Below are 55,400 nucleotides of genomic sequence, written 5' to 3' on the forward strand. Positions count from 1 at the left end.
TCGGCGGTGGCGGCGAGTTTGCGGAGGCGGCGCAGGGCCTCGGTGTCGATCGGCTTGCCCGTGGGTTTGCGGGCCGCCGTCTCCGGTCTGGGGCGCGCCGGGGCGGGGTCGCGTACGCCGTCGAAGGCGCGCAGGCCCTGCGCCTCCGGTGCGGGGTCGGGGGCGGCGGGGGTGTCGCGTACGAGGCGCAGCTCGACCGGGGCCGAAGGCGAGGGCACGGCCGAGGGCGCGGGCGAGGCCGACGACGAGGGCGCGGGTGACGACGGCTCGGGGGCGAGGGCGGGGGCGGCGGCGGTGGGGCGGACGCGGGAGCCCCAGCGGACGGGCGGGTCGGCGAGCGGCGCCTGCGCGGCGGCCACGGCGGCGGCCGCCACGGCGGGGCGGACCTGGCGGGGCCCGGTGACCCGTTCGGGGGCGCGCTTGCGCTCGGTCTGGCGGGCCTTACGGGGCTTCTTGACCTTCACCCGCTTGGGCGTGGCGTGCCAGACGCGCCCGGAGAACGTGATGGTCTCGGGCTCGGCCGCGGGCGACAGCCGGTACCAGGCGCGCGGCTGCCCCAGGTAGCGCAGCTGCGACTCCAGCAGCTCGGTCAGCCGTTTGCCCTCGATGACGGGCCGGGTGGACAGCCAGGTGACGATGCCGGGCGGGACGAGGAAGAGCACGTGCCAGGGCATCTCGACGGGTACGCCGACGAGCCAGAGCAGGAGCGACCACGGCACGAAGACGCCGACGAACACGCCGATCCAGACGATGGGCAGCGGCATGGGGAGCCGTAGGTCGTACAGCTTGTAGAGCCGCTTCTCGATACGCCAGATGTTCGTGTACGTGGGCAGGTCCACGCGGTCCTCCTCTCCACCCGCTCGTTCATGACCGCGCGGAGGCGGTCCCAACCCTCACTGGTTGATGCCCAGCGCGCCCGCGATCGCCTTGGCCGTCACCTCGATGATGTTGGGCACGTAGAAGATCACGCCGATGGCCACGGCCAGGATCAGGAACTGGACGAAGCGCGTGATCTCGCGGGTGAAGAGGAAGAACAGCGCGACCACGGACACGACGACGAGGAACAGCGGGGCGAAGAACGCGCGCAGGAAGTCGGCGAGTCCTTCGGTGTTGACGCCCGTCGGTGCTGGTGTGGGCGTCATTTCGATGAGGTTGAGCACTATGGTTTTCAAGATCACTTCTTGTCCTCCCGGGGGGTGCCGATCAGCAGCGCGGTCGTGCGTCTACCCAACGGCCCTACCGGCACCGCGGATGTCGTCGACGTACCATTTGTCGCCCTGCTTCTCGACAGTGAGGCGGTAAGCCTGCTGGAGGCGGCCGGACACCGCTTCGGGGTTGTTGGCCTCGTCCGCGGGCGGCGTGCCGTCGGGCACGATCCACACCACGACCGCCTGGATCTCACGGGTGGCACCCCCCACAGGCACCACGACACTCTTGAGCTCGCCGAAGGTGAACGCGCCCGCGAAGGTGGGCAGGCTCGTGCCGGCGGTCACGTAACGCTGCAGCTCGACGGTGTTGCCCAGCGCGTAGTAGCGGAAGAAGCCCTCGAGCTGCGGCTTGAGCTCGGCGGCCGCCACGTCGTCGCTCTCGGGCGCGGCCACCTGCGGCAGCTCGGCCGGCGCGGGAGCGGGCAGGATGGCGGGCCAGCCGGAGACGACGAACCTGTCGTCGGAGTAGTAGAGCGGCACCGACAGGTGAAGCCTGCGGGAGCCCGACTGGAACGCGACGGTGACGATCGCGTTGTTGTCGTCGCTGACCTGGATGTCGTACGGCTGGATCGCCACGGCGCCGAGCTTGCCGTTGCCGTCCCAGCCCATCTGCTGGTCCATGCCGTCGGCCATGAACGCGGCCAGCTTGCCGGACCTGCTCACGGCGTCGTCGGGGCTGAAATTCAGGTAAACGCCGGCGAACTGCGCGGCGAACGCCATGCCACGGTCCGCCGGGAACGAGCTGCCCGGTTGGGCGGCCGCATTCGGCGCGGCGGCGTTTTGGCCGGTAAACCGCTCAAAAGGGGCACGGATCCCATTCACCACGATAACCACAATAAGCGCCCAGAGAATGATGCGCCCGGTCCACACCAGCCATCGCCCGCCGCCGCCCGACCAGCCTCCGCGCCGCGGCCTGTGCGGAGGCGGCGCGTCGAAGTCGTGTTCAGGGCGTGCGGAAAGGCCGGGGTCGCCAGCGATCCGAGGACCGTGCTGGACGGTTGACCTACGAGCCATCACGCCTCCGCTCGCGCCAATCCCCCCGGCTGGCGCGGTGTCGTCCGTTGCCGATCCCCATCATCCGCGGTGAAGCAGTCACCCTATCCGGTCTCCGCCATTGTTCCAGGAAAGCCACGCCCATGCTGCAAGCATCGCCGTCCGGGGGCAAACCGAGTGCGCATGGGACGCATCGGAGCGCCGACTTGTGTGCGTTCCCTGTCGAATGGGCATTTGACCAGGCCAGAGACCTAAAAACGCATAACCCGGTGGCCACCTATTCCTGTCCATATGGCGTCAGGGGTGCTCTGACCTGCGATTTCCTCCTGAAAACAGGAACGGCCGCCTTGCCCGGCAGCGGGCAGGCGGCACGTCCGTATAGGGGGTCAGGCCGGCTCGGGCCCCTGGTCGCCGACCGGCCTGCGGCGGCTGTGGAGGTCGACGACGGTCGGGGGCGCAGCCGGCGGTACGGCCCGCTCCAGCGACCCGCGCAGCTCCGCGAGCATCGTCCTGGCGTCGCCTCCGCGCGTGCGGGTGGCCAGCTCCTCCTGTTCGTCCACCTTCCTGCGCAGATATGCCTCCCGGTTGACGCGCAGGCCGTACATGAGCTCCACCCTGAGCAGGGCCAGCTCCTCCTCCAGGGTGATGCCCGCGAGCTTCGGCACCGGACGACGTCGGCGGATGATGCGACGGATCATGAGGGCCTCCCGATTCAGCGTGAACGCCGTGACGATTCGACGCGCAAACTCGCCGGGTGGTTGACGCGGAAGTTGTCCCTCAGGCAACGAACCGGGCGACGAACACGAACTCCCGCCCCGGCCGGTCCGGCGCGTCGCGCACGTCCTCGACCCGGAAGCCCGCCGCGACCAGCGACCGCTCGACCTCGTCCCGCTCCCGGAACCGCAGCGTCGAGTCGGACGTGACCACGTCCCCGCCGTCGCCGAACACGTACGTGTGCCGGAAGGTCACGAGCGGGCCGGACACGTCCAGCACCTCGCACCAGGTCTCCACCCCGCCGACGCCCGCGATCTCCACCCGCCTGCGGGTACGGTCGCGCGTCCACTCCAGCCAGGCGCGCCGGGCGGGAACGCGGGTCTCGAAGGCCAGCACGCCCTCCGGCCGCAGCGCCGCCCGGATGCCGCGCAGCGTGGCCTGCCAGTCGTCGTCGGTGAGGAAGACCTGGGCCACGTTCGCGGTCATCACGGCCAGATCCACGCGCAGCGGCGGCAGCGTGGTGGCGTCGCCGTGGATCCACCGCACCGCGCCGCACTTGCCGCGCGCCACGTCCAGCGACGCCTGCGCCGGGTCGACGCCGACCACCTCGACGCCGCGCGCGGCCAGCAGGCACGCGAACGTGCCCGTGCCGCAGCCCACGTCGAGCACCCGCCGCGCGCCGAACTCCGCCACCATCGCCGCATAGGCGTCGAGGTCGCTCCGGTCGGGGTCGAGCGGGTCGTAGATCCGGGCCAGCCGGGGGTCGGCGAAGATCGCGTCGGGCACGCGCCCACGTTAGACGTTGAAGCGGAACTCCACCACGTCGCCGTCGCGCATCACGTAGTCCTTGCCCTCGATCCGGGCCTTGCCGGCCGAGCGGGCGCTGGCGATCGAGCCGGCCTCCACCAGGTCGTCGAACGAGACGACCTCGGCCTTGATGAAGCCGCGCTGGAAGTCGGTGTGGATGACGCCGGCCGCCTCGGGCGCGGTGGCGCCCTTGCGGATCGTCCAGGCCCTGGTCTCCTTCGGCCCGGCCGTCAGGTAGGTCTGCAGCCCGAGCGTCTCGAAGCCGACCCGGGCGAGCTGCGACAGGCCCGACTCCTGCTGGCCGACCGACTGCAGCAGCTCCAGCGCCTCCTCGTCGTCGAGCTCCACCAGCTCCGACTCGATCTTGGCGTCGAGGAACACCGCCTCGGCCGGCGCGACCAGGGCCGACAGCTGGGCCCGCAGGTCGCCGTCGACCAGCTCGTCGGCGTCGAGGTTGAACACGTAGAGGAACGGCTTGGCCGTCAGCAGGTGGAGCTCGCGCAGCTCCTCGCCGTCGAGCTGGGCCTCGAAGATCGTCTTGCCGGTCTCCAGGACCTTGAGCGCGGCCTCGGCGGCCTCCAGCGCGCCCTTCTTGTCCTTGTTGTGGCGCGACTCCTTCTGCAGGCGCGGGATCGCCTTCTCCACCGTCTGCAGGTCAGCCATGATCAGCTCGGTGTTGATCGTCTCGATGTCGCGCTTGGGCGAGATCTCCCCGTCGACGTGCGTCACGTCGGGGTCGCCGAAGACCCGGATCACCTGGCAGATCGCGTCGGTGTCGCGGATGTTGGCGAGGAACTGGTTGCCCCTGCCCTGCCCCTCGGACGCGCCCTTGACCAGCCCGGCGATGTCCACGAACTCCACCTTGGCCGGCAGGATCCGGGCCGAGCCGAAGATCTTGGCCAGCACGGGCAGCCGGTCGTCGGGCACGCCGACGATGCCCACGTTGGGCTCGATCGTCGCGAACGGGTAGTTGGCCGCCAGGGCGTTGCCGGTCTTGGTCAGCGCGTTGAAAAGCGTGGACTTGCCGACGTTGGGCAGGCCGACGATGCCGATAGAGAGGCTCACGTCCAGCGAGTTTACTGTGTCGCGTGTCGGGACCCGTCCCGGCGCGGCAGGGCTGCCATCATCGTGTGGATGGATGTCGTCTCCCTCCTCATCGGGCTGCTCGTCGGCGCGGCCATCGGATTCCTGGTGGCCCGCACGCGGGCGGCGGTGCGGGTGGCCGAGTCCGACGCGCGCGCCAAGGCCGCCGCCGACAAGCTCGTCTACGTCGAGGAGCAGCTCGCCGAACGCTTCCAGGCCCTGTCCACGCGGGCGCTCGACGTCAACAACGTGCGCTTCCTGGAGCTGGCCGAGACGCGGCTGGCCGCCACCCGCGCCGAGGCCACCGGCGACCTCGACCAGCGCAGGCAGGCCGTCGAACACCTGGTGGAGCCGCTGAAGGACGCGCTGGCGCGGGTCGAGTCGCAGCTGCGCGACACCGAGTCGGGACGCCGGGCCGCGAGCGCCGAACTGGCCCAGCAGATGGAGTTCGTCCGGCAGAGTCACGAGCAGCTCCGCGCCCAGACGACGGCGCTGGTGCGCGCCCTGCAACGGCCCGAGGCGCGCGGGCGCTGGGGCGAGATGCAGCTGCGCCGCGTCGCCGAGATCGCCGGGATGCAGCGCCACTGCGACTTCGACGAACAGGTCACCGAGGGCGCGATGCGGCCCGACATGGTGGTGCGCCTGGCCGGCCGCAAGAACATCGTGGTCGACTCCAAGGTCTCGCTCGCCGCCTACCTGGAGGCCGCCGAGGCCGCCGACGAGTCACTGGCCTCCGTACGCCTCGACGCCCACGCCCGCCACATCCGCGAGCACATCGACCGGCTGGCCGCCAAGTCCTACTGGCAGGGGTTCAACCCGTCGCCGGAGTTCGTCGTCCTGTTCATCCCGGGCGAGGCGTTCCTGTCACCGGCGCTGGAGCGCGACCCCGGGCTGCTGGAGTACGCGATGGCCCGCCGGGTGCACATCGCCACCCCGACGACGCTGATCACCATGCTGCGCACCGCCCACTACGCCTGGCAGCAGGCCGCGCTCAGCGAGAACGCCCGCGCGGTGTTCGAACTGGGCAAGGAGCTGTACGAAAGACTGTCCTCGATGGGCCGCAACGTGGAGTCGCTGGGCCGTTCGCTGGCGCGTACGGTGGAGGCGTACAACAAGACGGTCGGCTCCCTGGAGAGCCGGGTCCTCGTCACCGCGCGCAAGCTGCACGATCTGGGCGTGGTCGACGGCGAGCTGGCCACGCCCGAGACGCTCGAAGGCGTGCCCAGGCCCCTGGCCTCCCCCGAACTGCTCGAAACCACGTCTCTCCTCCCGCACACGAACGGTAAGTTGGCCAACGGGTCGCAATAAAGGGGGGCGGGTCCGATGACCGGGAAAGGCAAGAGATCTGCCGTCAGGCTGACCGCCCGCGGCGCCATCGCGCTCACGCTGCTCGCCACGCTCGCCGGCTACGTGCTGGCCGCGGTCGCCGGCATCGAGGCGCTGGTCGGGGTCGCGTTCGTGGCGGCGTGCCTGCTCGCGGTGCTCCTGGTCAATCCACGCGAGCTGCTGTCGCTGGTCGTCACGCCGCCGCTGGTGTTCTTCGTCGCCACCCTCTTCGTCGAGCTCGGGCGGGCGCTCAGCTCCGTGGGCATCGTGCAGTCGCTGGCGCTCGGCCTCTACAGCTCGCTGTCACGCGGCGCGCCCTGGCTGTTCGCCGGCTCGGCCGTGGTGCTCGGCATCGCCTGGGGGCGCGGCCTGCGCGACAACGTGCGTGAGCTGCGCGAGGAGCTGCGGGCGGGCGCCGACGTGCCGCGCCCGCGCCAGCCGTTCGTCCCCGAGCCCGAGGGCTACTTCGAGCCGAAGGTCTACGGCACCCCCCGGGGCGACGACTAGCCCGTACGGGATCCCGTACGGGCCGATCGTGGGTCAGGACGCGCGCAGGTCCTTGCGGAGCTCGTGCGGCAGGGCGAAACGCATGCTCTCCTGCACCGGCTCGACCTCCTCCACGTCGCCGAACCCGTGGCCGGCCAGCCGCTCGAGCACCTGCTCGACCAGCTCCTCCGGCACGGACGCACCGCTGGTGACGCCGACGGTGGTGACGCCGTCGAGCCACTCGTCACGGATGAACGAGGCGTTGTCGACCAGGTAGGAGGCGTCGGCGCCGTAGTCCTTGGCCACCTCGACCAGGCGCTTGGAGTTGGACGAGTTCTCCGAGCCGACGACGATCACGAGCTGCGACTGCGCGGCGATCTCCTTGACGGCGACCTGCCGGTTCTGCGTCGCGTAGCAGATGTCGTCGCTCGGCGGGTCGATGAGCGTCGGGAAGCGCTCCTTGAGCCGGGCCACGGTCTCGGTCGTCTCATCGACCGACAGCGTCGTCTGCGACAGCCAGACGAGCTTGCTCGGGTCCTTCACCTGGACGCGGTCGACCGAGTCGAGGCCGTCGACGAGCTGGATGTGGTCGGGCGCCTCGCCGGAGGTGCCCTCCACCTCCTCATGCCCCTCGTGCCCGATGAGCAGGATGTCGTAGTCCTGGCTCGCGAAGCGCTTGGCCTCGTTGTGCACCTTCGTCACCAGCGGGCAGGTGGCGTCGATGGTGCGCAGGCCGCGCTCCTTGGCCTCGCCGTGCACGGCGGGCGAGACGCCGTGCGCCGAGAACACCACGATCTCGCCCTCGGGCACCTCTTCGGTCTCCTCGACGAAGATGGCCCCCTTGGCCTCGAGCGTCTTGACCACGTGCGTGTTGTGCACGATCTGCTTGCGCACGTAGATCGGCGCGCCGTACTGCTCCAAGGCCTTCTCGACCGCGACAACGGCTCGATCGACTCCGGCGCAGTAGCCGCGCGGCCTGGCCACGAGGACGCGGCGGGAAGTGGACGTCTGGGGCTCCATACTTCTTATGCTACGTGGAACGACCAGCAAGCCCGAGCGTGCGCGGTTGCCCGCCTTTTGCCAGACTGGCCGTCCAATACTGACCTCCCAGGGAGACGTACATGTCCCTCAGCGACGTGATACGCAACATCACCAAGACCGTCACCGACAAGGACGAGCTCAAGGGCAAGGCCCGTGACCTGCCCGTCCTCTTCGTCCAGGGCACGCTCAGCATCGCCGGGCACGCCCTCCAGTTCGTCGACCGGGTGAAGAACTCGATCAAGGGACTGGGGAGCAAGGAAGAGGAGGAGAAGCAGGAGGAGCGCGACTCCCGTCCCGCCGACGCGGTTGCCGCCGAGGAGGAGGACAAGCCGGCCCGCAGGGAGCCGGTCATCTTCGCGCCCCGGCCCGACGCCGCCGCGCCCAACGGCACCTCCAAGACCAAGCCCGACCCGGTCATCTTCACCCCGGCGCCCAAGCAGGACGAGGCCCAGGCCGAGGCCGTCCACAAGCCCGCCGCCGAGGCCGCCGCCGCTCCCCAGCCCAAGCCCGCCCCCACGGAGGCCAAGCCGGAGCCCGCCGCCCCGGAGGCCAAGCCCGAGGCCGCCGCCGACCTCAAGGCCGAGCCCGCCACCGAGCCCAAGCCGGAGCCCGTCGCCGAGCCCGAGGCCGCTCCGGAGCCCGCCGCCGAGGTCAAGCCGGAGGCCGCTGCCGCGCCTGAGCCGTCCGTGGCCGAGAAGCCGAAGGCCAAGCCCAAGGCCGCCGCCAAGCCCGCCGCGAAGGCGCCCGCCAAGACCAGCACGCCCAAGGCTCCCAAGGCCGCGAAGGCCGACAAGCTGGCCGAGGCGGTCGAGGCCACTCCCGCCAAGGAGGCCCCCGCGCAGGAGACCGCTCCGGCCGTGGCCACCCCGGTGAAGGAGACGGGCCTGGTGGAGCCGATGCCCGGCTACTCCGAGCTGAGCGTCGCCTCGCTGCGCGCCCGGATGCGCGGCAAGTCCGCCGAGCAGATCGGCGCCTGCCTCGCCTACGAGCAGGCGACGGCCGCCCGCCCCGAGGTCGTCAAGATGTACGAGAACCGGCTGGCCAAGCTGCAGGCCGGGGAATAGTCGGCGCGGCACCGTAGGCTTCGGGCATGAGCTCGAAGACCACCCCCGAGGCGCCCCTGCCGGTCCGCACCGTCCTGCAGATGGTGGGCGGCTGGATCGGCAAGCTGGGCACGGTGTGGGTCGAGGGTCAGATCACCGACCTGAGCGCCCGCGGCGGCACGGTCTTCCTGACGTTGCGCGACCCGGTGGCCAACGTGTCGGCCCGGGTCACGGCCCCGCGCGGCGTCTACGAGGCGACCGAGCCGCGCCCGGCCGACGGCGCGCGGGTCGTGGTGCACGTCAAGCCGGACTTCTGGGTCAACAGGGGCTCGTTCGCCTTCACGGCGCTGGAGATCCGCCCGGTGGGCGTCGGCGAGCTGCTGGCGCGCCTTGAGCGGCTGCGCCGGCTGCTGGCGGCCGAGGGCCTGTTCAACGCCGACAGGAAGCGGCGGCTGCCGTTCCTGCCGGGCACGGTGGGGCTGATCTGCGGCCGCGACTCGGCGGCCGAGCGCGACGTGCTGGAGAACGCCAGGCGTCGCTGGCCGGCGGTGCGGTTCAAGGTCGAGGAGGTCGCGGTCCAGGGCCCTTACGCGGTGGGCGAGGTGACCGAGGCGCTGTCCAGGCTCGACGCCGACTCCTCGGTCGAGGTGATCGTCATCGCCCGGGGCGGCGGGTCGCTGGAGGATCTGCTGCCGTTCTCCGACGAGACGCTGGTCAGGGCCGTGGCCGCGTCCCGCACGCCGGTGGTGAGCGCGATCGGCCACGAGCAGGACAGCCCGCTGCTCGACCTGGTGGCCGACGTACGCGCCTCCACCCCGACCGACGCCGCCAAGAAGGTGGTGCCCGACGTCGGCGAGCAGCTCACGCTGGTCCGCCAGTTGCGTGACCGGGGCCGCCGGGTGGTGGGCGGCTGGCTCGACCGCGAGATGTCGTGGCTGACCTCGGTGCGCTCCCGCCCTTCGCTGGCCGATCCGGTGCGCGAGCTGGAGCGCCGCGCCGAGCAGGTCGACGCGCTGCGCGAGCGGGCCAGGCGTTCGCTGACGTCCTCGCTCGACCGGGCCGGCGACGATCTCACGCACGTACGGGCGCGTCTGGTCGCCCTGTCGCCCGCGGCCACGCTGGAGCGCGGTTACGCGATCGTCCAGCACCCGTCGGGTGAGGTGGTGCGGCGGGCCGCCGACATCGAGCCGGGCGCCGTGCTCACGGTGCGGCTGCCGGACGACCGGGTGACGGTGCGCGCGGAGCCTGCCGGGGAGTGACGAGCGCCAGCGCCAGCTCGTCGAACCCGGCCTTGATCTCCTCGACGCTCAGCCCTCGCTCCTCGCGCTGATAGGAGATCAGCCGGGCGGTGGCGGAGGCGAGCAGCGCGTCGGCCAGGAAGCCGGCGCGTGAGCCGGGCCTGACCTGCGCGATCAGCGTGGTCAGATGCCGATGATGGACCTGGTACGGCCCGCCGAACATGGCCTTGGGCGGCCCGGTCTCCAGGAGCATGAACAGGTCGAGCTGCTCGACGATCCGGTCGACGAGCGCGGCGAGGAACGCCCTGATGCGCTCGACGGGCTCCGCCCCCGGCCCGACCGGCGGCGGCCCGGTCATGAACGCCTCCTGGAAGCGCCGTTCGCGCTCGTCGACGAGGGCGTAGACGAGCCCGGCGCGGTCGCCGAAGCGGCGGTAGACGGTGCCGACGCCCACGCACGCCTCGCGGGCGATCTCGTCGAGGGAGAGCTGGTCGGCTCCCCGTTCGGCGATCAGGCGGGTGGCACAGTCGATGATCTTCTGCCGGTTTCGCGCCGCGTCGGCCCGCTCCGGCTGCGGCTGCCCGACCACTGGCAACTGTCGGCGCACACGCTGAGCATAGCGATTGCAACCGGAGGAATCTCCGTTTAGGCTCCGCGGTTGAGAACGGAGAGTTCTCCGATTAGAGGTGGGAATCATGGCGAACGACTTCAACCAGCAGGTCATCGACGAGTTCCGGGCCAACGGCGGACGCGTGGGCGGCTACTTCGAGGGCTCCGACCTGGTGCTGCTCACCACGACCGGCGCCAAGTCGGGCAAGCCGACGACGACCCCGGTGATGTATCTGAAAGACGGCGACCGCTACGTGATCATCGCCTCCAACGCGGGCGCCGACCACCACCCGGCCTGGTATCACAACCTGCGCGCCAACCCCGTGGCCACGGCCGAGATCGGGACCGAGACGTTCGAGGTCAAGGCCGAGTTCGTCGAAGGCGCCGAGCGTGACGAGCTCTACGCGCGGATGGTGGCCGTGGCCGCCACGTTCGCCGAGTACGAGGCCAGGACCACCCGCCGCATCCCGGTCGTGGCCCTGCACCGCGGCTAGTACGCGACAGGCTGGAACGGGGCAGGCTAGAAGGGGGCGTCGTCGCCCGGCGTGGCCGACGGGTCGGACCGGCGCGCCATCGCGGCGGCCAGCTTGACCCGGGCGCCCTGGAGCCACTCCTCGCAGATCGCGGCCAGCTTCTCGCCCCGCTCCCAGAGCTCGATGGACTGCTCCAGGGTGAGCCCGCCGGTCTCCAGGCGGCGCACCACCTCGGTCAGCTCCTCGCGGGCCTGCTCGTATGAGGGTGCCTTGTCATCTGCCACCCTCCAACCCTAGGGGCCCCACCCGACAGAACACGCCCCACAGCCCGCACAGGGACCTGAAACCCCGAACGCGAGGGCCGAGGGTTCCACTCCCGGAGCGAAGGGGCCCCGCTGGAAGCTCGGAGGGTGGCTCAGGTGGTGGGCTTGGGGCGCTGCTGGAGGGTGGCGGCGAGCTGGCCGAGCTCGGTCCAGTCGGCGGTGCCGGTCACGACGAGCGTCACGTCGGGCAGCATGCGGATGAGCGTCCGCTGGTTCTTGTCCTCGCGGAAGCGCCGCTCCCACTGCTGACCGTTGACGTCCTGGGTGCCGGTGGGCTTGTCGGAGTTGGCCATGCGGTTGGCGAACCCCGCCGCCGGCTTCTCGTCGCTCTGGATGAGCATGGCGTGCTGGCGCGCCTTGGTGGCGTAGCCGACGTGGAGAACCTGGGCCTTGCCCTCGCCCTTGGCGATCCGGTTGCTGTTGGGGATCCAGCCTTCGGGATCCTTGGCGGGGGCCCACACCTGGTAGGGGACGGTGCGGGCGAAGTTGGCCACCGTGATCGTGTAGTCGAGCTTCGGGATGTGCTCGCCCTGGCTCTGCGGGGTGATGAGCAGGAACAGCCCTACCGCCCCGAAACAGACGAACAGGGCTACCGCGTAGCCGTAGAAACCTTCGGTGAACCGTCGCACACTTGGCGAGGTTACCCGGTGGCGTCGCCGGTCGGGCGAATGCGTCCGACGATGGCGAGGACGTCGTCGGCGAGCGCCCGGTCGCCTGTCTGGACGACTTCGCTGACGGCGGCGGCGAGTGCGCCGGTGATGACGACGACGAGGGCGTTCTCGGAGTCGTCGAAGAGCGCGGCGTTGCGCCGGGCCCAGGTGCGCAGCCGGTCGCGCATGACGACCTCGAACCCGGGCGGCCCGTCGCCGCGCAGGAAGAGGGCGGCGAGCTCGCGTTCTTCGAGGCAGCCGTCGAGGTAGGCGCGGGCGGCGGCGAGGAAGACCCGCATGGGGTCGCTCTCGCCGCTGTCGCGCACGTCGCGGGCGGCCTGCTTGGTCCGCTGGGTCTGCCGGGCCTGGAACTCCTCGAACAGCGTCAGGTAGAGGTCGGCCTTGCCGGCGAAGTGGTGGTAGAGGCTGCCGACGCTGGCCTCGGCCTTGGCCACGACGTCGGTGACGCCCGCCTCGGCGAAGCCCTTGGAGACGAACACGTCGCGGGCGGCCCTCAGGAGAGCGCTGCGCGTGGCCGCGCCCCGCTCGGAGGTGCGGGCCGTGACCGGCTGTTCCACTTCGCTGCTCATGGCTGGCACATTATCCTCCGCTGACCGGGGATACAGGGACAACTACGATCGGGATAGTCGTCCACGAGGAGGCCCTTCATCATGTCCGATCAGACGTCGGTTCCGGCTGCACTTGCTACGGGCGAGCACGCCCCTGACCGGAATCTCGCCTTGGAGCTCGTACGCGTTACAGAGGCGGCGGCGATGGCGGCCGCCCGCTGGGTCGGCAGGGGCGACAAGAACGGCGCCGACGGCGCCGCGGTGAACGCGATGCGTCAGCTGATCAACACCGTGTCGATGAACGGGGTGGTGGTGATCGGCGAGGGTGAGAAGGATCACGCTCCGATGCTGTTCAACGGGGAGCGGGTCGGCGACGGCGGTGGCCCTGAGTGTGACGTGGCGGTCGATCCGATCGACGGCACCAGGCTGACGGCGCTGGGCATGCCCGACGCGGTGTCGGTGATCGCGGTGAGCGAGCGCGGGTCGATGTACGACCCGTCGGCCGTGTTCTACATGGAGAAGCTGGTCACGGGGCCGGAGGCGGCCGACGTGGTGGACATCGAGGCGCCGGTGGCGGCGAACATCGCCGCGGTGGCCAAGGCCAAGCACTGTTCGGCGGCCGACGTCACGGTGGTGATCCTGGACCGGCCCCGGCACGAGCGGCTGGTCAAGGAGATCAGGGAGACGGGCGCGCGGATCAAGTTCATCACCGACGGCGACGTGGCGGGCGCGATCATGGCGGCGCGCGGCGGCACCGGCATCGACCTGATGCTGGGCATCGGCGGCACGCCCGAGGGCATCGTGGCGGCGTGCGCGCTCAAGTGCCTGGGCGGCGTCATCCAGGGCAAGCTGTGGCCGCGTGACGACGCCGAGCGGGCCAGGGCGATCGACGCCGGTCACGACCTGAGCCAGGTGCTGACCACGAACGACCTGGTCAGGTCCGACGACGTGTTCTTCGCCGCGACGGGCATCACCCAGGGCGAGCTGATGGACGGCGTGCGCTTCCGCGGCGGGGTGGCGGTGACGCAGTCGCTGGTGATGCGCGGGCGCTCGGGCACGATCCGCAAGGTGGAGAGCGAGCACCAGCTGTGGAAGCTGCGCGCCTACAGCGCGATCAACTTCGACACGGCAGGCTGAGCGGGACCGTCAGCGGCGGCGCTTGCGGCGGGGCGGCTCCTTGACCTTGACCTCGCCGGCGAAGTTGCTGGTGCGCACCTCGACGACGGGGGCGCCAGGCTCGGTGGGCTGCTTGGTGAGCCTGACGGTCTTGTCCTTGGTGACGCGGATGACCTCCAGGTCTTCGGGCACGTGGATCTCCAGCCCGCCGAAGACGAGGGTGGCGTTGATGACGATGCGCCGGTTCTGCAGGATCGCGTCGCGCAGGTCGAGCTTGGTGGTGCCGAACATGGCGGTGACCGACAGCTCGGCGGGCACCACCCACCGGCCGCCGCGTTCCTGCTTCTTGAAGACGGCGGAGACGGGCCGGCCGTCGAGGTTGAGCGGCTGCTGGTCGGCGGGCAGCAGGTCGCCGGTGAGCTGGGCGAGCTCCCCGAGCGTGCGGGCCGCGTAGAGGGTGGTGAGGCGCTCTTCGAGCTCCTCCAGCGTGATCCGGCCGTCGGCGTGGGCCTCCTGGAGCACCTGGGCGATGCGTTCGCGGTCGGCGTCGGAGGCGCGCAGCTCGTGGGGCTGGGGCGCGCCTTCCTGGGCCGGACGGCGGGCGGACACCCACTCCTCGGCCAGGCGCTCACCGACTTCTTGCAGGCGCGGCAACCAGGACCCGGGGCGTTCGTTCACAGTTCTGACAATATCCGGCGCTCCGCGGGAGCGGACCCCGGAATCTCCCTGAGATTGCGGCCGTTGAGCCGGACAGGCAGGCGTCGGGAGGGGTGTTCGTGCATCGGTCGGCACGCTGGGGATTGGGCGCGGTGGGCGCGGGGACGGCGTTGATCGTGGGCCTGGATCTGGCCGCGCTGGGCGAGATGGACCCGTTCCGGCGCACGATCAGCGAGCACGGCCTGGGTGAGCGGGGGTGGCTGTTCGGGCTGGGGGTCGCGCTGCTGGCGGTGGGGTCGGCGGCGATCGGCGTGTCGCTGGCGCGGCGGCGGCTGGCGGGGGTGGTGGGCACGGTGGCGTTGCTGGCCTGGAGTGCCGGGCTGCTGGTGACCGCGTGGTTCCCGAAGCACGACTGGTCGGTGGGGCCGTCGCTGAGCGGCAGCATCCATCGGGCGGGCAGCGTGATCGCGTTTCTGAGCCTGCCGCTGGCGGCGTTGATCATCGCCAGGCCGTGGCGGGCGGAGCGGCATCGGGCGGCGCTGGCGGCGTTCGCGTTCGGGATCGTGGCGGTGCTGTGGGTGCTGGGCATGGGCGCGGTGGTGATGGTGGGGGCGCGCAGCGGTCTGGCGTGGTGGCAGGTGATGCCGCTGGGCCTGGTCGAGCGGTGTCTGGCCGCGATCGAGGTGATCGCGCTGACGGCGCTCGGGGTGTGGGCGGCGGGCAAGCCGGTGGGCCTGGTGGAGGAGACGTCGGCGGGCTAACCTGACCCCGCCTCACGTTTGATTCCCCCCATCAGGAGGCCGCCGTGCCGTCCCCGCGTGATCGCCAAGCCCGCCTCGCCACGTTCGCCGTCTACGCCGTGCAGGGGCTCTCCTTCGCCACGTTGCTCACCCAGGTGGCCCACCTCCAGGACAAGCACCGGCTCGACACGGGGGCGCTGACGGTGCTGCTGCTCATCGTGCCGGTCTTCGCCGGGGTCGGCAGCGTGGCGGCCGGCTCGATCGCGGCCCGGCTGGGCAGCAAGGCGCTGCTGCGCGTGGCCCAGCCGCTGGTGGCCGCCGCCGTCGTGCTGGCCGGGCTCGCGCCGGGCGTGCCGCTGCTGGTGCCGGCGCTGCTGCTGTTCGGGGTGGCGGTCGGCGCGGTCGACGCGGGCATGAACATGCAGGGCGTCGCGGTCGAGCGCCGCTACGGCCGGGCCGTGCTCAACGGTTTCCACTGCCTGTGGAGCGTGCTGAGCCTGGCCGGGGCGCTGTGGGTGTCGGCGGTGGGCGACGGGCTGCCGCTGGAGGCGACCATGGCGATCCCGATGGCCGTGGCCGTCGCGGGCTCCCTGGTCGCGGGGCCGAAGCTCTACACGGCGGCCGAGGAGCGGGCCGTCCCGGAGACGGCCACGGCAGGCGGTCGCGTCCCGTTCCGGCCGCTCCTCCCGCTCTGCCTGGCGATGGCCTTCCTGTACGTGGGCGACGCGGCGGTGTCGAACTTCTCCACGGTCTTCATGCAGGACACGCTGGCCGCCGACGCCCGGGTGATCCCGCTGGCCTACGCCGCCTACCAGGCGACCACGCTGCTGGTGCGGCTCGCGGGCGACCTGGCCGTCAGGCGTTACGGCTCGGCGGGCATCGTCAGGCTCGGCGGCGCGATCGCCACGCTGGGCTTCCTGGGCATCGTGGCGGCGCCCAGCCAGCCGCTGGCCGTGGTGGCGTTCGGGCTGACGGGCGTGGGGCTGTCGGTGGTGGCGCCGCAGTCGTTCTCGGCGGCGGGCAAGCTCGACCCGGCGGGCACCGGCAACGCGATCGCCCTGGTCAACCTGTTCAACTACGTGGGGTTCATCGTCGGCTCGGCGCTGGTGGGGGCGATCGCCGAGGCCGCCGACATGCGGGTCGCGTTCGCCGCCCCGCTCGTGCTGGCCGCCGCGATCATCGTCCTGGCGCGCGGGTTCGCGCCTCGGGTCAGGGCCGGGGCGTAACCGGTTCGCGCACCTCGGCGACCTCGACCGGGCGGCGTTCGCGGCGTGACAGCTCGGCGGCCTCGGCGACGTACAGGGCTTCCAGTGCGTCCTCGATCGGGCACAGGCCGGGGGCGCCGCGCAGGAACGCGTCGAGCTCGGCCGCGTAGGCGTCGGCGAAGCGGGTGACGAAGTCGGGCCACGGCTCGCCGTGCGGCTGCAGCCCCTCGGCCGACGACAGCGGGGCGCGCGGGCCCAGGCCGACGGCGCGGGTCCCCCGGGTGCCCGCGAGTTCCATGCGGACGTCGTACCCGGCGCCGTTGTAGCGCGAGCCCTGCACGGTGGCCAGCGTGCCGTCGTCGAGGGTGAGCAGCGCGGCGCTGGTGTCGACGTCGCCGGCCTCGGCGAAGAAGGCGGCCCCCCGGTTCGCGCCGGTCGCGTACACGGAGACGACCTCGCGGCCGGTCACCCAGCGCAGGATGTCGAAGTCGTGGATGTGGCAGTCGCGGTAGATGCCGCCGGACTGCGGGATGTAGGCGGCGGGCGGCGGGGCGGGGTCGGCGGTGATCAGGTGCACCCGGTGCAGCTCCCCCAGCTCGCCGGCGCGCAGCGCGGCCCGGGCGGCGGCGTAACCGGCGTCGAAGCGGCGCTGGAAGCCGATCTGCACCCGGTGGCCGCGGGCCGCCTCCAGCACCTCGGCGGTCTCCTTGACGCCGGCGGCGACGGGCTTCTCGCAGAAGGCCGGGACGCCGCGCCGGCAGGCCTCGCGCAGCAGCGCGGCGTGCGTGCCGGTGGGCGTGGCGATCACCACGGCGTCGGCCTCGAACGGGTCGCCGGGCCTGCCGTGCGGCGAGGTGCGCACCGGGTCGGCCACGACCAGGTCGTCCACCAGCGGATGCGCGGCCAGCGTGGCCGCGTGGAAGGCGCCGATGCGGCCCAGCCCGAGCAGTCCCACGCGCATGGCTTCTTTCTAGGCGAGCGCCCTAGTCCTGTCCAGACATTCTGACCTTCAGTCCGCGTACGGCCTCCGCGGCCCTGCGGGCGGGCACCCGGGCGAAGCCGATCACGACGGCCGGCGGACCGGCGGACGAGCGCATCGGCGCGACGGCCTCGGCCGAGAGCCCCAGCTCCAGCGCCGCCTCCACCACCTCGTCCTCGTCCCAGCCGTCGGGCAGGTCCAGGTAGGCGTGCAGCCCGGCCTCGATGCCGCGCACCCGGACGCCGGGCACGTGCTCGGCCAGCGCCTGGACCAGCGCGTCGCGGCGGCGGTGATACTCGCGGCGCATGCGGCGCAGGTGCTTGTCGTAGCCGCCGGTGCGCAGGAAATGCGCCAGCGCGTACTGCTCGATGACCGGGGAGCCCAGGTCGAGCTCGCCCCGGGCGCGGCGGACGGCGTCGGCGAGGTGGGCGGGGGCGGCCACCCAGCCCAGGCGCAGGCCGGGCGCCAGCGCCTTGCTGACGCTGCCGGACAGGATCACCCTGTCGGGCGCGAGCCCCTGGAGGCAGCCGACGGGGTCGCGGTCGAAGCGGAACTCGGCGTCGTAGTCGTCCTCCAGGATCGTCCGGTCGCCCTCGCGCGCCCACTCCAGCAGGGCGGCCCGCCGCGCGGGTGAGAGCACCACCCCGGTCGGGAACTGGTGGGCCGGCGTGACCAGCACCGAGTCGGCCCGGCGGGTCCGCAGGGCGGCGACGTCGAGTCCGTCCTCGTCCACCGGGACGGGCACCAGCTCGGCCCCGGCGCGGCGCAGCAGGGGCGCCTGCCGGTGGCTGCTGGGGTCCTCGACGGCCAGCCCGGCGGGGGTGAGCACGTGCAGGATCAGGCTGAGGCCCTGGGCGACGCCGCCGACGATGACCAGGTTCTCGGCGCGCACGTCGGCGGCCCGCACCCGGCGCAGGTAGCCGGCCAGCTCCTCGCGGAGCTCGGGGACGCCGCCGGGGTCGCCGTAGTCGAGGGCGTCGGCGGGCACGGTGGCCAGGACGTGCCGGACGGCGGCCAGCCAGCGTTCGCGCGGGAAGTGGCCGAGCTCCGGGGAGGTGGGGCGGTGGCCGTAGTAGGGGGCGCGCGGCCCTGACCGGGGCGGCGTGGGGCTGGGGGCGCGGGCGGCGGCCGGGGCGACCTGGGTGCCGGAGCCGACGCGGGAGATCAGGAAGCCCTCGGCGACGAGCTGCTCGTACGCCTCGACCACCACGCCCCGGGAGACGCCCAGGTCGGCGGCCAGGTCGCGGGAGGCGGGCAGGCGGGTGCCGGGGGTCAGCCTGCCGAGCCGGATGGAGTCGCGCACCTCGGAGGCGATCTGCCCAGCGATCGCCCCCTTGCCGCGATTTATCGCGATATGAAGGTCGGCCATAATGGTCCTGTTTTACCTCGGCTCTTTGGACTATTTGCGGAGACCATTGGCTTCCTAGCATGCCGTACATGAGAAACGGAGTCGCCGGGGCCACAGCCGCCATGTTCCTCGTCGGGACACTGGCCGGGGTGTCCGGGCTGGTCAACGCCTATCCCGTGTACGGCGGGCAGGCCGTGCGCTATCTGCTCGCGGCCGCCGTCCTGGTCGCGGTGACGCGGGTGATGAAGCTGCGGTTCGTCCGGCTGACGGGCCGCGAGTGGCTGCTCCTCGGCGCGCTCACCACGGTCGGGCTGGTGATCTTCAACGTGGCCGTCATCGAGTCCACCCGCGTGGCGGGCCCGGCCCTGGTCGGCACCGTGCTCGGCACCGTGCCGCTCGCGCTGGCCATCGCCGGCGGCCGGCCCGCGCCGCGCCTGCTGGCCGGCTCCGTGGTGGTCGTCGCCGGGGCCACGCTCGCCACCGGGCTCGGCAGCGGCAACCTGCCCGGCCTGCTGTGGGCGCTCGTCGCCCTGGTGGGAGAGGTGGGCTTCTCCCTGCTGGCGCTGCCGCTGCTGCCGAAGCTGGGGGCCATCCGGGTGTCCACGTACTCGACGGTCCTGGCCGTGCCCCTGCTGGCCGTGACCGGGTTCGTCCGGGAAGGCACGGGGATGCTCCGGATGCCGACGCTCGCCGAGGCGCTGGGCTTCGGCTACCTGGCGGTCGTGGTGACCGTGGGGGCGTTCCTGCTCTGGTACACCTCGCTGCCGAAGCTCGGGCCGGGGCGGGCCGGGCTGTTCGCCGGGCTGATCCCGGTGGGGGCCATCAGCACCGGTCTGGTGCTGAGCATCGCCACGCCGTCCCGCTACGACCTGCTCGGCGCCGGGCTGGTCATCGTCGGCATCCTCATCGGCCTGACCACCGCGCGGCGGACGGCGCGGGAGAGCGCGTACCCTACTGACCATGCCGGACTTCGACTACACCGATCTGCTTCCCCTGGGCGCCGATGACACGGAATATCGGCTGATCACGTCGGATGGGGTGAAGAAGATCGAAGCGGCCGGGCGGACCTTCCTCGAAGTGGAGCCCGAAGCGCTGCGGCTGCTCACCGAGACGGCGATCCACGACATCTCGCACTTCCTGCGGCCGTCGCACCTCGCCCAGCTCCGCAAGATCGTCGATGACCCCGAGTCCAGCGGCAACGACCGGTTCGTCGCGCTCGACCTGCTGAAGAACGCCTCCATCTCGGCCGGCGGCGTGCTGCCCATGTGCCAGGACACCGGCACCGCGATCGTCATGGGCAAGCGCGGACGCCATGTGCTGACCGACGGGGCCGACGCCGAGCACATCTCGCGCGGCGTCTACGACGCCTACACGCGGCTCAACCTGCGTTACTCCCAGATGGCCCCGCTGACCATGTGGGAGGAGAAGAACACCGGCAGCAACCTGCCCGCGCAGATCGAGCTCTACGCCGAGGACCCGCACGGCCACCCGGACGAGTACAAGCTGCTGTTCATGGCCAAGGGCGGCGGCTCGGCCAACAAGTCCTTCCTCTACCAGGAGACGAAGGCGGTGCTCAACGAGAAGCGGATGATGGCCTTCCTGGAGGAGAAGATCCGCTCGCTCGGCACCGCCGCGTGCCCTCCGTACCATCTCGCGGTCGTCGTCGGCGGCACGTCCGCCGAGTACGCGCTCAAGACCGCCAAGTACGCCAGCGCCCGCTACCTCGACTCGATCCCCACCGAGGGGTCGGCGTCCGGCCACGGCTTCCGCGACCTGGAGCTGGAGGCGAAGGTCTTCGAGCTGACGCAGAAGCTGGGCATCGGCGCGCAGTTCGGCGGCAAGTACTTCTGCCACGACGTGCGGGTGATCCGGCTGCCCCGGCACGGCGCGTCCTGCCCGGTGGCGATCGCGGTGTCGTGCTCGGCCGACCGGCAGGCCCTGGCCAAGATCACGCCGGAGGGCGTGTTCCTGGAGAAGCTGGAGACCGACCCGGCGCGGTTCCTGCCCGAGACGACCGACGAGCACCTGTCGGACGACGTCGTCTCCATCGACCTCAACCGCCCGATGCCCGAGATCCTCGCCGAGCTCACGAAATATCCGGTCAAGACGCGGCTGTCGCTCACCGGCCCCCTCGTGGTCGCCCGCGACATCGCGCACGCCAAGATCAGCGAGCTGCTCGACAACGGCGGCGAGATGCCGCAATACCTGAAGGACCACGCGGTCTACTACGCGGGCCCGGCCAAGACGCCCGAGGGCTACGCGTCCGGGTCGTTCGGCCCGACGACCGCGGGGCGCATGGACTCCTACGTCGAGCGCTTCCAGGCGGCCGGCGGCTCGATGGTGATGCTCGCCAAGGGCAACCGGTCCAAGCAGGTCACCGAGGCGTGCAAGCAGTACGGCGGCTTCTACCTGGGCTCCATCGGCGGCCCGGCGGCGCGGCTGGCCCAGGACTGCATCAAGAAGGTCGAGGTCCTCGAATACCCCGAGCTCGGCATGGAAGCGGTGTGGAAGATCGAGGTCGTCGACTTCCCGGCGTTCATCGTGGTCGACGACAAGGGCGACGACTTCTTCACCGACCGCACCGGGCCGGTGCTGAGCATCGGGCGGCGCTGAGCCGCCTGACGTCCCAGGGTGCCGGGCAGCGCGGTCAGGCCGCCACCGGCACCCGATGCGGCGCCACGACGCTGCCGTCGGGCAGCAGCAGGCCGGTGTCCTCGAACAGGACGACACCGTTGCAGAGCAGGCTCCAGCCCTGGTCGGGGTGGGCCGAGATCACGTGCGCGGCTTCACGGTCGGGGGAATCGAAACTCGGACAAGTGGGGACGTGACTGCACATCGTGCACCTCTCAGATGGCGCTCCTGGGTTCTGATCTCAGTAGGGCAGCTGGCGCCCGGACGGCGTGCGAAGGTCCAGCGAGGCCCCGCTCGGCCTGCGGGGCCGGCGGCGAACCTGGATCTGGCGCATCTTCACCACGTCCCTCGATCGGTTGTCAGTTGCTGTCGAGCTTCGGGCTGATGCCTTCATTGTGACGATCGGCACCGACAGATTCGGCCTCCTTATGTGCCTTCCTGCCCGATAGATCCAGCATGCCTGCGTGCCCTTACCACAGCCTTACAACTTGCTGACGCGTCCCCAGAGTTCCCGTCAGCAATCACTGCCTGCCCGTTACCCGGCGGCGTGTCTAAGAGGAGCGGAGTGCGGTCACCCGGGCGGGCGGGGCGAGCCGCCCGCCCGGACAGGACCGAACTGCCCTCCCATGCTGCCCGACTTGAGTCCTAGGTCGCAAGGCTGATGCAACTGCGAATCCTTTGCAATAGTGTCGTGATCACCACCGAAGGAGGACTCATGGGCGACTACACCCTTCCGGACATGCCCTACGACTACGCGGCGCTGGAGCCCGCCATCACCGGCGAGATCCTGGAGCTGCACCACGCCAAGCACCACGCCGCCTACGTCAAGGGCGCCAACGACACGCTGGAGCGGCTGGCCGAGGCCCGCGACAAGGGCGAGTTCGGCGGCCTGGTCGGGCTGGAGAAGACGTTCGCGTTCAACCTGTCCGGGCACGTACTGCACTCGATCTTCTGGCAGAACCTCTCCCCCGACGGCGGCGACCGCCCCGACGGGCCGCTCCGCGACGCCATCGACGAGCACTTCGGCACGTTCGAGGCGTTCCAGAAGCAGCTCACCACCGCCACCGCGTCCGTGCAGGGCTCCGGCTGGGGCGTGCTGGCCTGGGAACCGCTCGGCCGGCGACTGGTCGTCGAACAGGTGTACGACCACCACGGGAACGTCGGCATGAACACCACGCCGCTGCTCGTCTTCGACGCCTGGGAGCACGCCTACTACCTGCAGTATCGCAACGTGCGCCCGGACTATGTCGAGAAGCTCTGGGGCCTGATCAACTGGGAGGATGTGGCCGCCCGCTTTGCTGACGTCACCGGTCAGACCGGTTGACTTGGATTCGCAACAAATTATCGGCCACGCCTCTACTGGTCGGTTTACACAAATAGGTAAGCTGCCAGGCATGCGTGCGCCCTCCGGTTACCTCCTCGCCGCGCGCTACCGGCTCGTCGAACCGGTCGGACGCGGCGGCATGGGCACCGTGTGGCGGGCACATGACGAGCTGCTCAACCGCGAGGTCGCGGTCAAGGAAGTGCGCCTTCCGACCGTGCTCGACGAGGAGCTGCGCGCCGAGCTGTGCGCGCGCACCGAACGCGAGGGCCGGGCCACCGCCATGGTCGCCCACCCGTCGGTCATCACCGTCTTCGACGTGGTCACCGAGGACGACCGGCCGTGGATCGTGATGGAGCTGCTCCGGGCCAAGTCCCTGGAGCAGCTCATCCAGGAGGAGGGACCGCTCCAGCCGCGCCACGCCGCCGAGATCGGCCGCCAGATCCTCGGCGCGCTGCGCGCCGTGCACGCCAAGGGCATCCTGCACCGCGACGTCAAGCCCAGCAACGTGCTGGTGACCGAGGACCGCGCCGTGCTCACCGACTTCGGCCTGGCGGCCCTCGAAGGCGACGTCTCCATCACCCAGGCCGGCATCGTGCTCGGCTCCGCCGGCTACATCGCTCCAGAGCGCGTGCTCGGCGCCAAGGCCAGCCCCGCCGCCGACCTGTGGTCGCTCGGCGCGACCCTCTACACCGCCGTCGAGGGCCGCGGCCTCCACGGACGCCGTACGGCAGCCGCGGCGCTGGCCGCGCTGACCAGCGGCGAGCCCATCCCGATGGCCAAGGCCGGGCCGCTCGCCCCGGTGCTCGACGCGCTGCTGCGCATCAACCCGCACACCCGGCTCGACTCGGTGCGCGCCTCCCTCATGCTCGCCCGCGTGGCGGCGGGCGGCTCCGCCGAGGAGCCGCTGACCCCGCGCAAGGCCCCGCGCCCGGCCATGGCGCTCCACGCGCCGTCTTTCCCACGCCGGCCCGCGCACCGCGGGCTCCACCGGGCCGACGTCACCTCCTCGGCGACCGTGAGCGTGCCCGTCCAGCGGCAGGAACGCAAGCCGGGTGAGGGAGTTCACAGAAAAAGAGGGGAAGCCAGGCCCGCCCCGTCGGCTTATGCCCGCTTGAAATCGACGGTGATAAAGTTGTTCCTTCCTCGGCGGTTCTGGCCAAGAGAACTTCGCAAGCGAGGTTAAAGCACTTCCCAAGCGAGAATCGATATCTTCTTCTCATGCCGGAACAGCAGACGCGCCTGCTAGCGGAGCGTTACGAGCTCATCTCGCCCCTCGGCCGGGGCACCATGGGCACCGTGTGGCGTGCCCGCGACCGCGCCCTCGGCCGGGAAGTGGCGGTCAAGGAGATCCGCCAGGATCCCGGGCTCACCGAGGAGCAACGCGCCGAGCTGCGCGAACGCATGGTCCGCGAAGGGCGCATCGCCGCCCGCATCAGCCACCCGGCCGTCGCCGCCATCCACGACGTGCTCGTCCACGACAACAGCCCGTGGATCATCATGGAGCTCATCGAGGCCCGCTCCCTGGAGCAGGTCATCGACGAGGAAGGCCCGCTGCCGCCCCGGCTCGTCGCCGAGATCGGCGTCGACCTCCTCGGCGCGCTGCGCGCCGCGCACGCCCAGGGCATCACCCACCGCGACGTCAAACCCGGCAACGTGCTCATCACCGAGAGCGGCCGCGTCGTCCTCACCGACTTCGGCATCGCCAAGGCCGAGGGCGACTCCCGGCTCACCCGGACCGGCATGGTGATCGGCTCCCCCGGCTACACCGCCCCGGAACGTGCCAGAGGCGAATACACCGGGCCCGAGTCCGACATCTGGTCCCTGGGGGCCACGCTCTACTTCGCCGTCGAGGGCCGGCCCGCCTACGAACGCTCCACGATCGCCGAGACGCTGGCGGCGCTGCTCAGCGAGAGCGCCGACCCGCCCACCCAGGCCGGCCAGCTCCGCCCGGTGCTCGACGGGCTCCTGCACAAGAACTACAAGCAACGGCTCAACGCCGCCAAGGCCGAGACCATGCTGCGCATGGTGGCCGACACGCCGACGAGCGAGATGCCGGCCATCACCGGCGAGGCCCTCAACCAGGAGTCCCCCTTGTCCCAGCCCGCTTCCCGCCCCCAGCCCGTACCCCCTGCCACACCCGGGCCGGGCGCGGGGACGCCGGCGAGCAGCGAGGTCGGCTCGGCGTTCGCGCCCGGCGCGGCGGCGCCCGTACAGCTCGGCGGGCCCGGCGCGGTGGCCGACTCCGACAGGACGGTCAGCCTGCAGCGGCCCAAGAGCCCCTTCCCCCAGCCCGCCCCTCCCCGGACGCCGCCCGCGCCGCAGTCGCCCCCGCAGGGCCGCCCGGCGCAGGGCACGCCCCCGCACGGCGGGCCCGGGCACGCCCCCCAGCCTCCGTCCCCTCAGCCTCCGACCCCTCAGGGCCCGTACGCCCCAGGCCCCCAGGGACCGGGACCGCAGGGACCGGGACCCCACGCGCCCGGCCCGCAGGGACAGGGCCCCCACGGACCGGGACCCCGAGCGAACGGCCCCCAAGGGCCGGGACCCCAGGCGCCCGCCCCTCACGGCCCCGGACCACAGGGAACCGGACCGCAGGCGGCCGGACCGCAAGGGCCTCAGGGCCGTGGACCGCAGGCGCAGGGACCTCAAGGGCCTGGGCCTCAGGGCGCCGGGCGGCCCGGGCCCGTGGGCAAGGCCGGGGACGAGAGCACCATCGTCACGACGCGCATCCAGCTGCCGAGCGCGCCGGGCCTCCAGGTGTACCCGCCGACCCCGCAGCAGCAGCGCCCCCAGCAGCCCGCTCCCGGGCAGCCCCAGCAGGGCCCGTACCCGCCGGGGCCCCAGCAGCCGGAGCGCCCCGACTCCCACGGCCTGGGCACCGACCTGTTCGCCATCGCCGGCCCCGACGAGCCCGCGAGCGGCAACCGCAAGGGCATGCTCATGCTCATGGGCGTCGCCGCCGCCGCGGCCGTGGTGATCGCCATCCTGATCGTGGCCCTGCTTCAGAGCTGATCGCCTGGCCGTGAGCCAGACTGGGAGGCATGAGCGAGTACCGTATCGAACGTGACTCGATGGGCGAGGTGCGCGTCCCGGCGGGCGCCAGGTGGCGCGCGCAGACCCAGCGAGCGGTGGAGAACTTCCCGATCTCGGGCCGGACGCTGGAGCCGTCCCACATCGCCGCGCTCGGCCTGATCAAGGCCGTGGCCGCGGAGGTCAACGGCGAGCTGGGCGTGATCGACAAGGATCTGGCGGAGGCGATCGCGCAGGCGGCGGCCGACGTGGCGGAGAACGAGCACGACGAGCATTTCCCGATCGACGTCTTCCAGACGGGTTCCGGCACCTCGTCCAACATGAACGCGAACGAGGTGATCGCCTCCTTGGCGGAGGAGCGGCTGGGCCGCCCGGTGCATCCGAACGACCACGTGAACGCCTCGCAGTCGTCGAACGACGTCTTCCCCACGTCGATCCACGTGGCGGCGGCGACGGAGGTGACCTACCATCTGCTGCCCTCGCTGGAGCATCTGGCGACGGCGCTGCGGACGAAGGAGCTGCAGTTCCAGGATGCGGTGAAGTCGGGCCGCACGCATTTGATGGACGCGACGCCGGTGACGCTGGGCCAGGAGTTCGGCGGTTACGCGACGCAGGTGGAGCACGGCGCGGTGCGGGTGAAGGCGGCGCTGGGCCATCTGCTGGAGCTTCCGCTGGGCGGCACGGCGGTCGGCACGGGGATCAACACGCCGCCGGGGTTCGCGGAGCTGGCGATCGCGCGGCTGCGTGAGGCGACGGGGATCGGGTTCCGTGAGGCGATGGACCATTTCGAGGCGCAGAGCGCGCAGGATTCGGTCGTGGAGCTGTCGGGCCAGCTCAAGGTGGTGGCCGTCTCCCTGAACAAGATCGCCAACGATCTGCGCTGGATGGGGTCGGGGCCGCGGGCGGGGCTGGGTGAGATCAACCTGCCGGATCTGCAGCCGGGTTCGTCGATCATGCCGGGCAAGGTCAATCCGGTCATCCCGGAGGCCACGGCGATGGTGGCGGCGCAGGTGATCGGCAATGACGCGGCGATCACGTTCGCGGGCGCGTCGGGCAGTTTCGAGCTGAACGTGCAGCTCCCGCTGATCGCCCGCAACATCCTGGAGTCGATCCGGCTGCTGGCGAACGTGTCGCGGCTGCTGGCCGACCGGTGCGTCATGGGCATCACGGCCAACGTCGACAGGCTGCGGGAGTACGCGGAGTCGTCGCCGTCGATCGTGACGCCGCTCAACCGGCATGTCGGTTACGAGGAGGCCGCCAAGATCGCCAAGCAGGCTCTCCGGGAGCGCAAGACGATCCGCGAGGTGGTGATCGAGCGTGGCCATGTCGCGAACGGCACGCTGACGGAGGAGCAGCTCGACGGCCTGCTGGACGTGCTGTCGATGACGCGGCCCGGCTAGGGCCGGTCGAGCTCGGCCAGCCGGGCGCGGGCCTGGTCGAGTTCGTCGCGCACCTGGGCGAGCTCGCGTTCGAGCTCCAGGATGCGGCGGATGGCGATGAGCGTCATGCCTTCGTCGACCATGCGGGTGACGTGCTGGACGGCCAGGATGTCGTGGCGTGAGTAGCGGCGCTGGCCGCCGTTGGACCGGCCGGGGCTGATGACGTCGTGGCGGTCCAGCCGGCGCAGGTAGGCCGGCTGGACCTGGAGCATCTCGGCCACCTGCCCGAGCGAGTAGAGCGGGGCGTGCTCGTTGTCGAAGGGGAGTTGGGGCATGCGGCCTCTCTCGCTTTCGGACGGGGGCGGGCGGGGCGGACGGTGGCGCCCGCCCCGGTCGCCGGTGTCAGGCGTTGATGGCCTTGGGCGTGGTCCGCTGGATCTCCACCTTGCGCGGTCTGGCGCGTTCGAGGACGGGGATGCGGACGGTGAGGACGCCGTTGTCGTAACCCGCGTCGATGCGCTCGCTGTCGAGGTGTTCCGACAGGTAGACGCGCCTGGTGAAGGTGCCCATCGGGCGCTCGCGGACGAACAGCCGCTCGCCTTCGCCGATCTCCTCCTCGCGGCGCGCGCTGACGCTCAGGACGCCGCGGTCGACGGTCACCTCGATCGAGCCGGGCTCGACGCCGGGCAGGTCGAAGCGCAGGATGACGTCGTCGTCGCGGCGGAGCCCGTCCATGGCCATCGCGGCTCCGTCGTCGAAGGTCTGGCGGGCCAGGCGGTTGAACTGGCGCTCGAACTCCTGGAAGAACGGGTCGATCGACGTGAGCAGCATCCGAACCTCCTTGAAACTCGGAGTGGCTGTAACCTCCAACTACAGTTGCAGGTTAACTCCATTACGAGTTGGAAGCAAGTGCCCGGGTGGCCGCTGACCAGCGGGCGAGCAGATCCGCAGCGGCACCTGAGTCGACGGCGTCGGCGGCCCGCTTGTACGCGCCCTCCAGGGCCTGGGTGAGCCCCTCGGCCGGGGGCGCGCCGTCGGCGGCCACCAGCGCGGCGGCGGCGTTGAGCAGCACGATGTCGCGCACCGGCCCCGGCGTCCCGGCGAACACGGCGCGGGCGACAGCGGCGTTGTGCCGGGCGTCGCCGCCGCGCAGCTCGTCGGGCGTGGCGCGCGGGATGCCCAGCTCGGCCGGGTCGAAGGAGGTGGGCGTGACCGTGCCGCGCCGCACCACCCAGACCGACGACGGCCCGGACGTGGTGAGCTCGTCGAGCCCGTCGTCACCCCGGAAGACCAGCGAGGACCCGCCGCGCTCGGCCAGCACGCCCGCGATCACCGGCGCCATGCGCGGATGGAACACGCCGACGGCCTGGGCGGCGGGCAGCGCCGGGTTCGTCAGCGGCCCCAGGAAGTTGAACACCGTGGGCACGCCCAGCTCCCGGCGGGCCCGCGAGGCGTGTCTGAGCGCCGGATGGAAGGTCGCGGAGAAGCAGAACGTGATGCCCGCCTCCTCGGCCACCCGCGCCACGGCCGCCGGCGGCAGGTCGACGACCACGCCGAGCTCCTCCAGCACGTCGGCCGCGCCGGTGGTGGAGGACGAGGCCCGGCCGCCGTGCTTGACCACCTTGGCGCCGGCCGCGGCGGCGACGACGGCGGCCATGGTGGACACGTTCACGGTGTTGGCGCGGTCGCCGCCGGTGCCGACGAGGTCGACCGTGTCGCCGGGGATCCTGATCGCGGACGAGCCGGCGAGCAGCCCGTCGGCCAGGCCGGCCACCTCCTCGACCGTCTCCCCCTTGGCGCGCAGCGCGACGGCGAAGGCGGCGATCTGCGCGTCGGTGGCCCTGCCGGACATGATCTGCGACATGGCCCAGGCCGCCTCGCGCGCCGACAGGGAGCTGCCGCCGAGAAGCGTGGTGAGCAGTGCGGACCAGGTGACGGTCATGAGGACGCCCTTTCGTGTGTCGGGGAGCTCGACAGGGCGTCGCGGGAGCTCCCGGCGGGCCGCCTCGTCGAGGCGGCCAGGGATGCGTATGCGCTGGTGGGACCGCCTAGGAGGCGGGCCACCACTGGGACGGATACGCGATCACGCCGACAGGCTATCAGGTGCGCCGGACCACATAGGGAAGCGGTCAGGTATGTCGTCCCAGCCCATGCGTGCCGGAGCCGCGACCGCCTAGGGTCGAAGGCATGGAGCTGACGGGGCGCACTGCGCTCGTGACGGGGGCCGGGGGCGGGATCGGCGCGGCGTGCGCCCGGCGGCTGGCCGCGGGCGGGGCCCGGGTGCTGGTCGTCGACCGGCGGGGCGACCTGGCGCGCGAGGTCGCGGCCGAGGTGGGCGGGCTGGCCGTGCAGGCCGACCTGGCCGAGCCGGGGTTCGCCGGCGCGCTGCCCGATGAGCCGGTCGACATCGTGGTGAACAACGCGGGGTTCCAGCACGTGGCGCCGATCGAGGAGTTCCCGCCCGACGTGTTCGCCGCCATGATGCGGGTGATGGTGGAGGCGCCGTTCCTGATCGCCCGCCGGGTGCTGCCGGGCATGTACGCACGGGGCTGGGGGCGGATCGTCAACATCTCGTCGGTCCACGGGCTGCGCGCCTCCCCGTACAAGGTGGCCTATACGACCGCGAAGCACGCGCTGGAGGGGTTCAGCAAGACGCTGGCGCTCGAAGGGGCGCCGCACGGGGTGACCTCCACCTGCGTGTGCCCGGCGTACGTGCGGACCGGGCTGGTCGAGGGCCAGATCGCCGACCAGGCGCGCGCGCACGGCATCGCGGCGGACGAGGTCGTCGAGGACATCATGCTCAGGCCGGCGGCGATCAAGCGGCTGATCGAGCCGGAGGAGGTCGCCGAGCTGGTCGCCTACCTGTGCGGGCCGGCCGGGTCGTTCATCACCGGCGTGTCGCTGCCGGTCGACGGCGGCTGGACGGCGCGGTAGTGGTCAGGCGGTTCCTCGAACTGCTGGCCAGGGAGGCGTCGGCGGTCGAGTTCGAAGGCCCGGTCATCGAGGCGCGGGCCGCGGGCGCCGACCCGGCGGCGATCGAGGAGCTCGAACGCGCCAAGGTCGAGGCGCTGCGCGTGCGCGCCCTGCTCAGGCGCCGGGCCCGGCGCGAGGCCGAGCTGTCGGCGCTCTACGACACGGCCGGCGACCTGGCCGCGCTGCGCGACCTCGACGCGGTGCTGGAGGCGATCGTGCACCGGGCCAGGCAGCTCCTGGCCACCGACACCGCCTACCTCACGCTGCACGACCCGGACCGCGGCGACACGTACATGCGGGTGACCGACGGGTCGATCTCGGCCAAGTTCCGGTCGCTGCGGCTGGCGATGGGGGCCGGGCTGGGCGGGCTGGTGGCGCAGACGGCGGTGCCGTACTCGACCGCCGACTACTTCGCCGACGCCCGGTTCCGGCACAAGGACGACATCGACGAGGCCGTCCAGGAGGAGGGGCTGGTCGCGATCCTGGGCGTGCCGCTGCGGCTGGGCCAGCGGGTGATCGGCGTGCTGATGGCGGCCAACCGCAGCGCCAGGCCGTTCCACCAGGAGGAGGTGTCGCTGCTGGCCAGCCTGGCCGCGCACGCCGCCGTCGCGATCGACAACGCCAGGCTGCTGCAGGAGACCAGGAACGCGCTGGAGGAGCTCTCCCAGGCGCACCGCACCGCGCGGGCGCACGCGGAGGCGGTGGAGCGGGCCGCCACGGCGCACGACCGCATGACGTCGCTGGTGCTGCGCGGCGGCGGCATCGAGGACGTGGCCGCCGTCGTCACCGACGTGCTCGGCGGCTCGCTGGCCGTGCTCGACGACCTCGGCCGCCCGCTCACCGGCCACGTCGTCGGCCTGACCGATCCCGTACGGGCTGCCGGGCCGGACGCGGACGCGCCCGGCGGGGTGGACCCGGGGGTGCTGGAGGCGGCGCAGGCGTCGCGGGCGCTGGGCCGCACCGTGCGGCGGGGCGACCTGTGCATCGCGTCGGTGGACGTCGGCGGCGAGCCGCTGTGCACGCTGGTGCTGCGCAGCGACGACGCCGACGAGCGCATCCTGGAGCGGGCCGCGCTGGTGTGCGCGCTGCTGCTGCTGTTCCGGCGCAGCGTCGCCGAGGCCGAGGGCCGGGTGCGCGGCGAGCTGCTCGACGACCTGATCTCCAGGCCCGGCTCCCCCGGGCTGGCCGACCGGGCCAGGCGGCTCGGCATCGACCTGACGGCCCCGCACGTCGTGGTCGTCGCCCGGCACGACGGGCAGCGCGAGCGTGCCGCGTTCTGGGCCTCCTCGCAGGCCGCTCAGCGCCACGGGCTGGCCGCCGCCCGGCCGGGCGAGGTCGTGCTGCTGCTGCCCGGCCGCGACCCCGGCGCGCTGGCCCAGCGCACCGCCGGCGACCTGTCGGCCTCGCTCGGCACCCCCGCGACCGCGGGCGCCTCCGCTCCGGAGACCGGCCCCGTCGGGGTCGCGCGGGCCTACCGGGAGGCGCGGCGGTGCGCGGACGCGCTCGTCGCGCTCGGGCGCGCCGGTGACGGCGCGAGCGCCGGCGAGCTCGGGTTCGTCGGGCTGCTCATCGGCGAGGGCAGGGACGTGCCCGGCTTCGTGGCGGGCGCGCTCGGCCCCGTCATCGAGTACGACGCCCGCCGGGGCACGGCGCTGGCCGCCACCCTGGCCGCGTACTTCGGCTCCGGCATGTCGCCGTCACGCACGGCCGAGACCATGCACATCCACGTCAACACCGTCACCCAGCGGCTGGACCGGGTCGCCAAGCTGCTCGGCGACGGCTGGCAGGAGCCGGAGCGCGCCCTGGAGATCCAGCTCGCCCTCCGCCTGCACCGGCTCGGCCACACACCCTCCAGCCAGAGTGTGGGGCCCGCGACCATATGAGTGACGCGGGTCACTCCCTAGCGTGACGGCATGGCCACTTCCATCAAGAAGATCGTCGGCGCGAGCCTGATCGGCACCACCATCGAGTGGTACGACTTCTTCCTGTACGGCTCGGCAGCCGCACTCGTGTTCAACCAGCTCTTCTTCCCCGAGTCCGATCCGCTCACCGGGACGCTGCTGGCGTTCCTCACCTACGCCGTCGGCTTCGTCGCCCGCCCGCTCGGCGGGCTGGTGTTCGGCCACTTCGGCGACCGCGTCGGCCGCAAGACGCTGCTCGTGGTCAGCCTGCTCATGATGGGCGTCGCCACGTTCCTGATCGGCTGCCTGCCCACGTACACGGGCATCGGCGCGGCGGCGCCGCTGCTGCTGACCGGGCTGCGCCTGGTGCAGGGGTTCGCGCTGGGCGGCGAGTGGGGCGGCGCGGTGCTGATCGTCTCCGAGCACGGCGACGCGAAGCGGCGCGGCTTCTGGGCGTCCTGGCCGCAGGCGGGCGCGCCGGGCGGCAACCTGCTGGCCACCGGCGTGCTGGCCGCGCTGGCGGCGTTCCAGTCGGACGAGGCGTTCCTGGCGTGGGGCTGGCGGGTGCCGTTCCTGCTGTCGGGCGTGCTGGTGCTGATCGGGCTCTGGATCCGGCTGACGATCACCGAGTCGCCGGTGTTCCAGCAGGCCGCCCCGGAGAAGGCGCCGCCGATCGTGGGCGTGCTGCGGCACCACTGGCGGGACGTGATCATCGCGATCGGCGCCCGGATGGCGGAGAACATCTCCTTCTACCTGATCACGGTGTTCGTCATCACCTACGCCAAGACGACCGGTCTGGACAACTCGACCGTGCTCGGCGCGGTGCTGATCGCCTCGGCGATCCACTTCGTGACGATCCCGCTGTGGGGGGCGCTGTCGGACCGGTTCGGCCGCCGCCCGATCTACCTGGCGGGCGCCGCGGGCGTCGGACTGTGGATCTTCGCGTTCTTCCCGCTGATCGACACGGGCAACTTCCTGGCGATCACGCTGGCCGTGACGGTGGGGCTGCTGTTCCACGGCATGATGTACGGCCCGCAGGCGGCCTTCTTCTCGGAGCTGTTCGGGACGAGGATGCGCTACACCGGCGTGTCGATCGGCGCGCAGCTCTCGGCGATCGTCGCCGGCGCGCTGGCCCCGATCATCGCGGTCCAGCTCCTGCGGGAGTTCGGCAGCAGCCTGCCGATCTCCGCCTACCTGGCGCTCGCGTCGGCGCTCACCCTGGCCGCCGTCTACGCCGCCAAGGAGACCCAGGGCCGCGACCTGGCAGAGAGGATCCGCGCGTGAAGATCACCACGCCGAGGCTCACCCAGCACGTCAGGACCGTCGAGGGCCGCACCGGCGAGCCGGTACTGTTCGTGCACGGCAACGTCTCCTCCGGCGCGTTCTGGCGCGACAGCATGGCCGCGCTGCCCGGCGGCTTCCGCCCGCTCGCGGTGGACCTGCGCGGCTTCGGCGAGAGCGACCCGGAGCCGGTCGACGCCACGCGCGGCGTCCGCGACTTCTCCGACGACCTGGCGGAGCTGGCCGAAGCCCTCGGCCTGACCGCGCTCCACCTGGTCGGCTGGAGCATGGGCGGCGGCGTCGTGCTGCAACTCCTGCTCGACCACCCGGCCCTGGTCAGGAGCGTCACGCTGGTGAACCCGGTGTCCCCGTACGGCTGGGGCGGCACGCACGGCCCCGACGGCACGCTCACGCACCCCGACGGCGCGGGCGCCGGAGCCGGCGCCGCGAACCCCGACTTCGTCACCCGGCTGAAGGCCGGCGACCTGTCGGACGAGTCGCCCGCCTCGCCCCGCTCGGTCTTCCGCGCCACCTACGTCAAGCACCCGGTGCCCGACGAGGACTTCTACGTACGGGCCATGCTCACCACCCGCGTCGGCGAGGCCAACTACCCGGGCGACCCCGCCACCTCGGCGGCCTGGCCGCACGTCGCGCCCGGCAAGCACGGCGTGCTCAACGCCCTGGCCCCCACCCACTTCCGGCTCGACGGCCTGCCGCAGGTCGAGCCCAGGCCGCCCATCCTGTGGATCAGGGGCGCCGACGACCTGATCGTCTCCGACACCTCCCTGTACGACCTGGCCCACCTCGGGGCGCTGGGCGTGGTGCCCGGCTCCCCCGGCACGCCCGCCCAGCCGATGGTCGCCCAGACCCGGGCGGTGCTGGAACGCTACGGCCGCTACCGGGAGGTCGTGCTGGACGACTGCGGCCACAGCCCGCACCTGGAGCGGCCCGCCGACTTCGACCGGCTGCTGGCCGCGCACCTCGAGGAGGCACGATGATCGTGGCCATGTCGCTCGTGGCGAGCCTGCTCGTGCCCGGCGGCCCCGGCGGGCTGACCGTGCCGGGCGCCGAGCACGTCGTCACCGCCCGGCTCGACGACCTCACCACCGCCGGCACGGTCGCCAGCGGCCACACCGACCCCGCCGACTGGGCCGGACTGCACCCGGCCGCCACGGTCAACCCCACCGGCGTGCCCGGCGTCCAGATCGACGGCTACTTCCCCGACACCTCCACCACCAACGCCACGCACGGCTGGAACCACGACTCCCAGTTCGTCATCCGGCTGCCCGACGACTGGAACGGCGGCCTGGTCGTCACCGGCACGCCGGGCAACCGGGAGCAGTACGCCAACGACTTCACGATCTCCGACTGGGTGCTGGCCAAGGGCTACGCGTTCGCCGCCACGGACAAGGGCAACACCGGCCTGGACTTCCACACCGACGGCCGCCGCCCCGGCGACGCGATCGCCGAGTGGAACGAGCGCGTCACCCAGCTCACGCTCGCCACCAAGGCCGTCGTCAGGCAGCGCTACGGCAGGAAGCCGGCCCGCACGTTCATGGCCGGGATCTCCAACGGCGGCTACCTGGTCAGGTGGCAGCTGGAGAACCGCGGTCACCTCTACGACGGCGGCCTCGACTGGGAGGGCACGCTCTGGCGGCTCAAGGGCGACAACCTGCTCGGCTACCTGCCGGAGGCGCTGAAGGCGTACCCGGACCCGGAGGGCGTGCGGCGGGCCGGGTTCGCGGCGGGCTCGGAGTTCCTGTGGCCGTTCCACCGGCAGCACTACTGGGAGCTCACCCAGCAGCTCTACCAGCGTGAGCTGGACCCGTCCTACGAGGGCGCCCCGGCCGACTACGACTACGCCGAGCGCAGGCCGTACGCGGCGGTGGCCAGGATCGCGCTGACCGGCAGGATCACCAAGCCGCTGATCACCATCCACGGCACGCTCGACTCGCTGCTGCCGATCTCGCGCTCCTCCGACGTGTACGCCGAGATGGTCGGGCCGCACCGCCCCTTCCGCTATCACCGGGTGGAGGGCGGCAACCATCTCGACGGCCTGGTCGACGCCCACCCCGGCAGGCTGACGCCGATGCTGCCGGTGTTCCGCGAGTCGTTCGCCGAGCTGGAGGCGTGGGTTCAGTCCCGCAGGTAGCGGTGCTTGTGCGCGCGGGCCAGCCGCACCATGTGCCGCGCGCCGGGCAGCCGCCGGCCCAGCCGGTGCAGCCGGGTGTCGCGGCCCATCGGGGAGCGCCGCTTCGGGTCGGCGGCGGTGGCCGGGTGCACGGTGACCCGGCCCTTGCGCACCTCCAGCGCGAACCGGAGCCCGACCTCCTCCTCCGGGCCCCGCAGCACCGGCAGCCACACGCCGGTCCCGAGCTCGTCGCGGCCCGGCATCCTGCGCTTGATCGGCAGCTTGGCCACGAGCTGCCCGGCGATCTTGCCGGGCACCCCGGCCTCGGCCAGCGCGGGCGCCGACACCTCGCGCGGCCTGCGGCCGGTGCCGCGCAGCACCAGCTCCAGCGGCGGCCCGCCGCTCGGCGGCAGGTACGGCACGGGCAGCACCACGAACAGGCTCTCGCCGACCAGCTTGGTCTCCACGCCCGGCGACACCAGCGCGATCGACTCGGTGAACGTGCGCGGCTCCACGGCCAGGCCGAACTCGCCCGCGTCGGTCCAGCAGGGCACCACGAGCCGCATCCTGGGCCGCTGGGCCAGCACGCCGAGGCAGTTGAGCGGGCCCTCCGGCCGCCCGACCCGGCTCCTCGCCTGGTGGGCGCCGCCGAACATGCGCACGTGCACCTCCCACTGGCCGGGCCTGAGCGGCTCGCCCTGCGCGGCCGCGGTCACGTCGACCCTGGCCTCGCCGACGATGCGCACCCGGGCGTGCTTGCGGCCGTCAGGCACCCGTTCGACCTGGTAGGCCACCGGCAGGAAGTGCACGTCGCCGGACTCGGCGTGCCGCAGGTAGACCTCGATGCGGGCACGTTCGACGGATTCGCTGACGTCGGTGACGCTCTGCGGGAGCAGCTTGGGGTCGACGGCCCTGGGCGGCCGCCAGTGCAGGCGATCGTCGTCGACGCGGAAGCGCTCGGGCTTGCCGTCGCCGCTCAGCACCTCGACCTCCAGGCCGAGCACGAGCACCTGGGCGTCCCAGCGCACCTCGGTCAGCCCGGCGCTCAGCCCGGCCCGCCGGGTGGAGTTGGCCAGCATGACGAGCTGGTCGAGCCGGCCGGCGCGGATCAGCGCGGCCACGGCCCTGAGCTGGACGGGCAGGTAGCGGTCGAGCCGGTCCGGGAACCGTTCGGCCACCAGCTCCTGGATCATGCGGAAGTAGGCGCCCCGGTCGGTGGACGACCCGGCGAACGCCGACGACAGGAACGGCCGCAGCACCGCCGAGCGGAACCAGAACGCGTACATGCGGTCCCGCTGCCGGCCCTCGCCCACGTACGCGTCGATGTCGCGCAGCAGGGCGCGCAGCTCGCGGACGGCGGCGCGCGGCTCCTCGGGGGCGGGCGGGCGTTCGCCGAGGTGGCAGCAGACCTGTTCGGCGAGGACGGCGATGACCTTGGCCTGGAGGTAGCAGCGGACGGCGAACGCCTGCTCGGCGATGGCCCCGCCGGGGACGGCGAAGCCGAGCTCGTGCTCCTCCAGGAAGGCGCGGCGGTAGAGCTTGTGCGGGGTGAGCAGGGTGAGCAGCCGGTCGCGCAGGATGTCGGCGCGGGCCTTGCTGCGGCCGAAGGCGGTCATCGGCGGCCCGCCGTCGCGCACCAGGCGGCCCACCAGCACGTCGGCGTCGGTCTCGACGGCCCGCTCGTGCATGCGCTCCAGCGCGTCCCGCTCCAGCCGGTCGTGCTGGTCGAGCAGGTAGACGTAGTCGCCCCGGGCGGAGGCGATGCCGACGTTGCGGCCGCGCATGGGCGAGCCCGTGTGCGGCAGGTGCAGCACACGCACGTTGCGGCGCACGGCGGCGACGGTGTCGAGCCGTTCGGCGATGCCGTCCGTGGACCCGTCGTCCACGAAGATCACTTCATACGCGTCCGGCGGCAGCGTCTGCTCCAGTGTGGAGCGGATGCACGCGTCGGCGGAATCCCCCGGGTTGTGGACATTGACGATCACACTGACCTTCACACCCATGCGGCCAGCGTGCGCGGTCATACACGGCGGGGCCTGACGGCTTGCCGATTACAGGAGGAATGCTGACCTGTTAATACCATCCCCTGGCCTGCGAGTGCCCCCAGGCGCCGCAAGGGGTGCCGTAGCGGCCCTTGATGTAGCCGAGGCCCCACTTGATCTGGGTGGCGGCATTGGTCTGCCAGTCGGCGCCGGCGCTGGCCATCTTGCTGCCGGGCAGCGACTGGGGGATGCCGTAGGCGCCGGAGTAGCGGTTCATCGCCCGCTCGTTCCAGCCGCTCTCCTTCTGCCAGAGGTTCTCCAGGCAGCCCCACTGGTCGGTGCCGAAGCCGAACGAGGACAGCATGGCCTTGGCCGTGGCCTTGTTGCTGCCGGGCGAGGGGTCGCTGCCGGGCGGGAAGTTGGCGGGCGGGAAGCCGTCGCCGCCGGGCGCCTGCTTCTTGATCTCGATGACGTCGAGCGGGTCGTCGTTGGCCGCCCGGCCCTCCTTGAGCTTCTTGGCCCTGTGGGCCTGGAGCGCGGCCTCCTTGAGCTGGTCGGCCTCGGGGTCGGGCGAGTAGAAGTCGCCGCTGGCCATCCGGCCGAGGTCCTCCAGCGAGAGCGGGTCGGCCGGCGGGGCGCTGGCGTTCTCGATGGCGCGGTAGGCGACGAAGCCGCCGCCGCCGAAGACGATCACGGCGGAGAGGCCGATGATCACGACTCGCTTGGGGGTCACCCGCGAGCGTCGGCGTGCCGAGCGGGGGACGCTGCGCGACGGGCGCTCACTCAACCTGGGACCTGGGCTCACGATCCATGAGCTTGCCGTGACTTGGGGGGTGCTGCGCAACCGGAACCGGGGATTCGCTTGGCCGTACCTTGGCCAACCAGCAGGTTACCGGCAACTGTGATTTTGGTCACACTGCTTGGCCCGCCCCTCGGGCACCCGTAACCGAGGGGAGGGCCGATTCATACGCTGTTACAGGGGTTTAAGGATCAGGCAAGAGGCGCGTCACAGTTTCATGACACAACCCGGATATACCTGACAAGCCGGAATAATGTGCGAGTGGCAGGCATCCTTCTCGTCGAAGACGACCCCTCGGTCCGCACAGCTCTGGAGCTGGCGCTGGCCCGGCAGGGGCACTCCGTCACCTCCTACGCGACGGGTGAGGAGGCCCTGGACCACATCCGGTCACGCCGTCCCGAGATCGCCATTCTCGACGTCATGCTGCCCGGCATCGACGGCGTCGAGGTGTGCCGCCGCATCCGCAAGCTCGACCAGCTCCCCGTCATCCTCCTCACCGCCCGCGGCGACGACCTCGACGTGGTCGTCGGCCTGGAGGCCGGCGCCGACGACTACGTGGTCAAACCCGTCGAACCACGCGTGCTCGACGCCCGCATCCGCGCCATCCTGCGCCGCGCCGAATCCGCCTCCTCCGACCGCATCACGTTCGGCGACCTCATGATCGACCGGGGCGCGCTCAAGGTCACGCTGGCCGGCAAGGAGATCCACCTGACGCCCACCGAGCTGCGGCTGCTGCTGGAGCTGGTGCGCCACCCCGGCCAGGTGCTCAACCGGCGCTACCTGCTGCGCGCCGTCTGGGACCACACGCACGTGGCCGACTCCCGGCTCGTCGACGCCTGCGTACAGCGGGTCCGCGCCAAGATCGAGCCGAGGCCGGCCGAGCCGGTGTTCATCCACACCGTCCGCGGGTTCGGCTACCGGTTCAGCCCTCCGTGATGAGGCTGCCCACCGGGTTCCGGGCGCGCCTGGTCATCACCTTCACCCTGGTCGCCGTGACCGCGTCGGTCCTGGTCGCCACCATCGGCTTCGAACTGGCCAAGTCGGCGCTGGTCAAGCGGGCCGAGGATTCCGCCGTCGACCTCATCTCCCGGGAGCTCAGCCGGATCACCTTCCCCATTGGCCGACTGCGGCCCGGCGAGGCCGCGCCCAGCACCCGCGAGCTCGGCTACCTGACCCAGGCGCTCGACGGGCCCGGCCGCAGCGTGGTGATCGAGTACGGCAACCTGACGAACGCCGACGGCCCGATGACCATGACCGACGTGCCGAACGAGCTGCACGGCCGCGCCAAGCAGATGGTCGTCTCCCAGCGCCAGCTCCTGCGCGGCGAGCTGTGGCTGATCGTCGGCGCCGAGGTCTACCGCGACCACGGCGCCGGCCCCGAGGCCACCGGGCTGCGCGCGTTCGTCTTCTTCCCCATGCGCGACGAGGAGAGCCAGCTCGCCACCCTGCGCTCCAAGCTCGCCCAGGGCGGCTCGGCCATCGTGGGCATAGCGCTGATCGTGGCACTGCTGTCGGCCCGGCAGGTGCTGCTGCCCGTACGGCGGCTCAGCGCGGCCGCCCAGGCGCTCGGCGAGGGCCGCCTCGACACCCGCCTGCCCGTACGCGGGCAGGACGAGCTGGCCGAGCTCACCGCCCGGTTCAACGACGCCGCGGCGGCCCTGGAGCTGAGCGTGTCCGAGCTGCGCTCCCTGGAGGCGATGTCGCGCAGGTTCGTCGCCGACGTGTCGCACGAGCTGCGCACCCCGCTGACCGCCATGACGGCCGTGGCCGACATGCTCTCGGAGGAGGCCAACCGGCTCCCGCAGGCCCCCGCCGAGGCCGTACGGCTGGTCCTGCGCGAGATCGAACGGCTGCGCGAGCTCGTCGAGCACCTCATCGAGGTCAGCCGCTTCGACGCGGGCACCGCCACGCTCAACCTGGAGGAGGTCAACGTCGCCGACGCGATCCAGGACTGCCTGGAGGTGCGCGGCTGGAGCGAGAAGGTCCGGGTGAACTCCTCCCGCAGCCTCCTCGTCAGCCTCGACCCCAGACGCTTCGACGTCATCGTCGCCAACCTCGTCGGCAACGCCCTCAAACACGGCGAACCGCCCGTGATGGTCAGCGCGAGAGCCACGGACAACGGCCTGGAGGTGAAGGTGCGCGACCACGGCAAGGGCATCCCGCCGGAGGCGATGCCGCACGTCTTCGACCGCTTCTTCAAGGCGGGCTCCGGCCGCGCCCGCAGCCAGGGCAGCGGGCTGGGCCTGGCGATCGCGCGCGCCAACGTGCACCTGCACGGCGGCACGATCTCGGTACGCGCCCAGCACCCCGGCGCGCTCTTCACCGTCTGGCTCCCGCACAACAGGAGCCCGCTGGCATGAGACGGACCCTGGCCGGAGCCCTGCTGCTGCTGACGGCGGCGTGCGGCATCGCCCCCACCGACGTGGTCGACCGGGCCCGGGCGCCCGTCGTCGACATCCCGCCGCCCTCGAAGACCATCTACCTGCTCAAGGACGGCGAACTGTCGCTGGAGCCCGCCGACGTCCAGTCCGACTCGGTGAGCAGCCTGCTGAACGCCCTGTTCGCGGCCTCCACCAAGCCGCTCGGCGACCTGGACACGGCGCTGCGCGGCTTCACGCTCGAACGCATCGAGGACTCGCTGAACCCCGTCCCGCGCGACGAGGTCAGGCTGCCCAGGACCTCGACGCTCACCATCTACATCCGCGGCGATGGAACCCTGACCAGGGTCGGCAAGGCCCAGATCGTCTGCACGGCCCAGCAGGACCCCTCCGTCGAGGACATCAGGATCGTGCAGACGTACGGAGACCGCCGCCCGACCAGGCGCGAGGGCGGTCTCCAGTGCCCGGAGCAGGTGAGCCCTAGAGGGTGATGTCCTCCAGCATCTCCGTCACCAGCGCGGCGATCGGCGAGCGCTCCGACCTCGTGAGCGTCACGTGCGCGAACAGCGGATGGCCCTTGAGCTTCTCCACCACCGCGACCACGCCGTCGTGCCGCCCGACGCGCAGGTTGTCACGCTGGGCGATGTCGTGCGTGAGCACCACGCGCGAGTTGGCGCCGACCCGGCTGAGCACGGTCAGCAGGACGCCGCGCTCCAGCGACTGCGCCTCGTCCACGATCACGAACGCGTCGTGCAGCGACCGGCCGCGGATGTGGGTGAGCGGAAGCACCTCCAGCATGCCCCGGTCGAGCACCTCGTCGATCACCTCGGGCGTGGTGACCGCGCTCAGCGTGTCGTAGACCGCCTGCGCCCACGGGCCCATCTTCTCGCCCTCGGTGCCCGGCAGGTAGCCCAGCTCCTGGCCGCCCACCGCGTACAGCGGGCGGAACACCACCACCTTGCGGTGCTGGCGGCGCTCCAGGACGGCCTCCAGGCCCGCGCAGAGCGCCAGCGCCGACTTGCCGGTGCCGGCCCGGCCGCCCAGCGACACGATGCCGATCTCCGGGTCCATCAGCAGCTCCAGCGCGATGCGCTGCTCCGCCGACCGGCCGTGCAGCCCGAACACCTCGCGGTCGCCGCGCACCAGCTTGACCGACTTGTCCGGCTGGACCCGGCCGAGCGCCGAACCCTTCGCCGACAGCAGCCGCAGCCCGGTGTGCGCCGGCAGGTCCCTGGCCTCCTCGAGATCGGCCGTGCCGCTGTCGAACAGCGTCTCGACGTCCTCCGCGGTCACCTGGACCTCGGCCATCCCCGTCCAGCCCGACTCGATCACCAGCCCGGCGCGGTACTCCTCCGCGGCCAGGCCGATCGAGGCCGCCTTGACCCGCATCGGCAGGTCCTTGGAGACGAGCACGACGTCACACCCCTCGGCGGCCAGCGAACGGGCCACCGTCAGGATGCGGGTGTCGTTGTCGCCCAGGCGGAAGCCCACGGGCAGGATGGACGGATCGCTGTGATTGAGCTCAACCCTGATCGTGCCGTCGCCGGTCGGCATCGGCTCGTCCAACCGGCCGTACTGAACCCGCAGGTCGTCAAGGTAGCGCAGGGCCTTTCTGGCGAAGTAGCCCAGCTCGGGATGGTGCCGCTTCCCCTCCAGCTCAGTGATGACGACGATCGGCAGAACGACGTCGTGCTCCGCGAAGCGGGTCATGGCCGCCGGGTCGGCGAGCAGGACCGATGTGTCGAGCACGTACGTGCGCTTGGCCGAGTTGGACGAAGGGTTGCTCGAGGACACTGCCACACGTTCTCCCCCGGGCGCCCATGGGGACGGGCGCCCTGCAGACGAGGCGGGAATCGGACCGGGCCCGTGTCCCCGACCGCGACATGCCACCGGGGGCGCCGGACTCCGGCCCCCCTCGGCAGTGTTGGCGCAAAGGCGGGCCCTTTCCGGAGCGTCCGGCCTGCGGCCGGACACTTCCAACGTTACGTCCTGGATACCCAGATGTCCCGTCAGGAACCGTAACGCCGGTGTCTCGCAGCGTAATCGCGCAGCGCCCGCAGGAAATCGACCCTGCGGAAGTCGGGCCAGTATGCCTCGTGGAAGTAGAACTCTGAATGAGCGCTCTGCCACAGCATGAAGCCCGACAGACGCTGCTCGCCCGAGGTCCGGATGAGGAGATCCGGGTCGGGTTGGCCGCGGGTGTAGAGATGCTCCGCGATATGTTCGACATCGAGCACCTCGAAGAGGTCCTCGATGCTCGCGCCCTTGCTCGCATGCTCCTGCAGGAGTGAGCGCACCGCATCGGCAATCTCACGCCTTCCTCCATACCCAACTGCAACGTTCACAATCAGGCCGGGACGGTGCGATGTTGCTTCTTTCGCAGTTTTTAGGACATTAGCCGTGCGATCCGGCAGCAGATCGAGCGCGCCGACCGGGCTGATCCGCCACCCCTGGTCCACCAGCTCCTGCGTGACGTCCTCGATGATGCGCAGCAACGGCTCCAGCTCCTCGCTGGGCCGGTTCAGGTTGTCGTTGGACAGCATCCAGACCGTGACGACCTCGACACCCGTCTCACGGCACCAGCCGAGCAGCTCGGAGATCTTGTCCGCGCCCTTGCGGTGGCCCTTGGCCACGTCACTCATGCCCATGGCACGCGCCCAGCGGCGATTGCCGTCGATGATCACCCCGACGTGCCGGGGAATGCTGTCTTTCGACAGCTTGGCCTCCAACCGGCGCTCATACAGCCGGTAGACCAGATCGCGCAGGCCCACGGAGTCCCTCCAGCGCTGGCGTGCCTCAGGTCGGATGACCTAACAGGCAATTATCACCGCGTTTCGCCCGTGCCCGTGCCTGAACGCGATAGTTCTTCACAACAGATGATCTCGGCCTCGTCGACCAGGCCACGAACGAAGCCCGCCAGCTCCGCCGACGTCAGCACCGCCCGCCGGCCGCGGCTCCCACACCGGAATCGTACGCAACCAGCAGCCCAGCTCGCCCCCGCCTCGCCCCGCCTGTTCCACGCCGCCCGCCGGCCTCGCCAGCAGCCGGCCGCACCGCTTCCCGACCGTCCCGTACGGCAGCGGGAGGGCGCGCCTGCGGCCCGGCCGTCCCCGCCCTCCTCAGCAGGACGTACGCAACGCCGGGGTCATCGGTGGCGGTGGGGGAGGAAACGGGTCCACCACGGGGGCTTGGGGGGTGGGGCGAGTTTGCCGTGGGTGGTGAGCCAGGCGGCGAAGTCGTCGGCGTCGGCGCGGTAGCCGGGCGGCGGGGTGATGCGGGAGGCGGCGTACGCGGCGAAGTCGGCGGCCAGGTCGGGCCCCGAGGCGGCGGCGGCGTCCGGGCGGAGCCTGGCCACGACGCTACGGCGTTTGGCGACGAGGCTGTTCGCCTGGATGCGCAGCCGTTCGGGGTCGAAGCCGTCGGGCGGGGGCGCGCCGGTGACCAGGGCGGCGATCAGCCGTTGCTGGGCCCGGGCGAGGTCGTCGCGCTCGCCGGTCATGCCAGTGCCGCCCGGATGCGGGAGAGCTCGGCGGCCAGGGCGTCGTCGCTGGGGTAGTGGTCGTCCCATTCGAGCAGGACGCCCGGCGGGTCGACGCGGGCGCGGAGCTGGGCGAGGACGTCGAGGACGGCATCGGGGACGGCCGTGGTGTGGGTGTCGTGCCAGACGCCGTCCCGCTCGTACCCGCCGGCCACGTGGACGTACGCGAGCCGTTCCAGGGGCAGGGTGTCGAGGGCGTGGGCGGCGTCGAGGCCGAGGTTGACCTGGTTGGTGTAGAGGTTGGCCACGTCGATCAGCAGGTGTACGCCGGTGCGTTCGACGAGTTCGGTGAGGAACTGGGCGTCGGTGAGCTCGTCGTCGGGCCAGCCGAAGAGGGCGGCGACGTTCTCCAGGGCGAGCGGCACGGGGAGGGCGTCCTGGGCCTGGCGGACGTTCTCGGTGACGACCTTGAGCGCGTCGCGGGTGCGGGGCACGGGCAGGAGGTGGCCGGCCTCGATGCCGCCCGCCCTGACGAACGCCAGGTGCTCGCTGACCAGCGGCGCGTCGAGGGCCTGGGCGCAGGCGGCGAGGTGGGCGAGCGTGGCGGGCGAGGGTGGTTCGGCGCCGCCGACGCCCAGGCTGACGCCGTGCGGGATGACGGGCAGGCCGCGTTCGCGCAGCAGCCGCAGTGAGTGCGGGAGTGCCGCCGGGCGCACGTTCTCGGCGATGACCTCCACGAACTCGACGCCCGGCAGCCGTTCGACGGTCAGGTCGATCTCCGCCCGCCAGCCGATCCCCACACCCAGCCGCTTCACGCACCCTCCCCGATCGTCAGGTTCCGGCGTCGCCGCCCATGAAACCGCCACCTGCCCGCCCGGGGAAACCCCCGGGCACGGTGACCTTCCTCCCTCTCGTCGTCCGGCGCCTGGTCAGCCGGTGGGCTGCCCGTCGCAGAGCGCCGCCTTGACGAGCCCGTCCAGCAGCTTCGGGTAGGCGGCCATGTCGAGTTCGGCGTCTCCGGCGGTCAGCGAGGCCGTCACGGTCCTGCCGCCGTCGGGCGAGCTGTACATCAGCGCCGCGTAGCCCGCCGGGGGGCTGCCGTTGTGGTTGACCACGGTGCCGCAGCCGGGACCGAGGTCCTTGACGAACACCCCGAGGCCGTAGCGGCCGTAGAGGGGGTCGCTCTTGGCGTGCGGCTCGCGCATCTCGGTCAGCAGCCCGGGCGGCAGGAGCTTGCCGCCGTTGAGCGCGGAGAAGAACGTCCGGAGGTCCTCGGTGGTCGAGATCATGTCACCGGCGCCGGCCAGCAGGGTGTTGTTCTGGCGGGAGACGTCGGCCACCTTCCACTGGCCGGCGTCCTGGTAGCGGAAGTAGCCGTGGGCGTACGGGCCGGGCAGCCGGGTCCGGTCGCCCGGCACGACGGTGCCCTTCAGCCCGAGCGGCCGCACGACCCGCCGCTTCAGCTCCGCGTCGAACGAACGGCCGGTGACCTTCTCGATCAGCAGCATGGCCAGCGTGTAGTTGGTGTTGGAGTAGCTCCAGTCCGCCCCCGGCGCGAACTTGACCGGCTTGGACAGCGCGAACCGCACCAGCTCCTGCGGCCGGTAGGAGCGGAACCGGTTGTCCAGCCACTCCTTGCCCGTCGCGGGGAGGCCGGGCACCCATGAGCCGTCGGGGGCGAGGTCGCCGGTGTAGTTGAACAGGCCGCTGGTGTGCTGCAGCAGCATGCGGACCGTGATCCGCCGGTCCAGCCCGAACTCGGGCAGGTAGCCGTCCACCGGGGAGTCCAGCCCGAGCTCGCCCTCGGCCACCAGTTGCAGCACCACGGTCGCGACGAAGGTCTTGGTGACGCTGCCCACCCAGGTGTGCCCGTTCGCGGGCGGCTTCGCGCTCGCGCCCAGCTTGCGCCGCCCGGCGCTGCCGGTCCACTCGCCCCGCTCGTCGCGCACGCGCACCTGCACGCCGAGGAACCCGGCGTCGACGAACGCCTGGACGGCCTGCCGCAGCTCCGGGCGGTCCTGGCCGGCGTCGTGCGACACGGCCGCGCTGCTGGTGGCGGCGGCCGCGCCCGGCGCGACAGCCGGGGGCGCGATGGCCCCGGCCAGCAGCCCGACCGCCAGCGCTGTGACCGCCATCGGCCGGAAGACGGTGTGCCGGCGTCTCGGCGCGCCGCCGTCGCGGCGGATCGTCCCGGTCGCTCCGGCGTGTCCTGCTGCGGAGGAGCCGTGGTTGCGTTGTTCCCTCATGACTGTCCCTGCCTACGGTGTTCGGTCCCAGGTGGCGGTCATGGACTGTCGTCAGCGACTCGCTGCACCGTCCATGACGTCCACGGTCGCCGGTCGCGCTGACGCCGGGCCGTCATCGGCCTGACGCCGCCGCTGACACGCGACTCCCGTACGGGACCGCAGGTGGCGGGGTCAGCCGCCGCCGCAGCCTCCGCAACCGCCGCCGCAGCCGGAACCGCCGCCGCCGTCACCGCCTCCGCCTCCGCTGTCGCCGCCGCCGAAGTCGTTGCCGCCGACGCCGCCGCAACTGCCGCCCGCGCAGCTCGATCCGTACGGGACGTCCTGGCCTCGGGTGTCGAGCTCGGCTTCCAGCTCGGGGTCGCCCAGCTCGCCGAGGCCGTGCAGGGCGACGGGCACGGCGACCGGGACGGCGAGGGCGCCCATGCCGGACGCGGCGAGGACGCCCGCGGGGTGGGCGGAGCGGGCGAGGCGCAGGTGCTCGTGGGCGGTGTCCGTGAGCTGGTCGGCGAGCGCCCGCCGGCGGCGGTGCGCGATCAGGCCGGTGACGCCGGCCACGGCGAGGGCCGCCGCGCCGAACCCCACGACCAGCGTGTGCGGCACGGCCAGGAAGACGGCGAGCCCGGCCACGGCCAGGACGAGCGACACCGCCGACAGCGCCTTGAGCCGCCTGAGCAGCCGCCTGGCCGTCGCGTGGGAGCCGTCGGGCACCAGCAGCCCGTACCGGACGAGCTGGTGCCGCACGCTGTCCACGGCGGGGCCGTTGCCGACCTGGTGGCGTACGGAGGCGGCGGCCAGGCCCGTGGGCTGCGCCCGTACGGCGTCGAGGACGGCCCGCTCGACCGGCTCCTTCGGGCGGGAGGAGCCGGCGAGGCGGTGCAACTGGCCGCCGCGTGAGACGCGCAGCCGTTCGGAGCGGACCAGGACGGCGATGGCGGTGTTGACCACCCGTTTGGGCCCGCCCGCCAGGTAGGCCAGCTCGTAGGGGGTCAGGTCGCGGGTGCGGTCGCCGTCGCCGCCCGCGCGCTGCCGCCGGTCGAGTTCGGCCAGGGCGGAGACGGCCCGGGAGATGGGCACGGCCAGGGCGGCGCAGACGATCAGGGTGAGGACGAGCCCGGTGATGCTGTCCAAAGCGGCCTCCTCTTCGATGGAAGGTATCCGCGGACGACGCTGTCGTTGGAGAGACGATCGGCCCCGGCCGGACGGCTGTGCCGTGAAGGTCTCAAGAACCTATCCGCCGCCGCCGCAGCCGCCGCCACCCCCGCAGCCTCCGCCGCCGGAGGAGGAGTTTTCGGAGGAGGAGCTGCTGTCGCCGAAGCCCGACGAATGGTCGGCGTGGCTGCCGCAGACCCCGGTCGCGTCGCCGCCCGGGGCGCCTCTGGACAGCTCGTCAGTGATCACGGGGTCGCCGGCCGCGCCGAGCCCGTACAGGGCGACGGGAACGCCGACGGCCGCGGCGACGGACGTGCGGTCGCGGGCGGTGCGCGGGTGCGCCGAGCGCGCCGTCTTCAGGACCTGCCGCCCTTCGCGGGTGAGCACGGCGCGCAGCTTCTCGCGCTGGCGGAGGACCGTGGCGATCCCGTAGACCACGGTGAACAGGCTGATGGGCGTGAGGACGGAGACGTCGTCGGGGTCGCCCAGCAGACCGCCGGCGGTCAGGGCGAGGGCGGCGGCGTCGACGCCTATCACCACGAACAGCGCGGTCACCAGCAGGCGCATCCGGGAACGGGCGTGGTCGAGCGCGCCCTCGGGCACCAGCAGGCCGCGGCGGACGAGGCCGTCGGCCATCGCGGTCACCGCGCGGTCTTCGGCGAGCCCGCGCCGCACCTCCGCGGCGGTGCACCCGCCGGGCCTGGCCGCCAGGTAGTCGATCACCGCCTGCTCGACGGGCACGGGCGACGGCGCGGCGCCGTACACGAGGCTGACGCCGGCCCGTGAGACGCGGACGGCGCCGGCCGTCGCGAGGACGGTCAGCGCCGTGTTGACGGCCCGCCGGGGCCCGCCGGCCAGATAGGCCAGCTCATAGTGGGACAAGTGATGATCGATGCCGCTGGGCGGCTTCTCGGCGACCCGCCGTCGCGCGACGGCGACGTACGGCTCGGCGGCGATCAGGAGCACCGCCGCCACGAGGACGGCGACGATCGATAAGTTCATCCACGACTCCCCCGGGTGCGGTACGGCCAAGCTAGAACGGCCGCACCGCACGCGCAAGGTCAGGAGAGCCGGTCGAGGAGGGCGTTGTACTCCTCCCACAGTTCCTTGGGCAGATGGGTGCCGAAGGTGTCGAAGTGGGCGGGGATCAGCGCCACCTCCTCGCGCCAGACCTCGCGGTCGACGGTGAGCAGCGTGCGCAGGTCCTCCTCGGGCAGGTCCAGGCCCTCGGTGTCGAGCGTCTCCGGCAGCAGGCCGATCGGCGTGGGCACGGCCTTGGCCTCGCCGTTGAGCCGGTCCACGATCCACTTCAGCACGCGGCTGTTCTCGCCGAAGCCGGGCCAGATGAACTTGCCCTCGGCGTTCTTGCGGAACCAGTTGACGTAGTAGATGCGCGGCAGCTTGGCGCCCTTGCGACGGCCGATCTTGATCCAGTGGCCGAAGTAGTCGCCCATGTTGTAGCCGCAGAACGGCAGCATGGCGAACGGGTCGTGGCGCAGCTCGCCGACCTTGCCCTCGGCGGCGGCGGTCTTCTCGGAGGCGACGTTGGCTCCGAGGAAGACGCCGTGCTCCCAGCTCAGCGACTCGGTCACGAGCGGCACCGCGGTGGCGCGGCGGCCGCCGAACAGGATCGCCGAGATGGGCACGCCCTTGGGGTCCTGCCATTCGGGGGCGATGGTCGGGCACTGCGAGGCGGGTGTGGTGAAGCGGGCGTTCGGGTGCGCCGCGGGCTCGCCGCTGCCGGGCGTCCAGGGACGGCCCTTCCAGTCGGTGAGGTGCGCGGGCGGCTCCTCGGTCAGGCCCTCCCACCACACGTCGCCGTCGTCGGTGAGCGCGACGTTGGTGAAGATGCTGTTGCCCCAGAGCGTCTTGACCGCGTTGGCGTTGGTGACCTGGCCGGTGCCGGGCGCGACGCCGAAGAAGCCGGCCTCGGGGTTGATGGCGTACAGGCGGCCGTCGTCGCCGAAGCGCATCCAGGCGATGTCGTCACCGACGGTCTCGACCTTCCAGCCGGGGATGGTCGGCTGGAGCATGGCCAGGTTCGTCTTGCCGCAGGCGCTCGGGAACGCGGCGGCGATGTAGCGGGTCTCGCCCGTGGGCGGAGTGAGCTTGAGGATGAGCATGTGCTCGGCCAGCCAGCCCTCGTCGCGGGCCATGGCGCTGGCGATGCGCAGCGCGTAGCACTTCTTGCCGAGCAGCGCGTTGCCGCCATAGCCGGAGCCGTAGGACCAGATCTCGCGGGTCTCCGGGAAGTGGCTGATGTACTTGGTGGAGCTGCACGGCCAGGCCACGTCGTCCTGGCCCGGCTCCAGGGGCGCGCCCACGCTGTGGACGGCCTTGACGAACTCGCCGCGCTCCTCGATGAGCCGCAGCGCCCGCTCGCCCATCCTGGTCATGATCCGCATCGAGACCGCGACGTACGGCGAGTCGGTGATCTCGACGCCGAGCTGGGAGATCTCGCCGCCCAGCGGTCCCATGCAGAACGGCACCACGTACATGGTGCGCCCGCGCATGCAGCCCTTGAACAGCTTGCCGAAGGTGCGGCGCATCTCGGCTGGAGCGATCCAGTTGTTGGTCGGGCCGGCGTCCTGCTCGCGCTCGGAGCAGATGAACGTACGGTCCTCCACCCGCGCCACGTCGCTCGGGTCGGACTTGGCGTAGAAGCTGTTGGGCCGCTTGGCCAGGCGGACGAACGTGCCCTGCTCCACGAGGAGGTTGGTCAGGCGCGTCCACTCCTCCTCGGAGCCGTCGCACCACTCGATCCGGTCCGGCTCGGTAAGGGTCGCTATCTCTTTCACCCACGCGGCCAATTCGCGATTGCTGGTCGGCGCGTGGACTTCCACGGAAACGGACACGACTGCGGCTCCTCCACTCTCTCAGGGCCCGCTCATCATTAACGACGACGGCACCCGAAAGCCAATTGGCATAGACCTCTGACTCGGGTGTCGCCGCAGGCAGCGGCCTCGACGATTGGGGGAGCCTACCCACCGGGACACGATTTAAAAGAAACTCGTCCGGGCACTGGTTCAGTCCAATCGGGATGGTCTAAACCAATTTCCGAAATGGTTTAGTCCATTGCCCGGACGGTTTTCCCTGCGTGCCTCAGGAATGCAGATCGGGGCCGGCGGAGCGAACGCGGTCGACGTGCTGGAGCGCGTCGCGCAACTCGGCCAGCCAGGTGTCGGTGTTGCGGCCGACGAGACGGACGCACCAGGCGAGGGCGTCACTGCGGCTGCGGGCCACGCCGGCGGCCACAAGCGTGTCGAGAACTTGCCGCTCAGATTGCCGCAATCTGGTCATAACGGGCACAGAGAGTGTGGTGAACATCACAGTCTCGCCGCCGCAGACGACGCCCCACGAGACCTTCTGCCGGAACCGGTGCTCGGCCTCCTTGGCGATCTCGATCCGCCGCTCGCGGGTCTCCTCGCGGAAGCGCCGGATCAGCCCCTCGACGAGCGCGGCCCGTTCGGCGTCGTCGGCGCCGGCCGGCGGGTCGGGCAGCGTGCCGAGCACCGCGATCTCCTCGCGGTCCCTGATGACCTCGGGCGCACCGGTGAACCAGCCCTCGGGGAGCCGCCCGGTGAACCAGCCGCGTATCTGCGCCGTCACATCATCGCTTGCCATGTAATCACCATTACACAGTTGCGTCCCGAATGCACGCGCCGAAGCCCATCGGGTATCCGTAGGGAGAACCGCTCAGACCCGCCCGGCGGCCTGCGGGCTCACCCGCACCACGCCGGCCAGGTTGCGGGTGCTGATCGGTGCGATCTTGACCACGTCGCCCGTGCGCGGCGCGTGCAGCATCTTGCCCTTGCCCCAGTAGATGGCCACGTGCGAGATGTAGGCCGGGTTGGTGGGGTCGTTGCGCCAGAACAGCAGGTCACCGGGCTGCGCCTGGGAGAGCGGCACCTGCGGGCCGGTCAGCCACTGCTGGTGCGTCACGCGCGGCATCCGCACCCCCGCCCGCGCGAAGGCCCACTGGACCAGCCCCGAGCAGTCGAAGGTGTCGGGCCCCTCGGCCCCCCACACGTACGGACGGCCGAGCTTGGAGGCGGCGGCCTCCAGCGCGACCGTGAGCTGCTCGCCGGTCATGAACGAGCCGGTCGGCCAGTTGCGCTCGCGCGCCCGCGTCGGCGGCAGGACCGGGTTGACCATGGCCGACTGGGTGCCCTTGGGCAGCAGCTTCATCACCCGGCGCTGGAGCTCGGCCGAGTTGGTCTTGGGCGCGCTGATGATGAGCGCGTTGTCGCGCGGCAGGCCGAGCGCCCGCCCGGTCTCCCGCGACACCACCGCGTCGACCGCGCCGAGCCCGGTGGTGGCGTAGGCGCCGATCCGCAGCGGCCCGCGCGGCCCGCTCACCCTGCTGTGCAGCGTCAGCCCGCCGTCGTTGCCGAGCACGAACGACACGGCCACGTCCCCGGCGGCCACGTTCGACCACAGCGGGTCGGAGGCGGCCGTCACCTTCGGGGTGTAGGCCCGGAACGTGGACGGCGACACCGCGAGCGTCTGCACCCGCTTGCCGTCGAGCGTGATGCTGGCGGCGTCGGCGAGCTCCATCGCCCGCACGCCGGGCACCTTGGCGATCTTGGCTAACTGCTTGGCGGTGAACGGCTTGCGCGTCACCACGAACAGGTGCGGCTTGTGCAGCGTGCCGAGCGGCTTGACCGGCTCGACCGTCCTCGTGCCGGCCATCAGGCTCTGCCGGGGCGCCGGGCGGGGACGTACGGGCTCGGCGGCGACGGGCTGCGGCGCGGGGCGCTCGATCTCCGCCAGCAGCAGCACGTCAGCCGTCAGCACGGCCACCAGCGCCACCACGATGAACGGGATCAGCCTGCGGTGGTCACGCCGCCTGGGGGTGTTGACCAGGAAGCTGAGGTCCTGCCGGATGCCCGAGGGGGCACGCGTGAACACCGCCGGGCCGTCGTGGGCCCGGCGGTGCCGGTCTGCGGGGGTCAGTTGCCGATGTACGGCACAGCCTCGAGGATCTCGACGGTGTTCTGGCGGCCGTTGGGCATGCTGTAGGTCGCCTTCTCACCGATCTTCTTGCCGTTGATCGCCGCGCCCAGCGGGGACTTGGGCGAGTAGACGTCGATCGGGGCGCCGCTCTCCTCGCGGGAGGCCAGCAGGAAGGTCACCTCGTCGTCGTCGCCCTCGAAGCGGATCGTCACGGTCATGCCGGGGCCGACCACGCCCTCGGTCTTGGGTGCCTCACCGACCTGCGCGCTGTCCAGGATCTGACGGAGGTGGAAGATCCGGGCCTCCATCTTGCCCTGCTCGTCCTTGGCTGCGTGGTAACCGCCGTTCTCCTTGAGGTCGCCCTCTTCACGGGCGGCCTCGATCTTCTTGGCGATGTCGACGCGCCCGGGCCCCGAGAGATATTCGTGCTCGGCCTTCAGGCGGTCGTACGCCTCCTGCGTCAGCCATGTGACGTTCTCATCGCGAGAGTCGGCCACGGGTTCTCCTTGCTTGCTTAGGGGGCCCTGAGATCACTGAAGGTCGCGTACGGTTGAATTGCGAAAGGCTAACAAGTCAACGGCTGGAACGCTTCCCCAAATGTCTCACTATACGAGATTGCAGTACTGGACGTGGACAGACGTCGCCTGGGCACTGGTGTCCAGGCGCTCCTTGCGGGGCTTACTACCCTCACCAGCCGGAATTCTTACTTCCTTGCTGCCTACTTCCCCGTGGTTCACGTCCGTGGCCCTGATCCGGCACACCGCCGAGCGGTCGTCGGGCTTGTGCACCGTGAAGGTTACCTCGGCCCGGGCCTGATCCTCGATCCGGAACGAGACCACCTGCGCCTTGGCGCCCGTCGCGGTGCCCGTCATCGACCACATCACGTAACCCCAGCCACCTGCGACGATGGCCACGAGCACCCCGATCACGACGTGCACGACGAGCCGGCCGCCCCGCTCGGGACGGTCCGGAAAGTCGGCGGGTGTGCCGAGAACGGGTCCGTTCCCGACATCTCTGGTGGCCATGGCGGAATCTCCCTGCACTCCCTGAGCGTTATCCGAGACAATTGTCGCCCGCGGGGGTCACGCCCTCGCGACCGCCCAGCAGAAACTAACCTCTCTGGGCAACTGATCGGTCCCTACTGAGGAGACATCGAGCCCGTGAGTGCACCGCTGAGGCTGATGGCCGTCCACGCCCACCCCGACGACGAGTCGAGCAAGGGCGCCGCCACGATGGCGCGATATGTCCGCGAAGGCGTTGACGTGCTGGTCTGCACGCTCACGGGCGGCGAGCGCGGCTCCGTGCTCAACGAGAAGATGGACCGGCCGGAGATCGTGGCCAACATCGCCGAGGTCCGCCGCGCGGAGATGGACCGGGCCCGCGAGATCCTGGGCGTGCAGCAGCGTTTCCTCGGCTTCGTCGACTCGGGGCTGCCGGAGAGCGAGGAGGAGGAGCTGCCCGAGGGCTGCTTCGCGCTGCAGAAGCTGGAGGACGCCTCGGCGCCGCTGGTGGCGGCCGTGCGCGAGTTCAGGCCGCACGTGATCATCACGTACGACGACGACGGCGGCTACCCGCACCCCGACCACATCATGACCAACCGCGTGTCGGTGGAGGCGTTCGAGGCGGCCGGCGACCCCGACCGCTACCCGGGCACCGGCGACCCGTGGCAGCCGCTCAAGCTCTACTACCACATGGGCTTCCACCGGGCCCGTTTCGAGGCGCTGCACGAGGCGATGACCGCGCGCGACATGGGCTCCCCGTACGCCGACTGGATCTCCCGCTGGGAGGACCGGCCGGCCAAGTGGGAGGTGACCACGAAGGTGCCGTGCGGCGAGTACTTCGCGATCCGCGACGAGGCGCTCAAGGCGCACGCCACCCAGGTCGACCCCGACGGCTGGTGGTTCGTCTGCCCGCGTGAGCTGCAGGAGGAGATCTGGCCGACGGAGGACTACCACCTGGCGCGCTCGCTGGTCGACACCGAGCTGCCGGAGGACGACCTGTTCGCCGGGATCCACGCCGAGGAGACCTCCCCCGCCTGCCACTGAGGCGCCGGTCGGAGCACCACCCCCAGGTGGCAGACTGGAGGTGTGACCGTTCTAGCAGCAGGTGACATCAGTCCGGGCATCCTCGGCTTCACCGTCGTGGCTCTCATCGGCTTCGCGCTCTATTTGCTGATCAAGTCGATGAACAAGCAGATCTCGAAGATCGAGGTGCCTTACGAGGCCGAGCTTCGGCAGCAGGAAAGCGTGAAAAATGCCGATTGAAGTTGTCGACAACTCGGCGGAGAGCCGGTTCGAGGTTCTCGTCGACGGCAAGGTCGCCGGGTTCGCCGACTATCGCCTGCTGCCCACCAAGATCGTCTTCACCCACACTGAGGTCGCGCCCGAGCACGAGGGGCAGGGGCTGGCGGGCCGGATGGTCAAGCACGCCCTGGAGGCGGCGCGTGACACCGGCCTGACCGTGCAGCCGCTCTGCCCCTACGTGGCCTCCTACATCGAGCGCCACCCCGACTTCAAGAGCCTGCTCGGCGACCAGCCCGGCAGCTAGTCGGCGGGCGACCAGGCGCGTTCCAGCGCCATCGGCAGGCCCCACCAGCCGAGCGGCGTGAGCCTCTCGTCCTCGTCGACGATGCCGAGCTGCGCCCACAGCGCGACCACCGGCACGAACAGCGCCTCCGTCGCGTCGAGGTCGCCCGGGTCCTCGTCGTAGCCGTCGATGTCCTCCGACTCGGCGATGAGCACCGCGATCCGCTCCGGCGACGCGGGCGCGCCCGGCCCCAGCCGCGTCAGCGCGGCCACCGCGGCCAGCCAGTCGGCGTGCTGGAGCGCGCACAGGTTGGCCAGCACCGAGTCCTCGACGCTCACCTCCCGGTCGAGGTCGGCGAACTCCTCCAGCAGGTCGCTCTCCTCCGACAGGTCCGACACCGGCCCGGCGATGCCCGCCGCCACCGACAGCCACAACTCCGCCTCGTCGACCGGCAGCGGCCGCTCGTCGAACCCCGCGCAGGCCCGCAGCACGTTGCCCGGATAGCCGGGCTCGCCCAGCAGCTCGCGCAGCCGGGTCGCCGCCCGGTCCAGCTCCGCGATCGGCAGCTCCGGCAGCTTGTCCAGCTCGCCGAGGATGCGCCGCAGCTCCGACAGCGCGAACGCCTCCTCCT

General features: G+C 71.7%; 58 protein-coding genes (1 of these 58 running past the window's edge). 25 read left to right on the forward strand and 33 right to left on the reverse strand.

Translation table 11 applies throughout. From position 1 onward, the window contains the following. The 6 genes from KME80_RS13550 to ychF form a co-directional block, all read right to left on the reverse strand. Positions 1–839, reverse strand: an 839-nt coding sequence (locus tag KME80_RS13550) for a conjugal transfer protein (RefSeq protein WP_219504928.1), incomplete at its 3' end; no start/stop codon positions are given. A 54-nt stretch (positions 840–893) separates the two neighbouring features. Further along, on the reverse strand, positions 894–1,142 hold the full coding sequence (locus KME80_RS13555) for a hypothetical protein (RefSeq protein ID WP_246644910.1): 249 nt from the start codon (positions 1,140–1,142) through the stop codon (positions 894–896). Between the two features lie 81 nt (positions 1,143–1,223). Next, on the reverse strand, positions 1,224–1,928 hold the full coding sequence (locus tag KME80_RS13560) for a conjugal transfer protein (protein ID WP_246644889.1): 705 nt from the start codon (positions 1,926–1,928) through the stop codon (positions 1,224–1,226). Between the two features lie 659 nt (positions 1,929–2,587). Next, complete coding sequence (locus KME80_RS13565; protein ID WP_219504934.1) at positions 2,588–2,899, reverse strand: hypothetical protein; 312 nt, start codon at positions 2,897–2,899, stop codon at positions 2,588–2,590. 79 nt (positions 2,900–2,978) lie between these two features. Further along, positions 2,979–3,701 (reverse strand): class I SAM-dependent DNA methyltransferase, encoded by a 723-nt coding sequence (locus tag KME80_RS13570; protein ID WP_308125742.1) that lies wholly within the window; start codon positions 3,699–3,701, stop codon positions 2,979–2,981. Positions 3,702–3,710: 9 nt separating this feature from the next. Continuing rightward, on the reverse strand, positions 3,711–4,787 hold the full coding sequence (ychF, locus tag KME80_RS13575; protein WP_219504936.1) for a redox-regulated ATPase YchF: 1,077 nt from the start codon (positions 4,785–4,787) through the stop codon (positions 3,711–3,713). Positions 4,788–4,856: 69 nt separating this feature from the next. Between ychF and KME80_RS13580 the strand changes: the two genes are divergently transcribed. Both KME80_RS13580 and KME80_RS13585 read left to right on the forward strand, forming a co-directional pair. After that, complete coding sequence (locus KME80_RS13580; protein WP_219504938.1) at positions 4,857–6,113, forward strand: DNA recombination protein RmuC; 1,257 nt, start codon at positions 4,857–4,859, stop codon at positions 6,111–6,113. 15 nt (positions 6,114–6,128) lie between these two features. Next, complete coding sequence (locus KME80_RS13585) at positions 6,129–6,638, forward strand: DUF6542 domain-containing protein (protein WP_219504940.1); 510 nt, start codon at positions 6,129–6,131, stop codon at positions 6,636–6,638. 33 nt (positions 6,639–6,671) lie between these two features. Here KME80_RS13585 and KME80_RS13590 read toward each other — a convergent pair whose 3' ends face one another. Next, on the reverse strand, positions 6,672–7,637 hold the full coding sequence (locus KME80_RS13590; RefSeq protein ID WP_219504942.1) for a 4-hydroxy-3-methylbut-2-enyl diphosphate reductase: 966 nt from the start codon (positions 7,635–7,637) through the stop codon (positions 6,672–6,674). A gap of 101 nt (positions 7,638–7,738) precedes the next feature. On the opposite strand from KME80_RS13590, the gene KME80_RS13595 reads away from it, so the two are divergent. Then, on the forward strand, positions 7,739–8,722 hold the full coding sequence (locus KME80_RS13595; protein WP_219504944.1) for a DUF8129 domain-containing protein: 984 nt from the start codon (positions 7,739–7,741) through the stop codon (positions 8,720–8,722). 26 nt (positions 8,723–8,748) lie between these two features. Further along, on the forward strand, positions 8,749–9,960 hold the full coding sequence (xseA, locus tag KME80_RS13600) for an exodeoxyribonuclease VII large subunit (RefSeq protein ID WP_219504946.1): 1,212 nt from the start codon (positions 8,749–8,751) through the stop codon (positions 9,958–9,960). Here xseA and KME80_RS13605 read toward each other — a convergent pair. Then, complete coding sequence (locus tag KME80_RS13605) at positions 9,902–10,546, reverse strand: TetR/AcrR family transcriptional regulator (protein WP_308125743.1); 645 nt, start codon at positions 10,544–10,546, stop codon at positions 9,902–9,904. The genes xseA and KME80_RS13605 overlap by 59 nt on opposite strands. A gap of 88 nt (positions 10,547–10,634) precedes the next feature. Between KME80_RS13605 and KME80_RS13610 the strand changes: the two genes are divergently transcribed. After that, positions 10,635–11,042 carry a nitroreductase family deazaflavin-dependent oxidoreductase gene (locus KME80_RS13610; protein ID WP_219504948.1) on the forward strand — a complete coding sequence of 136 codons (408 nt, stop codon included), beginning with the start codon at positions 10,635–10,637 and terminating at the stop codon, positions 11,040–11,042. 26 nt (positions 11,043–11,068) lie between these two features. Here the strand turns inward: KME80_RS13610 and KME80_RS13615 are convergent, their stop codons facing one another. The 3 genes from KME80_RS13615 to KME80_RS13625 all read right to left on the reverse strand — a co-directional run bounded on the left by KME80_RS13615 (position 11,069) and on the right by KME80_RS13625 (position 12,584). After that, on the reverse strand, positions 11,069–11,305 hold the full coding sequence (locus tag KME80_RS13615) for an exodeoxyribonuclease VII small subunit (RefSeq protein WP_219504949.1): 237 nt from the start codon (positions 11,303–11,305) through the stop codon (positions 11,069–11,071). Positions 11,306–11,436: 131 nt separating this feature from the next. Next, the gene (locus KME80_RS13620) at positions 11,437–11,973 is read right to left on the reverse strand and encodes a DUF4245 domain-containing protein (RefSeq protein WP_219504950.1); all 537 of its coding nucleotides are present in this window, start codon (positions 11,971–11,973) and stop codon (positions 11,437–11,439) included. 11 nt (positions 11,974–11,984) lie between these two features. Further along, entirely contained in the window at positions 11,985–12,584 is a 600-nt protein-coding gene (locus KME80_RS13625; RefSeq protein ID WP_219504951.1) for a TetR/AcrR family transcriptional regulator, read from the reverse strand. 81 nt (positions 12,585–12,665) lie between these two features. On the opposite strand from KME80_RS13625, the gene glpX reads away from it, so the two are divergent. After that, the gene (gene glpX, locus KME80_RS13630) at positions 12,666–13,700 is read left to right on the forward strand and encodes a class II fructose-bisphosphatase (protein WP_219504952.1); all 1,035 of its coding nucleotides are present in this window, start codon (positions 12,666–12,668) and stop codon (positions 13,698–13,700) included. A 9-nt stretch (positions 13,701–13,709) separates the two neighbouring features. Here glpX and KME80_RS13635 read toward each other — a convergent pair whose 3' ends face one another. Next, positions 13,710–14,357: a DUF1707 SHOCT-like domain-containing protein gene (locus KME80_RS13635; protein ID WP_219504953.1), complete on the reverse strand. Its 648-nt coding sequence runs from the start codon at positions 14,355–14,357 to the stop codon at positions 13,710–13,712. Positions 14,358–14,455: 98 nt separating this feature from the next. On the opposite strand from KME80_RS13635, the gene KME80_RS13640 reads away from it, so the two are divergent. Both KME80_RS13640 and KME80_RS13645 read left to right on the forward strand, forming a co-directional pair. Continuing rightward, positions 14,456–15,097 carry a DUF998 domain-containing protein gene (locus KME80_RS13640; RefSeq protein ID WP_219504954.1) on the forward strand — a complete coding sequence of 214 codons (642 nt, stop codon included), beginning with the start codon at positions 14,456–14,458 and terminating at the stop codon, positions 15,095–15,097. A gap of 44 nt (positions 15,098–15,141) precedes the next feature. Further along, entirely contained in the window at positions 15,142–16,302 is a 1,161-nt protein-coding gene (locus KME80_RS13645) for an MFS transporter (RefSeq protein ID WP_219504955.1), read from the forward strand. Here KME80_RS13645 and KME80_RS13650 read toward each other — a convergent pair. Continuing rightward, positions 16,286–17,242: a Gfo/Idh/MocA family protein gene (locus tag KME80_RS13650; RefSeq protein ID WP_219504956.1), complete on the reverse strand. Its 957-nt coding sequence runs from the start codon at positions 17,240–17,242 to the stop codon at positions 16,286–16,288. The genes KME80_RS13645 and KME80_RS13650 overlap by 17 nt on opposite strands. A 22-nt stretch (positions 17,243–17,264) precedes the next feature. Beyond that, positions 17,265–18,629: a MocR-like pyridoxine biosynthesis transcription factor PdxR gene (gene pdxR / locus KME80_RS13655; RefSeq protein WP_219504958.1), complete on the reverse strand. Its 1,365-nt coding sequence runs from the start codon at positions 18,627–18,629 to the stop codon at positions 17,265–17,267. A 68-nt stretch (positions 18,630–18,697) separates the two neighbouring features. Between pdxR and KME80_RS13660 the strand changes: the two genes are divergently transcribed. Both KME80_RS13660 and KME80_RS13665 read left to right on the forward strand, forming a co-directional pair. Beyond that, entirely contained in the window at positions 18,698–19,615 is a 918-nt protein-coding gene (locus tag KME80_RS13660; RefSeq protein WP_219504960.1) for a DMT family transporter, read from the forward strand. Next, positions 19,569–21,221, forward strand: a complete 1,653-nt coding sequence (locus KME80_RS13665) for a fumarate hydratase (RefSeq protein WP_219504962.1) — start codon at positions 19,569–19,571, stop codon at positions 21,219–21,221. The genes KME80_RS13660 and KME80_RS13665 overlap by 47 nt, the downstream gene beginning before the upstream one ends. Before the next feature lie 34 nt (positions 21,222–21,255). Here KME80_RS13665 and KME80_RS13670 read toward each other — a convergent pair whose 3' ends face one another. After that, on the reverse strand, positions 21,256–21,444 hold the full coding sequence (locus tag KME80_RS13670) for a DUF5999 family protein (protein ID WP_219504964.1): 189 nt from the start codon (positions 21,442–21,444) through the stop codon (positions 21,256–21,258). Positions 21,445–21,954: 510 nt separating this feature from the next. Between KME80_RS13670 and KME80_RS13675 the strand changes: the two genes are divergently transcribed. From KME80_RS13675 to KME80_RS13690, 4 genes are all read left to right on the forward strand, one after another. Beyond that, positions 21,955–22,563: a superoxide dismutase gene (locus tag KME80_RS13675; RefSeq protein WP_219504966.1), complete on the forward strand. Its 609-nt coding sequence runs from the start codon at positions 21,955–21,957 to the stop codon at positions 22,561–22,563. 70 nt (positions 22,564–22,633) lie between these two features. Next, complete coding sequence (locus KME80_RS13680; protein WP_219504968.1) at positions 22,634–23,746, forward strand: serine/threonine-protein kinase; 1,113 nt, start codon at positions 22,634–22,636, stop codon at positions 23,744–23,746. A gap of 35 nt (positions 23,747–23,781) precedes the next feature. Further along, a complete protein-coding gene (locus tag KME80_RS13685; RefSeq protein WP_219504970.1) occupies positions 23,782–25,572 on the forward strand; it encodes a serine/threonine-protein kinase in 1,791 nt (596 codons plus the stop codon). Between the two features lie 29 nt (positions 25,573–25,601). Then, positions 25,602–26,990, forward strand: coding sequence for a class II fumarate hydratase (locus KME80_RS13690; RefSeq protein ID WP_219504971.1), 1,389 nt, complete (start codon positions 25,602–25,604; stop codon positions 26,988–26,990). Here KME80_RS13690 and KME80_RS13695 read toward each other — a convergent pair. The 3 genes from KME80_RS13695 to trpD all read right to left on the reverse strand — a co-directional run bounded on the left by KME80_RS13695 (position 26,987) and on the right by trpD (position 28,911). Beyond that, positions 26,987–27,304 (reverse strand): MerR family transcriptional regulator, encoded by a 318-nt coding sequence (locus tag KME80_RS13695; RefSeq protein WP_219504974.1) that lies wholly within the window; start codon positions 27,302–27,304, stop codon positions 26,987–26,989. The genes KME80_RS13690 and KME80_RS13695 overlap by 4 nt on opposite strands. A gap of 67 nt (positions 27,305–27,371) precedes the next feature. Continuing rightward, positions 27,372–27,800 (reverse strand): Hsp20/alpha crystallin family protein, encoded by a 429-nt coding sequence (locus KME80_RS13700; protein WP_219504975.1) that lies wholly within the window; start codon positions 27,798–27,800, stop codon positions 27,372–27,374. Between the two features lie 61 nt (positions 27,801–27,861). Beyond that, positions 27,862–28,911: an anthranilate phosphoribosyltransferase gene (trpD, locus tag KME80_RS13705; RefSeq protein ID WP_219504977.1), complete on the reverse strand. Its 1,050-nt coding sequence runs from the start codon at positions 28,909–28,911 to the stop codon at positions 27,862–27,864. A 245-nt stretch (positions 28,912–29,156) separates the two neighbouring features. Here trpD and KME80_RS13710 point away from each other — a divergent pair, with 245 nt between their 5' ends. Genes KME80_RS13710 through KME80_RS13730 form a run of 5 tightly spaced genes read left to right on the forward strand, consistent with a single transcriptional unit; the run spans position 29,157 to position 35,276 of the window. Continuing rightward, the gene (locus tag KME80_RS13710) at positions 29,157–29,903 is read left to right on the forward strand and encodes an SDR family oxidoreductase (protein ID WP_219504979.1); all 747 of its coding nucleotides are present in this window, start codon (positions 29,157–29,159) and stop codon (positions 29,901–29,903) included. Then, a complete protein-coding gene (locus KME80_RS13715) occupies positions 29,903–31,825 on the forward strand; it encodes a helix-turn-helix domain-containing protein (protein WP_308125744.1) in 1,923 nt (640 codons plus the stop codon). Before KME80_RS13710 ends, KME80_RS13715 begins: the two co-directional genes overlap by 1 nt. A gap of 30 nt (positions 31,826–31,855) precedes the next feature. Next, a complete protein-coding gene (locus KME80_RS13720; protein ID WP_219504981.1) occupies positions 31,856–33,127 on the forward strand; it encodes an MFS transporter in 1,272 nt (423 codons plus the stop codon). After that, complete coding sequence (locus tag KME80_RS13725) at positions 33,124–34,122, forward strand: alpha/beta fold hydrolase (RefSeq protein WP_219504983.1); 999 nt, start codon at positions 33,124–33,126, stop codon at positions 34,120–34,122. Before KME80_RS13720 ends, KME80_RS13725 begins: the two co-directional genes overlap by 4 nt. Beyond that, a complete protein-coding gene (locus KME80_RS13730) occupies positions 34,119–35,276 on the forward strand; it encodes an alpha/beta hydrolase family protein (RefSeq protein WP_219504985.1) in 1,158 nt (385 codons plus the stop codon). Before KME80_RS13725 ends, KME80_RS13730 begins: the two co-directional genes overlap by 4 nt. On the opposite strand, the gene KME80_RS13735 is transcribed toward KME80_RS13730, so the two are convergent. Continuing rightward, positions 35,261–37,258, reverse strand: coding sequence for a glycosyltransferase family 2 protein (locus KME80_RS13735; protein WP_219504987.1), 1,998 nt, complete (start codon positions 37,256–37,258; stop codon positions 35,261–35,263). The two genes, KME80_RS13730 and KME80_RS13735, sit on opposite strands and share 16 nt — an antisense overlap. A gap of 70 nt (positions 37,259–37,328) precedes the next feature. Then, positions 37,329–37,970, reverse strand: a complete 642-nt coding sequence (locus KME80_RS13740; protein ID WP_308125745.1) for an aggregation-promoting factor C-terminal-like domain-containing protein — start codon at positions 37,968–37,970, stop codon at positions 37,329–37,331. A 327-nt stretch (positions 37,971–38,297) separates the two neighbouring features. Here KME80_RS13740 and KME80_RS13745 point away from each other — a divergent pair, with 327 nt between their 5' ends. Genes KME80_RS13745 through KME80_RS13755 form a run of 3 tightly spaced genes read left to right on the forward strand, consistent with a single transcriptional unit; the run spans position 38,298 to position 40,905 of the window. Further along, a complete protein-coding gene (locus tag KME80_RS13745) occupies positions 38,298–38,972 on the forward strand; it encodes a response regulator (RefSeq protein ID WP_219504991.1) in 675 nt (224 codons plus the stop codon). Continuing rightward, on the forward strand, positions 38,972–40,396 hold the full coding sequence (locus tag KME80_RS13750) for an ATP-binding protein (protein WP_246644893.1): 1,425 nt from the start codon (positions 38,972–38,974) through the stop codon (positions 40,394–40,396). The genes KME80_RS13745 and KME80_RS13750 overlap by 1 nt, the downstream gene beginning before the upstream one ends. After that, complete coding sequence (locus KME80_RS13755) at positions 40,393–40,905, forward strand: hypothetical protein (protein WP_219504995.1); 513 nt, start codon at positions 40,393–40,395, stop codon at positions 40,903–40,905. The genes KME80_RS13750 and KME80_RS13755 overlap by 4 nt, the downstream gene beginning before the upstream one ends. Here KME80_RS13755 and phoH2 read toward each other — a convergent pair. The 12 genes from phoH2 to KME80_RS13815 all read right to left on the reverse strand — a co-directional run bounded on the left by phoH2 (position 40,895) and on the right by KME80_RS13815 (position 53,268). Then, positions 40,895–42,163, reverse strand: a complete 1,269-nt coding sequence (phoH2, locus tag KME80_RS13760; RefSeq protein WP_219505104.1) for an RNA 5'-3' helicase PhoH2 — start codon at positions 42,161–42,163, stop codon at positions 40,895–40,897. The genes KME80_RS13755 and phoH2 overlap by 11 nt on opposite strands. 260 nt (positions 42,164–42,423) lie before the next feature. Continuing rightward, a complete protein-coding gene (locus tag KME80_RS13765) occupies positions 42,424–43,185 on the reverse strand; it encodes an isoprenyl transferase (protein WP_049573692.1) in 762 nt (253 codons plus the stop codon). 374 nt (positions 43,186–43,559) lie between these two features. Then, on the reverse strand, positions 43,560–43,913 hold the full coding sequence (locus KME80_RS13770; RefSeq protein ID WP_219504997.1) for an SCO6045 C-terminal-like domain-containing protein: 354 nt from the start codon (positions 43,911–43,913) through the stop codon (positions 43,560–43,562). After that, positions 43,910–44,707 carry an MbnB/TglH/ChrH family RiPP precursor modification enzyme gene (locus KME80_RS13775; protein ID WP_308125746.1) on the reverse strand — a complete coding sequence of 266 codons (798 nt, stop codon included), beginning with the start codon at positions 44,705–44,707 and terminating at the stop codon, positions 43,910–43,912. The genes KME80_RS13770 and KME80_RS13775 overlap by 4 nt, the downstream gene beginning before the upstream one ends. 114 nt (positions 44,708–44,821) lie before the next feature. Further along, the gene (locus KME80_RS13780; RefSeq protein ID WP_246644895.1) at positions 44,822–46,138 is read right to left on the reverse strand and encodes a serine hydrolase domain-containing protein; all 1,317 of its coding nucleotides are present in this window, start codon (positions 46,136–46,138) and stop codon (positions 44,822–44,824) included. Positions 46,139–46,309: 171 nt separating this feature from the next. After that, on the reverse strand, positions 46,310–47,266 hold the full coding sequence (locus KME80_RS13785) for a TIGR04222 domain-containing membrane protein (protein WP_219505001.1): 957 nt from the start codon (positions 47,264–47,266) through the stop codon (positions 46,310–46,312). Between the two features lie 99 nt (positions 47,267–47,365). Beyond that, positions 47,366–48,289 (reverse strand): TIGR04222 domain-containing membrane protein, encoded by a 924-nt coding sequence (locus tag KME80_RS13790; protein ID WP_219505003.1) that lies wholly within the window; start codon positions 48,287–48,289, stop codon positions 47,366–47,368. 59 nt (positions 48,290–48,348) lie between these two features. Next, positions 48,349–50,142 carry a phosphoenolpyruvate carboxykinase (GTP) gene (locus KME80_RS13795; protein ID WP_219505004.1) on the reverse strand — a complete coding sequence of 598 codons (1,794 nt, stop codon included), beginning with the start codon at positions 50,140–50,142 and terminating at the stop codon, positions 48,349–48,351. Positions 50,143–50,389: 247 nt separating this feature from the next. Further along, positions 50,390–50,911, reverse strand: coding sequence for an ATP-binding transcription factor AbmR (gene abmR, locus KME80_RS13800; protein ID WP_219505006.1), 522 nt, complete (start codon positions 50,909–50,911; stop codon positions 50,390–50,392). A gap of 72 nt (positions 50,912–50,983) precedes the next feature. Then, positions 50,984–52,198 carry a C40 family peptidase gene (locus KME80_RS13805; RefSeq protein ID WP_308125747.1) on the reverse strand — a complete coding sequence of 405 codons (1,215 nt, stop codon included), beginning with the start codon at positions 52,196–52,198 and terminating at the stop codon, positions 50,984–50,986. 41 nt (positions 52,199–52,239) lie between these two features. Beyond that, positions 52,240–52,740 (reverse strand): transcription elongation factor GreA, encoded by a 501-nt coding sequence (gene greA, locus KME80_RS13810; RefSeq protein ID WP_219505008.1) that lies wholly within the window; start codon positions 52,738–52,740, stop codon positions 52,240–52,242. 108 nt (positions 52,741–52,848) lie between these two features. Then, a complete protein-coding gene (locus tag KME80_RS13815; RefSeq protein WP_219505010.1) occupies positions 52,849–53,268 on the reverse strand; it encodes a DUF4307 domain-containing protein in 420 nt (139 codons plus the stop codon). A 135-nt stretch (positions 53,269–53,403) separates the two neighbouring features. Between KME80_RS13815 and mca the strand changes: the two genes are divergently transcribed. Genes mca through KME80_RS13830 form a run of 3 tightly spaced genes read left to right on the forward strand, consistent with a single transcriptional unit; the run spans position 53,404 to position 54,790 of the window. Beyond that, complete coding sequence (gene mca / locus KME80_RS13820) at positions 53,404–54,288, forward strand: mycothiol conjugate amidase Mca (RefSeq protein ID WP_308125748.1); 885 nt, start codon at positions 53,404–53,406, stop codon at positions 54,286–54,288. A 42-nt stretch (positions 54,289–54,330) separates the two neighbouring features. Beyond that, positions 54,331–54,507 carry a hypothetical protein gene (locus tag KME80_RS13825; protein WP_219505012.1) on the forward strand — a complete coding sequence of 59 codons (177 nt, stop codon included), beginning with the start codon at positions 54,331–54,333 and terminating at the stop codon, positions 54,505–54,507. Then, on the forward strand, positions 54,497–54,790 hold the full coding sequence (locus KME80_RS13830) for a GNAT family N-acetyltransferase (protein WP_219505014.1): 294 nt from the start codon (positions 54,497–54,499) through the stop codon (positions 54,788–54,790). Before KME80_RS13825 ends, KME80_RS13830 begins: the two co-directional genes overlap by 11 nt. Here KME80_RS13830 and KME80_RS13835 read toward each other — a convergent pair. Beyond that, a protein-coding gene (locus tag KME80_RS13835) for a hypothetical protein (RefSeq protein ID WP_219505015.1) crosses the window boundary here: on the reverse strand, positions 54,787–55,400 show its 3' portion. It continues 538 nt past the right edge of the window; the window shows 614 of its 1,152 coding nt (coding positions 539–1,152); the start codon falls outside the window, past its right edge — the gene reads right to left on this strand; it ends in the stop codon at positions 54,787–54,789. The genes KME80_RS13830 and KME80_RS13835 overlap by 4 nt on opposite strands.

Source organism: Nonomuraea ceibae, assembly GCF_019396325.1.
Taxonomy (GTDB): domain Bacteria; phylum Actinomycetota; class Actinomycetes; order Streptosporangiales; family Streptosporangiaceae; genus Nonomuraea; species Nonomuraea ceibae.

Excerpts from the sequence above, each read along its gene's own strand:
- KME80_RS13555 (WP_246644910.1), bottom strand. The coding sequence starts at position 1,142 with ATGACGCCCACACCAGCACCGACGGGCGTCAACACCGAAGGACTCGCC.
- KME80_RS13560 (WP_246644889.1), bottom strand. The coding sequence starts at position 1,928 with ATGGCGTTCGCCGCGCAGTTCGCCGGCGTTTACCTGAATTTCAGCCCC.
- KME80_RS13565 (WP_219504934.1), bottom strand. The coding sequence starts at position 2,899 with ATGATCCGTCGCATCATCCGCCGACGTCGTCCGGTGCCGAAGCTCGCG.
- KME80_RS13580 (WP_219504938.1), top strand. The coding sequence starts at position 4,857 with ATGGATGTCGTCTCCCTCCTCATCGGGCTGCTCGTCGGCGCGGCCATC.
- KME80_RS13585 (WP_219504940.1), top strand. The coding sequence starts at position 6,129 with ATGACCGGGAAAGGCAAGAGATCTGCCGTCAGGCTGACCGCCCGCGGC.
- KME80_RS13590 (WP_219504942.1), bottom strand. The coding sequence starts at position 7,637 with ATGGAGCCCCAGACGTCCACTTCCCGCCGCGTCCTCGTGGCCAGGCCG.
- KME80_RS13595 (WP_219504944.1), top strand. The coding sequence starts at position 7,739 with ATGTCCCTCAGCGACGTGATACGCAACATCACCAAGACCGTCACCGAC.
- xseA (WP_219504946.1), top strand. The coding sequence starts at position 8,749 with ATGAGCTCGAAGACCACCCCCGAGGCGCCCCTGCCGGTCCGCACCGTC.
- KME80_RS13610 (WP_219504948.1), top strand. The coding sequence starts at position 10,635 with ATGGCGAACGACTTCAACCAGCAGGTCATCGACGAGTTCCGGGCCAAC.
- KME80_RS13625 (WP_219504951.1), bottom strand. The coding sequence starts at position 12,584 with ATGAGCAGCGAAGTGGAACAGCCGGTCACGGCCCGCACCTCCGAGCGG.
- glpX (WP_219504952.1), top strand. The coding sequence starts at position 12,666 with ATGTCCGATCAGACGTCGGTTCCGGCTGCACTTGCTACGGGCGAGCAC.
- KME80_RS13650 (WP_219504956.1), bottom strand. The coding sequence starts at position 17,242 with ATGCGCGTGGGACTGCTCGGGCTGGGCCGCATCGGCGCCTTCCACGCG.
- pdxR (WP_219504958.1), bottom strand. The coding sequence starts at position 18,629 with ATGGCCGACCTTCATATCGCGATAAATCGCGGCAAGGGGGCGATCGCT.
- KME80_RS13660 (WP_219504960.1), top strand. The coding sequence starts at position 18,698 with ATGAGAAACGGAGTCGCCGGGGCCACAGCCGCCATGTTCCTCGTCGGG.
- KME80_RS13665 (WP_219504962.1), top strand. The coding sequence starts at position 19,569 with ATGCCGGACTTCGACTACACCGATCTGCTTCCCCTGGGCGCCGATGAC.
- KME80_RS13670 (WP_219504964.1), bottom strand. The coding sequence starts at position 21,444 with ATGTGCAGTCACGTCCCCACTTGTCCGAGTTTCGATTCCCCCGACCGT.
- KME80_RS13675 (WP_219504966.1), top strand. The coding sequence starts at position 21,955 with ATGGGCGACTACACCCTTCCGGACATGCCCTACGACTACGCGGCGCTG.
- KME80_RS13680 (WP_219504968.1), top strand. The coding sequence starts at position 22,634 with ATGCGTGCGCCCTCCGGTTACCTCCTCGCCGCGCGCTACCGGCTCGTC.
- KME80_RS13685 (WP_219504970.1), top strand. The coding sequence starts at position 23,782 with ATGCCGGAACAGCAGACGCGCCTGCTAGCGGAGCGTTACGAGCTCATC.
- KME80_RS13690 (WP_219504971.1), top strand. The coding sequence starts at position 25,602 with ATGAGCGAGTACCGTATCGAACGTGACTCGATGGGCGAGGTGCGCGTC.
- KME80_RS13695 (WP_219504974.1), bottom strand. The coding sequence starts at position 27,304 with ATGCCCCAACTCCCCTTCGACAACGAGCACGCCCCGCTCTACTCGCTC.
- KME80_RS13700 (WP_219504975.1), bottom strand. The coding sequence starts at position 27,800 with ATGCTGCTCACGTCGATCGACCCGTTCTTCCAGGAGTTCGAGCGCCAG.
- trpD (WP_219504977.1), bottom strand. The coding sequence starts at position 28,911 with ATGACCGTCACCTGGTCCGCACTGCTCACCACGCTTCTCGGCGGCAGC.
- KME80_RS13710 (WP_219504979.1), top strand. The coding sequence starts at position 29,157 with ATGGAGCTGACGGGGCGCACTGCGCTCGTGACGGGGGCCGGGGGCGGG.
- KME80_RS13720 (WP_219504981.1), top strand. The coding sequence starts at position 31,856 with ATGGCCACTTCCATCAAGAAGATCGTCGGCGCGAGCCTGATCGGCACC.
- KME80_RS13730 (WP_219504985.1), top strand. The coding sequence starts at position 34,119 with ATGATCGTGGCCATGTCGCTCGTGGCGAGCCTGCTCGTGCCCGGCGGC.
- KME80_RS13735 (WP_219504987.1), bottom strand. The coding sequence starts at position 37,258 with ATGGGTGTGAAGGTCAGTGTGATCGTCAATGTCCACAACCCGGGGGAT.
- KME80_RS13750 (WP_246644893.1), top strand. The coding sequence starts at position 38,972 with ATGAGGCTGCCCACCGGGTTCCGGGCGCGCCTGGTCATCACCTTCACC.
- KME80_RS13755 (WP_219504995.1), top strand. The coding sequence starts at position 40,393 with ATGAGACGGACCCTGGCCGGAGCCCTGCTGCTGCTGACGGCGGCGTGC.
- KME80_RS13770 (WP_219504997.1), bottom strand. The coding sequence starts at position 43,913 with ATGACCGGCGAGCGCGACGACCTCGCCCGGGCCCAGCAACGGCTGATC.
- KME80_RS13780 (WP_246644895.1), bottom strand. The coding sequence starts at position 46,138 with ATGAGGGAACAACGCAACCACGGCTCCTCCGCAGCAGGACACGCCGGA.
- KME80_RS13790 (WP_219505003.1), bottom strand. The coding sequence starts at position 48,289 with ATGAACTTATCGATCGTCGCCGTCCTCGTGGCGGCGGTGCTCCTGATC.
- abmR (WP_219505006.1), bottom strand. The coding sequence starts at position 50,911 with ATGGCAAGCGATGATGTGACGGCGCAGATACGCGGCTGGTTCACCGGG.
- KME80_RS13815 (WP_219505010.1), bottom strand. The coding sequence starts at position 53,268 with ATGGCCACCAGAGATGTCGGGAACGGACCCGTTCTCGGCACACCCGCC.
- KME80_RS13830 (WP_219505014.1), top strand. The coding sequence starts at position 54,497 with ATGCCGATTGAAGTTGTCGACAACTCGGCGGAGAGCCGGTTCGAGGTT.